Source organism: Pseudomonas sp. Pseusp15, assembly GCF_059492165.1.
In genome coordinates, this window is the sequence record NZ_CP168523.1 from 795,500 (window position 1) to 851,151 (window position 55,652).

The 55,652-nt window shown below is 59.3% G+C and carries 54 protein-coding genes, 1 pseudogene and 1 riboswitch (2 of these 56 running past the window's edge); of the genes and pseudogenes, 43 read left to right on the forward strand and 12 right to left on the reverse strand.

Annotated features, from left to right (window positions below; all coding sequences use genetic code 11):
• The 10 genes from sdhA to ACEN8R_RS03815 form a co-directional block, all read left to right on the forward strand.
• Nucleotides 1–747 carry the end of a succinate dehydrogenase flavoprotein subunit gene (gene sdhA, locus ACEN8R_RS03770; RefSeq protein ID WP_018925106.1) on the forward strand. The gene continues 1,026 nt to the left of window position 1, outside the view, so 747 of the gene's 1,773 nt are visible here — the last part of the coding sequence; its start codon lies off the left edge, out of view; the stop codon is at nucleotides 745–747.
• Between the two features lie 11 nt (nucleotides 748–758).
• Nucleotides 759–1,463 carry a succinate dehydrogenase iron-sulfur subunit gene (locus tag ACEN8R_RS03775; protein WP_018925107.1) on the forward strand — a complete coding sequence of 235 codons (705 nt, stop codon included), beginning with the start codon at nucleotides 759–761 and terminating at the stop codon, nucleotides 1,461–1,463.
• Nucleotides 1,464–1,725: 262 nt separating this feature from the next.
• A complete protein-coding gene (locus ACEN8R_RS03780; RefSeq protein ID WP_018925108.1) occupies nucleotides 1,726–4,557 on the forward strand; it encodes a 2-oxoglutarate dehydrogenase E1 component in 2,832 nt (943 codons plus the stop codon).
• Between the two features lie 42 nt (nucleotides 4,558–4,599).
• Complete coding sequence (odhB, locus tag ACEN8R_RS03785) at nucleotides 4,600–5,814, forward strand: 2-oxoglutarate dehydrogenase complex dihydrolipoyllysine-residue succinyltransferase (protein WP_018925109.1); 1,215 nt, start codon at nucleotides 4,600–4,602, stop codon at nucleotides 5,812–5,814.
• Between the two features lie 108 nt (nucleotides 5,815–5,922).
• Nucleotides 5,923–7,359 (forward strand): dihydrolipoyl dehydrogenase, encoded by a 1,437-nt coding sequence (lpdA, locus tag ACEN8R_RS03790; RefSeq protein WP_018925110.1) that lies wholly within the window; start codon nucleotides 5,923–5,925, stop codon nucleotides 7,357–7,359.
• A 199-nt stretch (nucleotides 7,360–7,558) separates the two neighbouring features.
• A complete protein-coding gene (sucC, locus tag ACEN8R_RS03795; RefSeq protein WP_007919879.1) occupies nucleotides 7,559–8,725 on the forward strand; it encodes an ADP-forming succinate--CoA ligase subunit beta in 1,167 nt (388 codons plus the stop codon).
• Nucleotides 8,725–9,606, forward strand: coding sequence for a succinate--CoA ligase subunit alpha (sucD, locus tag ACEN8R_RS03800; RefSeq protein WP_007919877.1), 882 nt, complete (start codon nucleotides 8,725–8,727; stop codon nucleotides 9,604–9,606). The genes sucC and sucD overlap by 1 nt, the downstream gene beginning before the upstream one ends.
• A gap of 336 nt (nucleotides 9,607–9,942) precedes the next feature.
• A complete protein-coding gene (gene brnQ / locus ACEN8R_RS03805; RefSeq protein WP_018925111.1) occupies nucleotides 9,943–11,256 on the forward strand; it encodes a branched-chain amino acid transport system II carrier protein in 1,314 nt (437 codons plus the stop codon).
• Between the two features lie 167 nt (nucleotides 11,257–11,423).
• Nucleotides 11,424–12,161, forward strand: coding sequence for a DUF599 domain-containing protein (locus tag ACEN8R_RS03810; protein WP_018925112.1), 738 nt, complete (start codon nucleotides 11,424–11,426; stop codon nucleotides 12,159–12,161).
• Nucleotides 12,161–12,562 carry an MAPEG family protein gene (locus tag ACEN8R_RS03815; RefSeq protein WP_018925113.1) on the forward strand — a complete coding sequence of 134 codons (402 nt, stop codon included), beginning with the start codon at nucleotides 12,161–12,163 and terminating at the stop codon, nucleotides 12,560–12,562. The genes ACEN8R_RS03810 and ACEN8R_RS03815 overlap by 1 nt, the downstream gene beginning before the upstream one ends.
• Nucleotides 12,563–12,640: 78 nt before the next feature.
• Here the strand turns inward: ACEN8R_RS03815 and ACEN8R_RS03820 are convergent, their stop codons facing one another.
• Nucleotides 12,641–12,883, reverse strand: a complete 243-nt coding sequence (locus tag ACEN8R_RS03820) for a hypothetical protein (protein ID WP_018925114.1) — start codon at nucleotides 12,881–12,883, stop codon at nucleotides 12,641–12,643.
• A 157-nt stretch (nucleotides 12,884–13,040) separates the two neighbouring features.
• Between ACEN8R_RS03820 and ACEN8R_RS03825 the strand changes: the two genes are divergently transcribed.
• From ACEN8R_RS03825 to ACEN8R_RS03840, 4 genes are all read left to right on the forward strand, one after another.
• Complete coding sequence (locus ACEN8R_RS03825; RefSeq protein ID WP_018925115.1) at nucleotides 13,041–13,517, forward strand: PaaI family thioesterase; 477 nt, start codon at nucleotides 13,041–13,043, stop codon at nucleotides 13,515–13,517.
• Nucleotides 13,514–13,966 carry a PaaI family thioesterase gene (locus ACEN8R_RS03830; protein WP_018925116.1) on the forward strand — a complete coding sequence of 151 codons (453 nt, stop codon included), beginning with the start codon at nucleotides 13,514–13,516 and terminating at the stop codon, nucleotides 13,964–13,966. Before ACEN8R_RS03825 ends, ACEN8R_RS03830 begins: the two co-directional genes overlap by 4 nt.
• Nucleotides 13,967–14,047: 81 nt before the next feature.
• On the forward strand, nucleotides 14,048–15,952 hold the full coding sequence (gene htpG, locus ACEN8R_RS03835; protein WP_026286333.1) for a molecular chaperone HtpG: 1,905 nt from the start codon (nucleotides 14,048–14,050) through the stop codon (nucleotides 15,950–15,952).
• Nucleotides 15,953–16,019: 67 nt separating this feature from the next.
• Nucleotides 16,020–16,748, forward strand: coding sequence for a dienelactone hydrolase family protein (locus ACEN8R_RS03840; protein ID WP_018925118.1), 729 nt, complete (start codon nucleotides 16,020–16,022; stop codon nucleotides 16,746–16,748).
• 93 nt (nucleotides 16,749–16,841) lie between these two features.
• Here the strand turns inward: ACEN8R_RS03840 and ACEN8R_RS03845 are convergent, their stop codons facing one another.
• The 5 genes from ACEN8R_RS03845 to purM all read right to left on the reverse strand — a co-directional run bounded on the left by ACEN8R_RS03845 (nucleotide 16,842) and on the right by purM (nucleotide 20,835).
• Nucleotides 16,842–17,729: a pirin family protein gene (locus ACEN8R_RS03845; RefSeq protein ID WP_018925119.1), complete on the reverse strand. Its 888-nt coding sequence runs from the start codon at nucleotides 17,727–17,729 to the stop codon at nucleotides 16,842–16,844.
• A 61-nt stretch (nucleotides 17,730–17,790) separates the two neighbouring features.
• The gene (locus tag ACEN8R_RS03850; protein WP_007936063.1) at nucleotides 17,791–18,207 is read right to left on the reverse strand and encodes an OsmC family protein; all 417 of its coding nucleotides are present in this window, start codon (nucleotides 18,205–18,207) and stop codon (nucleotides 17,791–17,793) included.
• Nucleotides 18,208–18,404: 197 nt separating this feature from the next.
• Complete coding sequence (locus ACEN8R_RS03855; protein WP_018925120.1) at nucleotides 18,405–19,118, reverse strand: DUF3108 domain-containing protein; 714 nt, start codon at nucleotides 19,116–19,118, stop codon at nucleotides 18,405–18,407.
• Nucleotides 19,119–19,126: 8 nt separating this feature from the next.
• Nucleotides 19,127–19,777: a phosphoribosylglycinamide formyltransferase gene (purN, locus tag ACEN8R_RS03860; protein WP_018925121.1), complete on the reverse strand. Its 651-nt coding sequence runs from the start codon at nucleotides 19,775–19,777 to the stop codon at nucleotides 19,127–19,129.
• Nucleotides 19,777–20,835, reverse strand: a complete 1,059-nt coding sequence (gene purM, locus ACEN8R_RS03865) for a phosphoribosylformylglycinamidine cyclo-ligase (RefSeq protein ID WP_007936066.1) — start codon at nucleotides 20,833–20,835, stop codon at nucleotides 19,777–19,779. The genes purN and purM overlap by 1 nt, the downstream gene beginning before the upstream one ends.
• 384 nt (nucleotides 20,836–21,219) lie before the next feature.
• Here purM and ACEN8R_RS03870 point away from each other — a divergent pair, with 384 nt between their 5' ends.
• The 5 genes from ACEN8R_RS03870 (at nucleotide 21,220) to ACEN8R_RS03890 (ending at nucleotide 25,864) form a co-directional block, all read left to right on the forward strand.
• Complete coding sequence (locus ACEN8R_RS03870; protein WP_018925122.1) at nucleotides 21,220–22,269, forward strand: DUF2066 domain-containing protein; 1,050 nt, start codon at nucleotides 21,220–21,222, stop codon at nucleotides 22,267–22,269.
• Between the two features lie 32 nt (nucleotides 22,270–22,301).
• Nucleotides 22,302–23,375, forward strand: a complete 1,074-nt coding sequence (locus ACEN8R_RS03875) for an AI-2E family transporter (protein ID WP_018925123.1) — start codon at nucleotides 22,302–22,304, stop codon at nucleotides 23,373–23,375.
• 230 nt (nucleotides 23,376–23,605) lie between these two features.
• The gene (gene hda / locus ACEN8R_RS03880) at nucleotides 23,606–24,310 is read left to right on the forward strand and encodes a DnaA regulatory inactivator Hda (RefSeq protein ID WP_007936072.1); all 705 of its coding nucleotides are present in this window, start codon (nucleotides 23,606–23,608) and stop codon (nucleotides 24,308–24,310) included.
• 214 nt (nucleotides 24,311–24,524) lie between these two features.
• Entirely contained in the window at nucleotides 24,525–25,160 is a 636-nt protein-coding gene (locus ACEN8R_RS03885) for a C40 family peptidase (RefSeq protein WP_019579634.1), read from the forward strand.
• A 167-nt stretch (nucleotides 25,161–25,327) separates the two neighbouring features.
• Nucleotides 25,328–25,864 carry a C40 family peptidase gene (locus ACEN8R_RS03890; RefSeq protein WP_019579635.1) on the forward strand — a complete coding sequence of 179 codons (537 nt, stop codon included), beginning with the start codon at nucleotides 25,328–25,330 and terminating at the stop codon, nucleotides 25,862–25,864.
• A 90-nt stretch (nucleotides 25,865–25,954) separates the two neighbouring features.
• On the opposite strand, the gene ACEN8R_RS03895 is transcribed toward ACEN8R_RS03890, so the two are convergent.
• On the reverse strand, nucleotides 25,955–27,268 hold the full coding sequence (locus tag ACEN8R_RS03895; RefSeq protein ID WP_018925126.1) for a PQQ-dependent sugar dehydrogenase: 1,314 nt from the start codon (nucleotides 27,266–27,268) through the stop codon (nucleotides 25,955–25,957).
• Nucleotides 27,269–27,336: 68 nt separating this feature from the next.
• Nucleotides 27,337–27,921 (reverse strand): hypothetical protein, encoded by a 585-nt coding sequence (locus ACEN8R_RS03900; RefSeq protein WP_018925127.1) that lies wholly within the window; start codon nucleotides 27,919–27,921, stop codon nucleotides 27,337–27,339.
• 154 nt (nucleotides 27,922–28,075) lie between these two features.
• Nucleotides 28,076–28,310: riboswitch (cobalamin riboswitch) on the forward strand.
• An 81-nt stretch (nucleotides 28,311–28,391) separates the two neighbouring features.
• Here ACEN8R_RS03900 and cobO point away from each other — a divergent pair.
• From cobO to ACEN8R_RS03970, 14 genes are all read left to right on the forward strand, one after another.
• Entirely contained in the window at nucleotides 28,392–29,003 is a 612-nt protein-coding gene (cobO, locus tag ACEN8R_RS03905; protein ID WP_007936078.1) for a cob(I)yrinic acid a,c-diamide adenosyltransferase, read from the forward strand.
• Nucleotides 29,000–30,325, forward strand: a complete 1,326-nt coding sequence (locus tag ACEN8R_RS03910; RefSeq protein WP_018925128.1) for a cobyrinic acid a,c-diamide synthase CobB — start codon at nucleotides 29,000–29,002, stop codon at nucleotides 30,323–30,325. Before cobO ends, ACEN8R_RS03910 begins: the two co-directional genes overlap by 4 nt.
• On the forward strand, nucleotides 30,322–30,972 hold the full coding sequence (gene bluB / locus ACEN8R_RS03915; RefSeq protein WP_018925129.1) for a 5,6-dimethylbenzimidazole synthase: 651 nt from the start codon (nucleotides 30,322–30,324) through the stop codon (nucleotides 30,970–30,972). Before ACEN8R_RS03910 ends, bluB begins: the two co-directional genes overlap by 4 nt.
• Complete coding sequence (gene cbiB / locus ACEN8R_RS03920; protein WP_018925130.1) at nucleotides 30,969–31,877, forward strand: adenosylcobinamide-phosphate synthase CbiB; 909 nt, start codon at nucleotides 30,969–30,971, stop codon at nucleotides 31,875–31,877. Before bluB ends, cbiB begins: the two co-directional genes overlap by 4 nt.
• Nucleotides 31,870–32,862, forward strand: coding sequence for a threonine-phosphate decarboxylase CobD (gene cobD, locus ACEN8R_RS03925; protein WP_018925131.1), 993 nt, complete (start codon nucleotides 31,870–31,872; stop codon nucleotides 32,860–32,862). The genes cbiB and cobD overlap by 8 nt, the downstream gene beginning before the upstream one ends.
• Nucleotides 32,859–34,310, forward strand: a complete 1,452-nt coding sequence (locus ACEN8R_RS03930) for a cobyric acid synthase (RefSeq protein WP_018925132.1) — start codon at nucleotides 32,859–32,861, stop codon at nucleotides 34,308–34,310. The genes cobD and ACEN8R_RS03930 overlap by 4 nt, the downstream gene beginning before the upstream one ends.
• Nucleotides 34,311–34,352: 42 nt before the next feature.
• On the forward strand, nucleotides 34,353–34,874 hold the full coding sequence (cobU, locus tag ACEN8R_RS03935) for a bifunctional adenosylcobinamide kinase/adenosylcobinamide-phosphate guanylyltransferase (RefSeq protein WP_495624580.1): 522 nt from the start codon (nucleotides 34,353–34,355) through the stop codon (nucleotides 34,872–34,874).
• Entirely contained in the window at nucleotides 34,871–35,926 is a 1,056-nt protein-coding gene (cobT, locus tag ACEN8R_RS03940; RefSeq protein ID WP_018925134.1) for a nicotinate-nucleotide--dimethylbenzimidazole phosphoribosyltransferase, read from the forward strand. The genes cobU and cobT overlap by 4 nt, the downstream gene beginning before the upstream one ends.
• A complete protein-coding gene (gene cobC / locus ACEN8R_RS03945; protein ID WP_086945830.1) occupies nucleotides 35,923–36,498 on the forward strand; it encodes an alpha-ribazole phosphatase family protein in 576 nt (191 codons plus the stop codon). The genes cobT and cobC overlap by 4 nt, the downstream gene beginning before the upstream one ends.
• Nucleotides 36,499–36,500: 2 nt before the next feature.
• A complete protein-coding gene (locus ACEN8R_RS03950; protein WP_413696982.1) occupies nucleotides 36,501–37,232 on the forward strand; it encodes an adenosylcobinamide-GDP ribazoletransferase in 732 nt (243 codons plus the stop codon).
• 106 nt (nucleotides 37,233–37,338) lie between these two features.
• Complete coding sequence (locus ACEN8R_RS03955) at nucleotides 37,339–37,743, forward strand: MarR family winged helix-turn-helix transcriptional regulator (RefSeq protein ID WP_007898923.1); 405 nt, start codon at nucleotides 37,339–37,341, stop codon at nucleotides 37,741–37,743.
• 52 nt (nucleotides 37,744–37,795) lie between these two features.
• On the forward strand, nucleotides 37,796–39,004 hold the full coding sequence (locus tag ACEN8R_RS03960) for an MFS transporter (protein ID WP_018925138.1): 1,209 nt from the start codon (nucleotides 37,796–37,798) through the stop codon (nucleotides 39,002–39,004).
• Nucleotides 39,001–39,123, forward strand: coding sequence for a hypothetical protein (locus ACEN8R_RS03965; RefSeq protein WP_007936107.1), 123 nt, complete (start codon nucleotides 39,001–39,003; stop codon nucleotides 39,121–39,123). Before ACEN8R_RS03960 ends, ACEN8R_RS03965 begins: the two co-directional genes overlap by 4 nt.
• 71 nt (nucleotides 39,124–39,194) lie before the next feature.
• Nucleotides 39,195–39,746 (forward strand): glutathione peroxidase, encoded by a 552-nt coding sequence (locus tag ACEN8R_RS03970; protein WP_018925139.1) that lies wholly within the window; start codon nucleotides 39,195–39,197, stop codon nucleotides 39,744–39,746.
• An 89-nt stretch (nucleotides 39,747–39,835) separates the two neighbouring features.
• Here ACEN8R_RS03970 and ACEN8R_RS03975 read toward each other — a convergent pair whose 3' ends face one another.
• From ACEN8R_RS03975 to ACEN8R_RS03985, 3 genes and pseudogenes are all read right to left on the reverse strand, one after another.
• On the reverse strand, nucleotides 39,836–41,104 hold the full coding sequence (locus ACEN8R_RS03975; RefSeq protein ID WP_018925140.1) for an OmpP1/FadL family transporter: 1,269 nt from the start codon (nucleotides 41,102–41,104) through the stop codon (nucleotides 39,836–39,838).
• A gap of 146 nt (nucleotides 41,105–41,250) precedes the next feature.
• Nucleotides 41,251–41,733 (reverse strand): hypothetical protein, encoded by a 483-nt coding sequence (locus ACEN8R_RS03980; RefSeq protein ID WP_007936111.1) that lies wholly within the window; start codon nucleotides 41,731–41,733, stop codon nucleotides 41,251–41,253.
• Nucleotides 41,734–42,140: 407 nt separating this feature from the next.
• Nucleotides 42,141–42,262, reverse strand: a pseudogene (locus ACEN8R_RS03985) (phosphatidylcholine/phosphatidylserine synthase); the annotation flags it as partial.
• A 484-nt stretch (nucleotides 42,263–42,746) separates the two neighbouring features.
• Between ACEN8R_RS03985 and ACEN8R_RS03990 the strand changes: the two are divergent.
• From ACEN8R_RS03990 to ACEN8R_RS04025, 8 genes are all read left to right on the forward strand, one after another.
• A complete protein-coding gene (locus ACEN8R_RS03990) occupies nucleotides 42,747–43,796 on the forward strand; it encodes an SGNH/GDSL hydrolase family protein (RefSeq protein ID WP_018925142.1) in 1,050 nt (349 codons plus the stop codon).
• Between the two features lie 177 nt (nucleotides 43,797–43,973).
• Complete coding sequence (locus ACEN8R_RS03995) at nucleotides 43,974–46,019, forward strand: iron-containing redox enzyme family protein (protein WP_064619333.1); 2,046 nt, start codon at nucleotides 43,974–43,976, stop codon at nucleotides 46,017–46,019.
• Complete coding sequence (locus tag ACEN8R_RS04000) at nucleotides 46,016–47,857, forward strand: carbamoyltransferase family protein (RefSeq protein WP_018925144.1); 1,842 nt, start codon at nucleotides 46,016–46,018, stop codon at nucleotides 47,855–47,857. The genes ACEN8R_RS03995 and ACEN8R_RS04000 overlap by 4 nt, the downstream gene beginning before the upstream one ends.
• 141 nt (nucleotides 47,858–47,998) lie before the next feature.
• On the forward strand, nucleotides 47,999–48,955 hold the full coding sequence (locus ACEN8R_RS04005; RefSeq protein WP_018925146.1) for a TauD/TfdA family dioxygenase: 957 nt from the start codon (nucleotides 47,999–48,001) through the stop codon (nucleotides 48,953–48,955).
• Between the two features lie 57 nt (nucleotides 48,956–49,012).
• On the forward strand, nucleotides 49,013–50,269 hold the full coding sequence (locus tag ACEN8R_RS04010; protein WP_111454359.1) for an ATP-grasp domain-containing protein: 1,257 nt from the start codon (nucleotides 49,013–49,015) through the stop codon (nucleotides 50,267–50,269).
• Nucleotides 50,266–51,462: an ATP-grasp domain-containing protein gene (locus ACEN8R_RS04015; RefSeq protein WP_018925148.1), complete on the forward strand. Its 1,197-nt coding sequence runs from the start codon at nucleotides 50,266–50,268 to the stop codon at nucleotides 51,460–51,462. Before ACEN8R_RS04010 ends, ACEN8R_RS04015 begins: the two co-directional genes overlap by 4 nt.
• Nucleotides 51,459–52,244, forward strand: a complete 786-nt coding sequence (locus ACEN8R_RS04020) for an SDR family oxidoreductase (protein WP_018925149.1) — start codon at nucleotides 51,459–51,461, stop codon at nucleotides 52,242–52,244. The genes ACEN8R_RS04015 and ACEN8R_RS04020 overlap by 4 nt, the downstream gene beginning before the upstream one ends.
• Nucleotides 52,241–52,876: a LysE family translocator gene (locus ACEN8R_RS04025; protein ID WP_018925150.1), complete on the forward strand. Its 636-nt coding sequence runs from the start codon at nucleotides 52,241–52,243 to the stop codon at nucleotides 52,874–52,876. Before ACEN8R_RS04020 ends, ACEN8R_RS04025 begins: the two co-directional genes overlap by 4 nt.
• 405 nt (nucleotides 52,877–53,281) lie before the next feature.
• On the opposite strand, the gene ACEN8R_RS04030 is transcribed toward ACEN8R_RS04025, so the two are convergent.
• Nucleotides 53,282–53,506 (reverse strand): hypothetical protein, encoded by a 225-nt coding sequence (locus ACEN8R_RS04030; protein ID WP_007898912.1) that lies wholly within the window; start codon nucleotides 53,504–53,506, stop codon nucleotides 53,282–53,284.
• A 992-nt stretch (nucleotides 53,507–54,498) separates the two neighbouring features.
• Between ACEN8R_RS04030 and ACEN8R_RS04035 the strand changes: the two genes are divergently transcribed.
• Nucleotides 54,499–54,822: an SEL1-like repeat protein gene (locus tag ACEN8R_RS04035; RefSeq protein ID WP_081626491.1), complete on the forward strand. Its 324-nt coding sequence runs from the start codon at nucleotides 54,499–54,501 to the stop codon at nucleotides 54,820–54,822.
• 175 nt (nucleotides 54,823–54,997) lie between these two features.
• Nucleotides 54,998–55,652, forward strand: the start of a protein-coding gene (locus ACEN8R_RS04040) for a DNA recombination protein RmuC (protein ID WP_167331171.1). 710 nt of this gene lie beyond the right edge of the window; only the first 655 of its 1,365 coding nucleotides appear in the window; its start codon is at nucleotides 54,998–55,000; its stop codon lies off the right edge, out of view.

Genomic DNA, 55,652 nt, shown 5'->3' on the forward strand with positions numbered 1-55,652 from the left:
GATCCGGTCGTCGCTCCGGTTCCGGTTGTTCCGACTTGCCACTATATGATGGGCGGCGTTGCCACCAACATTCATGGCCAGGCGATCACTCAGGACGCCGAAGGCAAGGACACCATCATTCCTGGCCTGTTCGCGGTTGGTGAAGTGGCTTGCGTATCGGTTCACGGTGCCAACCGTCTGGGCGGCAACTCGTTGCTCGACCTGGTGGTTTTCGGTCGTGCGGCCGGTCTGCACCTGGAAAAAGCGCTGACCGACGGTATCGAATACGACGACGCCACCGACGCCGACATCAATGCGGCCCTGTCGCGTCTGTCCGCTCTGAACGAGCGTACCGATGGTGAAGACGTGGCAACCCTGCGTCGCGAGCTGCAAAGCTGCATGCAGAACTACTTCGGTGTATTCCGTACTGGCGAATACATGCAGAAGGGTATTGCTCAACTGGCTGATCTGCGTGGCCGTATCGCCAACGTCAAGATCAACGACAAGAGCCAGGCGTTCAACACCGCGCGTATCGAAGCGCTGGAGCTGCAGAACCTGCTGGAAGTGGCCGAAGCTACCGCCATCGCTGCAGAAGTACGTAAAGAGTCCCGCGGTGCTCACGCCCGTGAAGACTTTGAAGACCGTGACGACGAAAACTGGCTGTGCCACACCCTGTACTTCCCGGGTGAGAAGCGCGTTGCCAAGCGTGCAGTGAACTTCTCGCCGAAGACTGTTCCGACTTTTGAACCTAAGATTCGGACTTATTAAGGGTGGCCGCCATGTTGCAAGTCAGTGTTTATCGTTACAACCCTGATCAGGACGCTGCGCCGTTCATGCAGGAATTCCAGGTTGATACCGGTGGTAAAGACCTGATGGTGCTGGACGTGCTGGCCCTGATCAAAGAGCAGGACGAGGGTTTCTCCTATCGTCGCTCTTGCCGTGAAGGTGTTTGCGGTTCCGACGGCATGAACATCAACGGCAAAAACGGTCTGGCGTGCATCACGCCGCTGTCTGCCGTCGTAAAAGGTAACAAGCTGATCGTTCGTCCTCTGCCAGGTTTGCCGGTTATCCGTGACCTGGTCGTCGATATGAGCATCTTCTACAAGCAATACGAAAAGGTTAAGCCATACCTGCAGAACGACACGCCGGCTCCGGCCATCGAGCGTCTGCAGTCCCCTGAAGAGCGTGAAAAACTCGACGGTCTGTACGAGTGCATCCTGTGCGCTTGCTGCTCGACTTCGTGCCCGTCCTTCTGGTGGAACCCGGACAAGTTCCTGGGCCCGGCTGCCCTGCTGCAAGCGTACCGCTTCCTGGCAGACAGCCGCGACACCAAGACGTCCGAGCGTCTGGCTTCGCTGGATGACCCGTTCAGCGTATTCCGCTGCCGGGGCATCATGAACTGCGTCAACGTTTGTCCGAAAGGCCTGAACCCGACTAAGGCCATCGGTCACATCCGTAACATGCTGCTGCAAAGCGGCGTGTGATTCAGCTGCTGTACCCGTAGAACCGCTGTACCCGTAGATGCTACGGCGCAGGCTTCAACCGGCGCCGTAGTTTTAACCTGAGCAGCAGCCCATAAGGCTGCGGCTCTTATTTTGAAGAAATGAGACAAGCAGGGGCATCCGGGCTGGTACCCGGACTATCAGCGTGATCCTAAGTGGCTTGTTTTAGTCGCTGCATTCGGACTTCTGCAAGTTTGCTCGGTGTCGACGCCGGTGGTGTTCCCCTAACCGAGGGTGACCAAGCATGCAAGAAAGCGTGATGCAGCGCATGTGGAACAGCGCCTACCTTTCCGGTAGTAACGCTGCCTATGTGGAAGAGCTCTACGAGCTCTACCTGCACGACCCTAACGCTGTGCCAGAAGAGTGGCGCACCTACTTCCAGAAGTTGCCTGCTGATGGCAACACTGCCACCGATGTTTCGCACTCCACAATTCGCGATCATTTCGTCTTGCTGGCAAAGAACCAGCGCCGCGCCCAACCGGTTTCCGCCGGCAGCGTGAGCAGTGAGCACGAGAAGAAGCAAGTTGAAGTGCTGCGATTGATCCAGGCCTACCGTATGCGTGGCCACCAGGCAGCCCAGCTTGACCCGCTGGGGCTGTGGCAGCGTCCTGCACCTGCAGACCTGTCAATCAATCATTACGGCTTGACCAATGCCGATCTTGATACGACCTTCCGTGCCGGCGACCTGTTCATCGGCAAAGAGGAGGCGAGCCTACGCGAAATTCACGAAGCGTTGCAGCAGACATATTGCCGCACCATCGGCGCTGAATTTACGCACATCACCGATTCCGAGCAGCGCCAGTGGTTCCAGCAGCGTCTGGAAAGCGTGCGCGGCCGTCCGACGTACTCCGCCGACATCAAGAGTCACCTGCTCGAGCGCGTCACTGCCGGCGAAGGTCTTGAAAAATACCTTGGGACCAAGTATCCGGGTACCAAGCGTTTCGGTCTGGAAGGCGGCGAGAGCCTGATTCCGATGCTCGATGAACTGATCCAGCGTTCCGGCTCCTACGGCACCAAGGAAATCGTCATCGGCATGGCCCACCGTGGTCGTCTGAACGTGCTGGTCAACACCTTTGGCAAGAACCCGCGCGAGTTGTTCGACGAGTTCGAAGGCAAGAAGAAGGTCGAGCTGGGTTCCGGTGACGTTAAATATCACCAGGGCTTCTCGTCCAACGTCATGACCACCGGCGGTGAAGTTCACCTGGCCATGGCTTTCAACCCGTCTCACCTGGAAATCGTTTCTCCAGTGGTCGAAGGTTCGGTCCGTGCCCGTCAGGATCGTCGTAACGATCCTACCGGTGAAAAGGTTCTGCCGATCTCCATCCACGGTGACGCGGCATTCGCCGGTCAAGGCGTGGTCATGGAAACCTTCCAGATGTCGCAGACCCGCGGTTTCAAGACCGGCGGCACCGTGCACATCGTGATCAACAACCAGGTCGGCTTCACCATCAGCAACCCGCTGGACTCGCGCTCCACCGAGTACGCGACCGACGTTGCGAAGATGATCCAGGCGCCGATCCTCCATGTGAATGGTGATGATCCGGAAGCCGTGTTGTTCGTGACCCAGTTGGCCATCGACTACCGCATGCAGTTCAAGCGTGACGTGGTGATCGATCTGGTCTGCTACCGTCGTCGCGGCCACAACGAGGCTGACGAGCCAAGCGGTACCCAGCCTCTGATGTATCAGCAGATCACCAAGCAGCGCACCACCCGTGAGCTGTATGCCGATCGTCTGACCCAGAGTGGGGTGCTGGACGCTGAGCGTGTTCAGGCGAAAGTCGACGAATACCGCAACGCGCTGGACAACGGTCTGCACGTAGTAAAAAGCCTGGTCAAAGAGCCGAACAAAGAGTTGTTCGTGGACTGGCGTCCGTATCTGGGCCACGCCTGGACCGCGCGTCACGATACTCGCTTCGATCTGAAAACCTTGCAGGAACTGTCCGCCAAGCTGCTGGAAATTCCGGAAGGCTTCGTGGTTCAGCGCCAGGTCTCGAAAATCTACGAAGACCGTCAGAAGATGCAAGCCGGCGGCCTGCCGATCAACTGGGGTTACGCCGAAACCATGGCGTACGCGACCCTGGCGTTCGAAGGTCACCCGATTCGCATGACGGGTCAGGACATCGGTCGCGGTACGTTCTCGCACCGTCACGCTGTCTTGCACAACCAGAAAGACGCGGGTACCTATATCCCGCTGCAAAACCTGTACAAGGGTCAGCCACGTTTCGACCTGTACGATTCGTTCCTGTCCGAAGAAGCGGTTCTGGCGTTCGAATACGGTTATTCGACCACCGAGCCAAACGCTCTGGTTATCTGGGAAGCCCAGTTCGGCGACTTCGCCAACGGTGCCCAGGTGGTTATCGACCAGTTCATCACCAGTGGCGAGCACAAGTGGGGCCGTCTCTGCGGTCTGACCATGCTGTTGCCGCACGGTTATGAAGGTCAGGGTCCGGAGCACTCCTCGGCTCGTCTGGAGCGTTACCTGCAGCTGTGCGCCGAGCACAACATTCAGGTAGCCGTGCCGACTACGCCGGCCCAGATCTACCACTTGCTGCGTCGTCAGGTGATTCGCCCGCTGCGCAAACCATTGGTAGTCCTGACTCCGAAGTCGTTGCTGCGTCACAAGCTGGCCATCTCGACCCTGGAAGATCTGGCCGAAGGTTCGTTCCAGACCGTGATCCCGGAAATCGATGCGCTTGACCCGAAAAAGGTCACTCGCATGATCCTGTGCAGCGGCAAGGTCTACTATGACCTGCTGGAAAAACGCCGTGCCGAAGGTCGTGAAGACATCGCCATCGTGCGTATCGAGCAGCTGTATCCGTTCCCTGAGGACGACCTGATGGAGGCGCTCGCCCCTTACACCAACCTCGAAAACGTGGTTTGGTGCCAGGAAGAGCCGATGAACCAGGGCGCCTGGTACAGCAGCCAGCATCACATGCGTCGCAGCCTGACCAACCATAAACAAGGCCTGGTCCTGGAATACGCTGGTCGTGAGGCGTCTGCCGCACCTGCTTGCGGTTACGCTTCGATGCACGCCGAGCAGCAGGAACAACTGCTGCAAGATGCTTTCACTGTTTAACGCCTTCGCGCACCTGAAACCGAATTTAAGGACCCACAGATAATGGCTATCGAAATCAAAGCCCCCACTTTCCCGGAATCGGTTGCCGATGGCACCGTTGCCACCTGGCACAAAAAACCGGGCGACGCCGTCAAGCGTGACGAACTGATCGTCGACATCGAAACCGACAAAGTCGTACTGGAAGTTCTGGCCACTGCTGATGGCGTGCTGGGCGCGATCGTCAAGAACGAAGGCGACACCGTTCTGTCCGACGAAGTTCTGGGCTCCATCGGTGAGGGCGGTGCTGCCGCCGCTCCAGCCGCTGCTGCACCTGCCGCTGCTGCCGCTGCTCCTGCCGAAGCGGGCGAAGACGATCCTGTTGCTGCACCGGCTGCTCGCAAGCTGGCTGAAGAAAACGGCATCAACATCGCTTCCGTTGCCGGTACTGGCAAAGGCGGTCGTGTGACCAAGGAAGACGTGGTAGCAGCTGTTGCCGCCAAGAAAGCCGCTCCGGCTGCTGCACCTGCCAAGGCTGCTGCACCGGCTGCTTCGGCTCCGGTATTCGCTGCTGGCGACCGCGTAGAAAAACGCGTTCCGATGACCCGTCTGCGTGCCAAGGTTGCCGAGCGTCTGGTTGAAGCTCAATCGAACATGGCCATGCTGACCACTTTCAACGAAGTCGACATGACCGAAGTCATGGCCCTGCGTTCGAAGTACAAGGACCTGTTCGAGAAGTCCCACAATGGCGTACGCCTGGGCTTCATGTCGTTCTTCGTGAAAGCGGCTACCGAAGCGCTGAAACGCTTCCCGGCTGTCAACGCGTCGATCGACGGTGCCGACATCGTTTACCACGGCTACGCCGACGTTGGTGTGGCTGTTTCCAGCGACCGCGGTCTGGTTGTACCGGTTCTGCGTAACGCCGAACTGATGAGCCTGGCTGAAATCGAAGGCGGCATCGCTACCTTCGGCAAGAAAGCCCGTGACGGCAAACTGTCGATGGAAGAAATGACCGGCGGCACGTTCACCATCACCAACGGCGGTACTTTCGGTTCGATGATGTCGACTCCGATCGTCAACCCGCCGCAGGCTGCGATTCTGGGTATGCACAACATCATCCAGCGTCCTATGGCGATCAACGGTCAGGTAGTTATCCGTCCGATGATGTACCTGGCGCTGTCCTACGATCACCGTCTGATCGATGGCAAAGAAGCTGTGACCTTCCTGGTGACCATCAAGAACCTGCTGGAAGACCCGGCTCGTTTGCTGCTGGATATCTGATTTCGTTGCACGGGCCGTTCAGATGGACGGCCCTTCTGTAATGACCAGCTTCGTCCCACGACGGTCCTCAAAAGGGGCCGTCCGGTTTGATTCGAGAAGGAATGACACATGACTCAGAAATTCGACGTGGTAGTGATTGGCGCGGGTCCTGGCGGCTACGTGGCTGCCATTAAAGCAGCGCAACTGGGCCTCACCACTGCCTGCATCGAGAAATACACCGACAAGGAAGGCAAACTGGCCCTCGGCGGTACTTGCCTGAACGTCGGCTGCATTCCATCCAAGGCGCTGCTGGACAGCTCCTGGAAGTTTCACGAAGCGCAAGACGGCTTCGCGATCCACGGTATCAACCACGCTGGCGTGACCATGGACGTGCCAGCAATGGTCGGCCGTAAAGCCAACATCGTCAAAGGCCTGACCTCCGGCGTTGCAACGCTGTTCAAGGCTAACGGCGTCACTTCGATCCAGGGCCACGGCAAACTGCTGGCTGGCAAGAAAGTCGAAGTCACCAAGCCTGACGGTTCGGTTGAAGTCATCGAAGCCGAAAACGTCATCCTGGCTCCGGGCTCGCGTCCGATCGACATTCCACCGGCTCCGGTCGACCAGAATGTGATCGTCGATTCGACTGGCGCTCTGGAATTCCAATCCGTACCAAAACGCCTGGGTGTAATCGGCGCTGGTGTTATCGGTCTGGAACTGGGTTCGGTATGGTCCCGTCTGGGCGCTGAAGTCACCGTTCTCGAAGCACTGGATACCTTCCTGATGGCAGCGGACACCGCTGTTTCCAAGGAAGCGCTGAAAACCCTGACCAAACAGGGTCTGGACATCAAGCTGGGCGCTCGCGTGACCGGTTCCAAAGTGAACGGCGACGAAGTCGTTGTGAACTACACCGATGCCAACGGCGAACAGAACATCACTTTCGACAAGCTGATCGTAGCCGTTGGTCGCCGTCCGGTGACCACTGATCTGCTGGCTGCCGATTGCGGCGTGACCCTGGACGAGCGCGGTTTCGTGCACGTTGACGATCACTGCGCCACCACCGTGCCGGGCGTTTACGCCATCGGTGACGTGGTTCGCGGCATGATGCTGGCTCACAAAGCCTCGGAAGAGGGCATTATGGTTGTCGAGCGCATCAAGGGCCATAAAGCCCAGATGAACTATGACCTGATCCCTTCGGTTATTTATACTCACCCGGAAATCGCGTGGGTCGGTAAAACCGAGCAGGCCTTGAAAGCTGAAGGCGTAGAAGTTAACGTCGGCACCTTCCCGTTCGCAGCCTCTGGCCGTGCCATGGCCGCCAACGATACCGGTGGTTTCGTCAAGGTCATCGCTGATGCCAAGACTGACCGCGTATTGGGCGTCCACGTGATTGGCCCGAGCGCCGCAGAGCTGGTTCAGCAGGGCGCGATCGGCATGGAATTCGGCACCAGCGCTGAAGACCTGGGCATGATGGTTTTCTCCCATCCGACCCTGTCTGAAGCCTTGCACGAAGCAGCGTTGGCAGTGAATGGCGGCGCCATCCACATCGCCAACCGCAAGAAACGCTAAGCGGATAATAAGAAACCACGGCGGTACGGCCCGTCGTGAGCCTTGCGAGCAAGACTCACCGCGGAATGTCCGCTGGACGCAGTCTTGCGTAGCTGCACCGGGTACCCGGAAAGGTTACGCAAGCAGCAGTCACAGGTGGTGCGGCACTTGAATGAGTGCAGCACCGAATGCGCAGTACCTAACGAAGACGGTAATAAGCATGAATCTTCACGAGTATCAGGGTAAGCAGCTGTTCGCTGAGTACGGCCTGCCAGTATCCACCGGTTACGCGGTAGACACCCCGGAAGCAGCAGCAGAAGCTTGCGACAAAATCGGCGGCAGCGAATGGGTTGTCAAAGCCCAGGTTCACGCCGGTGGTCGCGGTAAAGCGGGCGGCGTAAAGCTGGTTCGCAGCAAAGAAGACGCTAAAGCATTCGCACAGCAGTGGCTGGGCAAGCGTCTGGTGACTTACCAGACTGACGCCAATGGTCAGCCAGTCACCAAAATCCTGGTTGAATCGTGCACTGATATCGCTAAAGAGCTGTACCTGGGCGCTGTCGTTGACCGTTCGAGCCGTCGCATCGTGTTCATGGCTTCCACCGAAGGTGGCGTGGACATCGAGAAAATTGCTCACGACACTCCAGAAAAAATTCTGAAGGCCACTATCGATCCACTGGTTGGCGCTCAGCCATTCCAGGGTCGCGAGCTGGCATTCCAGCTGGGTCTGGAAGGCAAGCAAGTTGCTCAGTTCGCCAAGATCTTCGTAGGTCTGGCCAAGCTGTTCAAGGATCACGACCTGGCTCTGCTGGAAGTGAACCCGCTGGTGATCAAGGCTGACGGCGATCTGCACTGCCTCGATGCCAAGATCAACATCGACGCCAACGCCATGTACCGTCAGCCTAAGCTGAAGACTTTCCACGATCCGTCGCAAGACGATCCGCGCGAAGCGCACGCTGCCAAGTTCGAACTGAACTACGTAGCACTGGAAGGCAACATCGGTTGCATGGTCAACGGTGCTGGCCTGGCCATGGGTACCATGGACATCGTCAACCTGCATGGCGGCAAACCAGCCAACTTCCTCGACGTGGGCGGCGGTGCTACCAAAGAACGCGTAACCGAAGCGTTCAAGATCATCCTGTCCGACACTAACGTCGCTGCAGTACTGGTCAACATCTTCGGCGGCATCGTTCGTTGCGACATGATTGCCGAAGGCATCATCGGCGCTGTGAAAGAAGTCGGCGTGAAAATCCCGGTTGTTGTTCGCCTTGAAGGCAACAACGCTGAGCTGGGCGCTAAAGTACTGGCAGAAAGCGGTTTGAACATCATCGCTGCTACCAGCCTGACCGACGCTGCTCAACAAGTTGTCAAAGCTGCGGAGGGCAAATAATGAGCGTCCTGATCAATAAAGACACCAAAGTTATCTGCCAGGGTATTACCGGTTCGCAAGGTAGTTTCCACACCCAGCAAGCCATCGAGTACGGCACCAAGATGGTTGGCGGCGTAACTCCAGGCAAAGGCGGCACCGAGCACCTGGGCCTGCCAGTGTTCAACACCGTGAAAGACGCTGTAGCTGCCACTGGCGCCACCGCCAGCGTGATCTACGTTCCAGCTCCTTTCTGCAAGGACTCCATCCTGGAAGCAGCCTTCGGCGGCATCAAGCTGATCGTTTGCATCACTGAAGGCATTCCTACCCTGGACATGCTGGATGCCAAGGTCAAGTGCGACGAGCTGGGCGTAGTCCTGATCGGTCCTAACTGCCCAGGCGTGATCACTCCAGGCGAATGCAAGATCGGCATCATGCCAGGTCACATTCACTTGCCAGGCAAGGTCGGTATCGTTTCCCGTTCCGGCACCCTGACCTACGAAGCTGTGAAGCAGACTACTGACGCCGGTTTCGGTCAGTCGACTTGCGTCGGCATCGGTGGTGACCCGATCCCGGGTTCGAACTTCATCGACATCCTGAAGCTGTTCCAGGAAGACCCGAAGACCGAAGCGATCGTGATGATCGGCGAGATCGGCGGTTCGGCTGAAGAAGAAGCGGCTGCCTACATCAAGGCACACGTGACCAAGCCGGTTGTTTCCTACATCGCTGGTGTGACTGCTCCTCCGGGCAAGCGCATGGGCCATGCTGGCGCAATCATCTCTGGCGGCAAAGGCACTGCAGACGAGAAATTCGCTGCTCTGCAAGACGCAGGCGTTAAAACCGTGCGTTCGCTGGCAGACATCGGCAAGGCCCTGGCCGAGCTGACCGGTTGGGCCGTCAAGTAAGCCTCGCGCTTAACTGACGCTCCACCAAACAAAGGCCACCTTCGGGTGGCCTTTGTCATTTCCGGGGTTTGAGATATTCGCAGCGCTTTTTGTAGCGAGGGAGGTTGTGAAAATTAGATATGTAAACACGACACTGAAATGTCGCGTATCGGATACTTCGCCCCGTAATAGTGCGTTTGGCGGGCAAATTCGGTAGGCTAGCCGCCATTTTGCGTTTGCGGCCCACAAGGCTGCGGCGCGCTAAACGGGTCAGTCCTATACGGATCGACAGCATTTCCCTCACCCATAAGGGAAATCCCTCTCTAAATTCCGATTCAGTAGTGTGGTATTTCCTTAATGAAAGTGTTGAAAGGCCAGGACATCCTGGCACTGGGCTTCATGACATTTGCCCTGTTCGTCGGGGCTGGCAACATCATCTTCCCGCCTATCGTCGGTTTGCAGTCCGGGCCTAATGTCTGGATGGCGGCGCTGGGTTTTCTGATCACCGCAGTCGGTCTGCCGGTGATCACCGTGGTCGCCCTGGCCAAGGTCGGCGGTGCAATGGATGCCTTGAGCAGCCCGATCGGTAAAATCGCCGGTGGCCTGCTGGCAGCCGCGTGCTACCTCGCTGTCGGCCCGTTGTTCGCGACACCGCGCACCGCGACCGTGTCGTTCGAAGTGGGTCTGGCGCCGCTGACCGGCGAGAGCCCGCTGGCGCTGTTTCTCTATAGCTCGGTGTACTTCCTGCTGGTGTTCTTCATCTCGCTCTATCCGGGCCGTCTGCTGGACACCGTAGGACGGTTCCTCGCACCGCTGAAGATCATCGCCCTGGCCGTTCTCGGTATAGCAGCGTTCGCGTTGCCGGCCGGTAACATTGGCGTGGCTACCCCTGAATATGTGGCGGCACCGTTCTCCCAGGGCTTCATCAATGGTTACCTGACCATGGATACCCTGGGTGCGCTGGTATTCGGCATTGTCATCGTCAATGCGATCCGCTCCCGTGGCGTGGAATCGCCGGTGTTGATCACCCGTTACGCGATCATCGCCGGGCTGATTGCCGGTGTAGGTCTGGCGCTGGTTTACGTCAGCCTGTTCCGTCTCGGCTCGGGCAGCCATGAAGTGGCCGCCGGTGCCACCAACGGCGCGGCGGTATTGCACGCCTACGTGCAGCACACCTTCGGTTCGCTCGGCAGCGGTTTCCTCGCGGTGCTGATCTCCCTGGCCTGCCTGGTGACTGCGGTCGGACTGACCTGCGCCTGTGCCGAATACTTCAGCCGTGTGCTGCCACTGTCCTACAAGACGCTGGTGATCATCCTGGCCGCGTTCTCCCTGCTGGTGTCCAACCTGGGCCTCACCAAGCTGATTGCGTTCTCGATTCCGGTACTGACCGCCATCTACCCGCCGTGCATCGCCCTGGTGGCCCTGAGCTTCTGCAAGGACTTCTGGCATGAGCAGGGTCGCATCGTCGGTCCGGTGATGCTGGTGTCGTTCATTTTCGGCATGATCGATGCCCTCAAGGGCGCCGGTCTGGCCGACTGGATGCCGGCTCAACTGGCTCACCTGCCGCTGAGCGAGCAGGGCCTGGCGTGGCTGGTGCCGTCGTTCATGACCCTGGTGGTTGCCGTGGTTTGCGACCGTCTGCTGGGCAAGCGCGAAGAAGCGCTGGCTTAAGCCGCTTCATGACCCGCCACAAGCGGGCTTGAGCTACAAATGGAAATGCCCCGTATCAATCGATACGGGGCATTTTTTATGCGTGTGATGCAGTGTCTTTTTCCTTGGGTTAACGTCGAAGCACTATCCGCAGGTTTCATCATCGTCTACACATCACAAGGAACTGCATGTCGTTCATTCACGCCAATCTGATCCACATCCTCGCCGCGCTCTGGTTTGTCGTCTGCTGGGGTGGCTACACCCGTTACGCGACATGGAAGGGCCGTGACACCGCATGCCTGGCCAGTGTGCTGCACCTGTACCGCGAAGACTGGATGCGCCGCATGCTGTTGCGCGACAACCGCATCGCCGATGCCAGCGTGATCGGTAACCTGGAGCGCAACGCCTCGTTCTTCGCTTCCAGCACGTTGATTATCCTGGCCGGTATTCTCACGGTGTTGGGGGCATCCGAAAGAGCCGTGTCGTTGCTTGCTGATATCCCGATGGTGCAACAGGCTTCCCAAGGCATGTCGGAGATCAAGTTGTTGTGCCTGGCGCTGGTGTTTGTCTATGCGTTCTTTACGTTCAGCTGGTGCATGCGTCAGTACAACTTTGCGGCCATTCTCGTGGGTTCGGCACCGATGATCGGTGAGCGGCATGTGTCCGAGCAAGAGCGTAACGCCTTTGCTTCCCGAGCCGCCCGTGTCATCTCCATGGCGGCCAACCAGTTCAACTTCGGTCTGCGTTCCTATTACTTCGGCATGAGCATGCTGGCGTGGTTTGTCAGCCCCTGGTTGTTCATGTTGATGAGCGCCGGTGTCGTGTTGGTATTGTATCGCCGCGAGTTTCACTCCGACGTTCTTGACGTGATGGTCTATACACCTACAGAGGCGCCATTGCCTGAGCTGAACAAAGAGGCGGCTTGATGAGTATTCCATTCTGGTGTGTGTTTATCAGCGCCTTGTTGATTTTCGTGGCGCGCATGCCGGTGGCCAAGGCGATGAAAGAGCAGGGCGGTTACAACAATCACCTGCCGCGTCAACAACAGGCGCAACTCACAGGTTTCGGCGCCCGCGCATTGGCGGCCCACCAGAACAGTTTCGAGGCGTTCATTTTGTTTGCGGTCGGGGTGTTGATGGCGCACACCACGCAAACGGCGGGATGGCTGATCGATGCGCTGGCGATCGCCTTCGTGATCGCGCGCGTTATCTATCTACTGTGTTATTGGGCTGATCTGGCCTGGCAGCGAAGTCTGGTGTGGTTCGTCGGATTAGTGTGTTCGTTGTTGCTGATGATTAGTCCGACTTTTAGGACTGTTTTGCTCTAAGGACGCGTTTCGAGCAAAATTTCAGATAAAAGAAAACCCGCACTTGGCGGGTTTTCTTTTATCACGCTAAAAACTGTTTTAGTTTTTAGGTGCTTCTGTAGGCGCTGCCGGAGCGGCTGCGTTCGATTCGGTCTGAGCTTTGGCAGCTTCAGCGTTTTCTTTTGCCGCCTCGTTCACTTTATCCTGAGCTTCGCTCATTTTTTCCTGAACTTGCTCGGTTTGTTTGGTGGCATCTTGAGCTTTGTCCTCGGGTTTTTTACCGCAGGCGGCGAGACCGAGGGAAGCGGTCAACATCAAGGCAATAGCTAAAGTCTTACGCATGGGGTGTTTCTCCTGATGGAAAATATCTACTGGCCTTTCGAGCACCGTTATCAGGGTTAAGTTCCTCAATTCACACAGATATATATGTTTGTTTTGCAACGGAACTTTTGCCCACTAGCCTGCTACTTTGTCCGGACACTAAGGAGAGTTTTATCAAATGGCCGAAAACCCCGTTTTTGAGCGTGCGACGCGATTCCTGTCGGCGTTGCGCCATTGTCAGGTACTCGGCATGCGCCTTCACAGCGCCAGCAGCGAAGGGCTGACGGTGATTCTGCCGTATAGCCCGCAGATCGTCGGCAACCCGCAAACGGGGGTGATTCATGGCGGTGCGCTGACCTCGCTGATGGACACCGCCTGCGGCATGGCCACCCTCTGCGTGCTGCCTGAGTTCGAAGTCTGCCCGACGCTCGACCTGCGCATCGACTACATGCATGCCGCCGAGCCACACAAAGACGTTTACGGCTTCGCCCAATGCTACCGAGTGACTACCGATGTAATTTTTGCGCGCGGTTTTGCCTATCAGGACGACCCCGAACAGCCCATCGCTCATGTAGTGGGCACCTTCATGCGCATGGGCAAGGGTCTCAAAGGCGCTAAAGGCTTTGGCGGCGCCATTTCCGGAGGTGCGAAATGACCGACACGTTCAAGGAACAGCTTCAACGGGCCCATGCGCAGGGGGACTACGCCGCGCTGCTGCAGCTGATTCCTTACGCCGAGCTGATCGGCGTTGAATGTTCGCGGGTAGGAGATGAGCTGCTGTTTCGTCTGCCGGCCAACAAGGACAACATTGGTAACCCTTTACTGCCAGCGATTCATGGTGGGGTGATTGCCGGGTTCATGGAACTCTCGGCGGCGCTGCATTTGTTGATTTTCACCGGCTCGCCCGGTGTGCCGAAGATTATCGACTTCTCCCTCGACTACCTGCGCGCGGGGCAGTTTCGCGATACCTGGGCCCGATGCCAGGTTTGTCGTCAGGGGCGGCGGGTGGCAAACGTGGCGATTACCGCCTGGCAAAGCACTGAAGCCGAGCCCATTGCCACGGCCCGGGCCCACTTCAAAATCGAAGAGCCCTTGAAATCCTGATCTCAGCCCCCAACTCTGAGGACAACCCGCCGCCGACCCTCAAGGTCGCGGCCACTGCCATCTGATTGGAGTTTGATGACCATGAGTGTGGAAACTCAAAAGGAAACCCTGGGCTTCCAGACCGAGGTGAAGCAGCTGCTGCACCTCATGATCCATTCGCTGTATTCCAACAAGGAAATCTTCCTTCGCGAATTGATCTCGAACGCCTCTGACGCTGTCGATAAATTACGTTTTGAAGCGCTGGCCAAGCCTGAATTGCTGGAAGGCGGCGCTGAACTGAAAATCCGTGTGAGCTTCGACAAGGACGCTAAAACCGTCACCCTCGAAGACAACGGCATCGGCATGAGCCGTGAAGATGCGGTCACTCACTTGGGCACCATCGCCAAGTCCGGTACCGCCGATTTCATGAAGCACCTGTCTGGTGATCAGAAAAAAGACTCGCACCTGATCGGTCAGTTCGGTGTTGGTTTCTACTCGGCGTTCATCGTCGCCGATAAAGTTGACGTATTCAGCCGCCGTGCCGGCCTCGCTGCCAGCGAAGGTGTGCACTGGTCGTCCAAGGGCGAAGGCGAATTTGAAATCGCCACCGTCGAAAAAGCTGATCGCGGCACCCGTATCGTTCTGCACCTGAAATCCGGCGAAGACGAGTTCGCCGATGGCTGGCGCCTGCGCAACATCATCAAGAAGTATTCCGACCACATCGCCTTGCCGATCGAGTTGCCGAAAGAAGTGGCAGCCGCCGAAGGCGAAGAGAAGCCTGCCGTTGAGTGGGAAACCGTCAACCGCGCCAGCGCCCTGTGGACTCGCCCTCGCACTGAAGTGAAGGACGAGGAATACCAGGAGTTCTACAAGCACGTCGCTCACGATTTCGAAAACCCGCTGAGCTGGAGCCACAACAAAGTCGAGGGCAAGCTCGAGTACACCTCGCTGCTTTATGTGCCGACCCGTGCTCCGTTCGATCTGTACCAGCGTGAAGCGCCGAAAGGCCTGAAACTGTACGTGCAGCGCGTGTTCGTCATGGATCAGGCTGAGTCGTTCCTGCCGCTGTACCTGCGCTTCATCAAAGGCGTGGTCGACTCCAACGACCTGTCGCTGAACGTGTCGCGGGAAATCCTGCAGAAAGACCCGATCATCGACTCCATGAAGTCGGCGCTGACCAAGCGCGTTCTGGACATGCTGGAAAAACTGGCGAAGAACGAGCCTGAGCAATACAAAGGCTTCTGGAAGAACTTCGGTCAGGTCATGAAAGAAGGCCCGGCAGAAGACTTCGCCAACAAAGAAAAAATTGCCGGTCTGCTGCGTTTCGCGTCCACTCAGGGCGACGACGGCGAGCAGGTTGTAGGTCTGGCCGACTACCTGGCCCGTACCAAGGAAGGTCAGGACAAGATCTACTACCTGACCGGCGAAACCTACGCGCAAGTCAAAAACAGCCCGCACCTGGAAGTTTTCCGCAAGAAAGGCATCGAAGTGCTGCTGCTGACCGACCGTATCGACGAGTGGCTGATGAGCTACCTCAGCGACTTCGACGGCAAGAGCTTTGTCGACGTGGCACGCGGTGACCTGGACCTCGGCAACCTGGATTCGGAAGAAGACAAGAAAGCCGCGGAAGAAGTCGCCAAGTCCAAGGAAGGCCTGGTTGAGCGTCTCAAGACCGCTCTGGGTGAGTCCGTTGCTGAAGTGCGGGTTTCCCATCGCCTGACCGACTCTCCGGCGATTCTGGCCATCGGCGAGCAGGACCTGGGCCTGCAAATGCGTCAGATCCTGGAGGCCAGCGGTCAGAAGGTTCCGGATTCGAAGCCGATCTTCGAATTCAACCCGGCTCACCCGCTGATCGAGAAGCTCGACAACGAGCAGAGCGACGAGCGCTTCGGCGACCTGTCGCACATTCTGTTCGATCAGGCGGCCCTGGCGGCCGGCGACAGCTTGAAAGACCCGGCCGCTTATGTGCGTCGTCTGAACAAGCTGCTGGTTGAACTGTCGGTTTAACCACGTTGTATAAAAACCCGCTTCGGCGGGTTTTTTCATTCTGGTGCTTTTTTACTGGGAGTCAGTCATGAGCCAAATCACTGTTCGATCCGTCGCCTATCAGATCGACGGCCAATCGTATGAAAGCCGTCTGGCCTTCGATGCCGACCATAAAGGCTCGCGTCCGGGTCTGTTGATGGCGCCGAACTGGATGGGTGTCAGCTTTGGCGCCGAGGAGATTGCCAAATCGGTGGCATCCAAGGGTTATGTGGTGCTGATCGCGGATCTGTACGGGCAATCGGTTCGTCCGCAGAACGGCGACGAGGCAGGCGCGGCGATGATGCCGCTGAAGAATGATCGCGCCTTACTGCGCAAACGCATGCAGGCAGCCTTCGAACAACTGCAAGGGCAGGGCGAGGCGGCGGTCGATACCTCGAAACTGGCGACCTTTGGTTTCTGCTTCGGTGGTTGCTGCGCGCTGGAGCTGGCGCGTAGCGGTGCGCCGGTGAAGGCTGCGGTGTCGTTCCACGGCACGCTCGATACGCCGAATGTGAACGATGCGAAAAACATCAAGGGTTCGGTGCTGGTGCTGCATGGCGCTGCCGATCCGCTGGTGCCGAAAGAGCAGCTGCCAGCGTTTGAAGCTGAGATGAATGCCGCCGGTGTGGATTGGCAATTGCTGAGCTATGGCGGCGCGGTGCATTCGTTCACCGACCCGCATGCCAACGTGCCGGGCATGATGATGTATGACGCGAAAACCGCGGCTCGCGCGTTCACGTCGATGCATAACTTGCTGGATGAAGTGTTCAAGGGTTGATTGCTGCTCTCGGTCCGGACGATGATCGTTCCCACGCTCTGCGTGGGAATGCCTCCAGGGAAGCTCGCGGCGTGGGAACGATCAGCCGATCAGTTACAGGGGCGTTGGCGGGCTTCGGTGTTTCGGCAACTCAATCCGCTCACTTTCCCCCGGCACCGTCGGCCAATCCCCGGCCGCCCAGCGCCGACGTGCTTCATCAATCAACGCCGGATCACTGGCCACGAAGTTCCAGTTGATCCGTCGTGGCCCGTCCAGTGGCGCTCCGCCAAACAGCACGGCATGGCAGTCACTCTCGGCGAACAGCGTCATCTCTTCCCCGGCCGGCAGCACTACTAGCGTGTAGGGCTCCAGCAGCTCGCCATCAAGCTGCGCCTCGCCGCTCAACACATACAACGCCCGTTCTTCATGCTCGGTGGGAATCAGCAGTGTGGTCGCCGTTTGCAGGTTCAATTCGGCATACAGCGTAGGCGAAAGTACCGGGACCGGTGATTCAAGGCAAAAGCCCGTCCCGGCGATCATTCGTATCTTCACGCCAAGGTTTTCGCTGACGGGCAGCGTGGCTGCTGGATGGTGGCTGTAGTGTCCTGGGCCGTGCTCACGGTCCTTGGGCGAAGCCAGCCAGATCTGTAAGCCGTGCATTGTACCGCCACTGTTCTTCAAGGCTTCGGGCGTGCGTTCGACGTGGGCAATCGCACTGCCGGCGGTCATCCAGCTGACATCGCCGGCTTTAACCACCTGATCGGAACCGAGGCTGTCCTTGTGCTGGATTTGCCCTTCGAACAGGTAGGTGAGGGTGGACAGGCCGATGTGCGGATGCTGACGGATGTTCATGCCTTTGCCCGGTGGATAACGGGTTTCGAGCATGTGGTCGAAAAACACGAAGGGCCCGACGTTGCGGCATTTGGCTGACGGCAAAGGGCGAAGGATCGGCTGGCCTTCGACATCTTCGGCGCGGGGGCGGATCACGAGCGGAGTGTTCATGGTGCGTTCCAGGCTGAGCGGGTGACGCAGGGAGCATAACCCGCTTGCGTAGCCGTTGCCGCTATTGGCTGAAGGCGCCTTCGGACAGATGAGTCTCGATGCTGACTTCAGAGGTGGTCATCAGCTTGTGTACCGGGCAGCGGTCGGCCACGCGGTGCAGCTCGTCGCGCTGGGCGTCGGTGAGTACGCCCTTGAGCGTGAGTTTGACGTGCAGGGCATATTTGCCTTTCTGCTCTTCACTGTTGTCGCGCTTGACCTCGACCCCGACGCCGGTCAGTGGAATGCCCTTTTTCTTCGCATACAGCTTCAGGGTCAGGGCCTTGCAGGCGCCGAGGGCCGCGTCGAAATAGTCATGGGGCTCTGGCGCGGTGCCTTCGCCACCGGACGACTTGGGAACATCGGCAAACAGTTCATGGTCATCGATCTGGACGCTGTGACGAAAACCTTCGGCGGAGACAGTATTGACGGTAACGGTCATGGGAAACCTCGCAGGGATCAGGAAAAGTCATTCGATCAAAAAAGACCCTGAATTTATAGAGTATTCCTTCACGTTCGCGTTCCTATTTTTTGCCGGACGATTTGGCCACAGCTCAAAGTTGTCATTGTCCTGTCCCCCCCGCTTAACGCCAGACGAAAAAAAGCCCCGCGTTTGCGGGGCTTTCATGTCGGTCCGGATCAGCTGCCTTTGACCGTCTTGCCGTTGACCGTACCGTCGAGGAGCATGATGTTGTACTCCTTGCCGTCGGTTTCGACCTGTTGCAGACGGACCAGCAGGTAATCCCAATCCTTGGCGAACCACAGCACGGTGATGCGCTTGCTTTGTGTCGGATCGCGCACGCGCTCGACCTTGACTGCATCGATCTGGCCTGCCTTTGTGTCGACTTTCTCCGAACCCAGCACGCGGAAGTCATAGGTATCGACTTCGCCGGCATCGACGACCTGATAGCTCATGCTTTTCTTGCCGGCGGCCACGTCATGCTGCAGCGCCAGTTGATAGGTGGACTTGTCGACCATGCCACGGTTGAGCGGGAGCTTGACGGCGTCACCGCGATCGGTGCCGGTGACCATCTTGTTGGTCCAGTCGAAATCCAGATCAGCCTTCTTGGCTTTGCCCAGGCCACCGCGTTCGAAGTGGTAGGACTGCGGCAGCAGCGTATCCTTGTCCAGGGTCAGGGTGCTTTCTTCGGTCAGGCTGGCAATCATCATCGACGCCTTGAAGCTGAGTTTCCAGACGCCGTTGGCTTCCTTGGTCAGGCTGCGTTCGGCGGTGCCGCTCATGGGCAGTTGCTTCCAGTCGGCGGTGTAGCTGGCGGAGAAGGGATGAAGGTCCGCGGCCTGCGCAAACGGCAGGGCGAGCAGAGCGCAAGCGAAGAGCAGGGCACGACGCATAAAATCTCCTAGGTTCGAATCAAGTGGCCGCTGGCCGCGAGTAACTGTCCGTCCAGTAAAGCACCTTGTTCGCCGAGTGATAAACGGCCTTCGGCAAACCAGCGTACGGCCATCGGGTAGATCAGGTGTTCCTGGGTGTGGACTCGCTGCGCCAGACTCTGCGGCGAATCGTGCAACTCTACCGGTATTACTGCCTGTACGACCAGTGGTCCGCCATCGAGTTCCTCGGTGACGAAGTGCACGGAGCAGCCGTGTTCCGTATCGCCGGCCTCCAGCGCGCGCTGATGAGTGTGTAACCCTTTGTATTTGGGCAGCAGCGAGGGATGGATATTGAGCAGGCGACCTTGGTAATGGCGCACGAAGTCAGCGCTGAGAATGCGCATGAAACCGGCCAGTACCACGAGTTTGGGGTTGAAGGCGTCGATCAGTTCGATCAGCGCGGCATCGAAGGCCTCGCGGCCCTCGAAAGCCTTGTGATCCAGGGTGCGGGTGTCGATACCCGCGTCCCTGGCGCGTTGCAGGCCGTAGGCGTCGGCGCGGTTGGAAATCACCGCAGCAATGCGGGCCGGGCTGTCGCCGGTCCGCGTGCTGTCGATCAAGGCCTGCAAGTTACTGCCGGTGCCGGACAGCAGCACCACCACATCACAGGTCTGGGACATTAATGAGCCTTGAGGTTCTTCAGTTCGACCTGAGCCGCGCCTTCGGCAGCGGTGGCGATCTGACCGATGACCCATGGCTGCTCGCCAGCTTCACGCAGGACGTTCAGCGCGGTTTCAACGTGCTCTTGAGCCACGCAGATGACCATGCCGACGCCGCAGTTCAGCACGCGGTGCATTTCGGTTTCGTCGACGTTGCCTTTCTCTTGCAGCCAGTCGAACACCGCAGGGCGGGTCCAGCTCGCGACGTCAACCACCGCTTGAGCGCCTTTTGGCAGTACGCGCGGGATGTTGTCCAGCAGGCCGCCACCGGTGATGTGGGCCATGGCTTTGACGGCGCCGGTGTCCTTGATCAGCTTGAGCAGCGGCTTCACGTAGATACGGGTCGGAGCCATCAGCAGGTCGGTCAGCGGTTTGCCGTCGAGCTGGATATTCTCGATGTCGGAACCCGACACTTCGATGATCTTGCGGATCAGCGAGTAGCCGTTGGAGTGCGGGCCGGAAGACGGCAGGGCGAGCAGGGCATCGCCGGCAGCGACTTTCGAACCGTCGATGATTTCGGATTTTTCCACGACGCCGACGCAGAAGCCGGCCAGGTCGTAGTCTTCACCTTCATACATGCCAGGCATTTCAGCGGTTTCGCCGCCGACCAGGGAGCAGCCGGACAGTTCACAGCCGGCGCCGATGCCGGTTACAACCTGAGCAGCGGTGTCGACGTTCAGTTTGCCAGTGGCGTAGTAGTCGAGGAAGAACAGCGGCTCAGCGCCGCAGACCACCAGGTCGTTCACGCACATGGCCACCAGGTCGATGCCGATGCTGTCGTGCTTGTTCAGGTTCAGCGCCAGGCGCAGCTTGGTGCCGACGCCGTCAGTGCCCGATACCAGCACCGGTTGTTTGTAACCGGCCGGGATTTCGCAGAGGGCGCCGAAACCGCCCAGGCCGCCCATGACTTCCGGGCGCGCAGTGCGCTTGGCGACGCTCTTGATGCGTTCGACCAATGCTTCACCGGCGTCGATGTCTACACCGGCGTCCTTGTAGCTCAGGGAGGGTTGCTTGCTCATGATCCAGGCCTTTAGGGGGGATTCAGGGGTAACGACCGAGTTCAGCGGGCCTGTCGAAATTGATGAGGCAATTGCCTCACGCGCTATTTCGACACTACCCGGCTGTAGCCGGTCTGCGAAGGCGCGCGATTTTATCAGGCTTGAGGGGCAGCGGCCATCCTCGTGCCGACGGGCAGGGGCATATCGCGTTAAAAAAACTGATATTGCCCGTGTTGGCGACGTCCCACATGGCTGTATAAGGTACGACGTTAACCGTCTATCGTTATGACAGTGCGAAAACTTACCGCGATCGTGTGAATGTTTTGCTTGGGCCTGCGGTCACAGCCCTGGCTCAATCGTCTTCATGCGGTCTGTTCCAGCCGCTCTTGTCGTCAGGAATCTTCCATGCGTTTTCTTAAATTCTTGTTCGTGGGCTGTTTATCCGTGGTCAGCCTGGCCAGCCATGCCGAAACCGTCAAAGGCCTCTATCAAGTGCGCCAACCGGTCAGCGGCCAGACACCGGAGGAGCGCGACCAGGCGACTCAGCAGGCGCTGGAAACGCTGGTGTTGCGCTTGACCGGCGATCCCAAGGCGGCGCAAAGCCCTGGCCTTGCGGCCGTGCGCAAAGACCCTCAGCAGATCATCAGTCAGTTCGGCTACGACGCCGGGCCACCGCAAGTGCTGAAAGTCGATTTCGACCCGGCCACCACCGAGCAGGCCTTGCGTCGTGCCGGGCTGGCCGTGTGGGGGGCCAATCGGCCGTCGATCCTCAGCTGGTGGTTGAACGATTCCACCGAAGGTTCGAGCCTGGTCGGCGATGGTCAGGCCAGTGCTGCGCCCTTGCGTCGGGCGGCTCAGCACCGAGGCCTGCCGCTGCGTTTGCCGCTGGCTGACCTGAATGAACAGATCGTCGCCACGGCACCGAATCTGGAAGGTGCCGACCCTGCGCCACTGCGCAGTGCCTCCGATCGTTACAATGCCGATGCCTTGCTGGCGGTGCATGCCCGTGAAGAAGGGGGGCAATGGCAAGCCAAGTGGCGACTGTGGCTGGGCGATCAGAAAGAGGCCGGTAGCGTGCAGGGCGCCGATACCGCCGCCGTGGCCGATGCGGTGATGCTGGCGGTCAGCGAGCGTCTGGCGTCGCGTTTCGTTGCCAAGCCAGGTGCGTCGGGTGAGCAATTGTTGGAAGTTCAGGGCATGAATCTGGAGCGTTATGCGACGCTTGGGCGTTTGTTGGAGCCTTTTGGCGCGCGTCTGCAAAGTGTCGATGGTGACCGCGTGCTTTATCGCGTCAACGGCAGTGCCGATCAGCTGCGAGCTCAGTTGTCCCTGGCGCAATTGCAGGAGGTTCCGGCCAGTCAGGTGCCGGCACCTGTTCAGCCGGTGACTGTGGGTTCTGCGCCGGCCGCAGCGCCAGCGCTTGCCCCGACGCCGCAGTTGCATTTCCGTTGGTGAGTTTTTTCTTTATATAGAAGCAGGAGTGGTACATGGCCGATACGCGGCGTTGGTTCTGGCTCGGTGGGGTGGCCCTGCTTTGCGCGTTTGTTTACCTGTTGCATCCGATCCTGACGCCGTTCCTGGTGGCGCTGTTGCTGGCCTATCTGTTCGACCCGCTGGTGGATCGGCTGGAGAAGCTCGGCTTGTCCCGGACATGGGGCGTGGTGGCGGTGTTCGCGTTGTTCACGATGGTCCTCACCACGCTATTGTTGGTGTTGGTGCCGATGCTCGCCAAGCAGCTGTTTCGCTTGTATGAACTGGCGCCGCAGATGCTCGACTGGTTGCAGCACACCGCGTTGCCGTGGGCGCAATCGAAGTTGGGTTTGTCGGAGGGCTTCTGGAAGTTCGACAAGCTCAAGGCTGCGATCAGCGAGCACATGGGCCAGACCACCGACATTGTCGGCGTGGTGCTGAGTCAGGCGACGGCTTCAGGCCTTGCGCTGATCGGCTGGCTGGCCAATCTGGTGCTGATCCCGGTGGTGAGTTTTTATCTGCTGCGCGACTGGGACCTGATGATGGCCAAGATCCGCAGCTTGCTGCCGCGTGATCGTGAAGAGCGTGTCATGACCCTGGCTGGGGAATGCCATGAAGTGCTTGGGGCGTTCGTGCGCGGACAGTTGCTGGTGATGCTGGCGCTGGGTGTGATCTACGCCGCTGGCTTGATGATCGTCGGGCTGGAGTTGGGGTTGTTGATCGGTCTGATTGCCGGTCTGGCGGCGATCGTGCCGTACATGGGGTTTGTCATCGGGATTGGCGCGGCGTTGATTGCCGGTCTGTTCCAGTTCGGTGGCGATCTGTATCCCATGATCGGTATCGTCGCGGTGTTCATGGTCGGCCAGGCGCTGGAAGGCATGGTTCTGACGCCGTTGCTGGTGGGTGACCGGATCGGCCTGCACCCGGTGGCGGTGATCTTTGCGATTCTGGCCGGCGGCGAGCTGTTTGGTTTTACCGGTGTGCTGCTGGCATTGCCGGTGGCGGCGGTGATCATGGTTCTGGTGCGCCATGTGCATGATTTGTATAAAGATTCGGATATCTACGGCGGTGTCGACGAGTCTGAGAAGTAAGGCTTCGAGATCGCTCGTCGCGGGCAGCCTGGTTTCACGCCGGGTTTGCCCGTATCCCTCGCGCGGCTGTCACATGCACCGCCAAAGAAACTGTCATAAAACCAGCACGTTAACGCAAACCTTTGATTTTGCTTGTGGTCTGTCGCATTGTGCCGTCAGCTTCACGGGTATAAACTTCGCAAACTTTACACAGAGGCCACTAACGGTTCCTTTGGAACTGTTCAGTCAGCATGAAACCGATTCAGCTGCCCCTAGGTGTGCGTCTGCGTGATGACGCCACCTTTATCAATTACTACCCAGGCGCCAATGCCGCTGCACTCGGCTATGTCGAGCGGCTGTGCGAAGCCGACGCCGGCTGGACGGAAAGCCTGATTTACCTCTGGGGCAAGCACGGGGTAGGGCGCACGCATTTGTTGCAGGCGGCTTGCCTGCGTTTCGAGCAGATGGGTGAACCGGCGGTGTATCTGCCGCTGGCCGAGTTGATGGACCGCGGCATCGAAATCCTCGACAACCTCGAACAATACGAACTGGTTTGCCTGGACGATTTGCAGGCGGTCGCCGGCAAGGCGGATTGGGAAGAGGCGTTGTTCCATCTGTTCAATCGTCTGCGTGACAGCGGTCGGCGTCTGCTGATCGCCGCCTCGACGTCCCCGCGCGAACTACCGGTGAAGCTGGCGGACCTCAAGTCTCGGCTGACACTGGCGCTCATCTTCCAGATGCGTCCGCTCTCTGACGAAGACAAATTGCGTGCCTTGCAGTTGCGTGCCTCCCGTCGTGGCCTGCACCTGACTGACGAAGTCGGTCATTTTATTTTGACTCGCGGTACTCGCAGCATGAGTGCGCTTTTCGAGCTGCTTGAGCGCCTCGATCAGGCCTCCCTTCAAGCTCAGCGCAAGCTGACAATCCCGTTCCTGAAAGAGACGTTGGGCTGGTAAAAGCCAGGTTTTTCGCGGGCTCCGGCATATTCCAGGCGTCAACAATTCCGCTTTCCTGCAGGGGAGCAGGCTGCGCAAAGGTTTAAAATGGGCTTAAGCGCTTAGATGGAAACGAGAAACCGATAAGTCACATAAAGATCGATTGAATTTGCAAATGAGATCGATAGCGGGCATAGTCTCGGCTTCTTTACAACTATCAGCCGCGGTCGTGCCCATGCTAAATCGCTTCGCACCCCTCGTGCCTCTCGCACTTGTCACCCTGTTGTTCGGTTGCGCTGCTCACTCTCCAGTGTCCCAGCAAGAGCCACAGCATCAGGTTTCAAATTCAGTTACCGCGCAGTCTTCTTCCGTTCTTTTCCAGGAAGAGCTAGCCACCAATAAAGAACTGGCAGACTTCGCCGGCGGCAAGTCGTACCAGCTTCCGGTTCTGGCTGACAGCATCCTCGAACGTGGCATGTCCCTGATCGGTACCCGTTACCGTTTCGGCGGCACCTCCGAGGCAGGCTTCGACTGCAGCGGCTTCATCGGTTATCTGTTTCGTGAAGAGGCTGGCATGAACCTGCCGCGCTCCACTCGCGAAATGATCAACGTTGACGCTCCGCTGGTGGCTCGCAGCGCCCTCAAGCCGGGTGACCTGCTGTTCTTCGCCACCAATGGCCGTCGCGGTCGTGTCAGTCACGCCGGGATCTACGTGGGTGACAACCAGTTCATCCACTCCAGCAGCCGCAAAAGCGGTGGTGTCCGGGTCGATAGCCTGGGCGACAGCTACTGGAGCAAGACCTTCATCGAAGCCAAGCGTGCGCTCGCAATGGCACCGGCTGCAGCGCCTATCGTCACTGCGCGCAAATAAGCGGACAGTTTACAAGGCGAACTTAAAGTCTTACTTGAAGTTTGCCGCGTAGCCGCTAGAATCCTGATCTATTATTGATGGCAAACCGCCTGCGTTCTGCGCAGGCGGTTTTCTTTTCTGTCTTTGTGGCAGAAAAAAAGCCGCAGCCAGATCAGGATGTTCTGTTTATGACGATGTCGGCCCGCCTCGCACTCATGTTCTTCGCAGCGCTGCTCAGCGCCTGCGCCAGCCGCACACCGCCACCTGCGCCGGTGGTTCGCGCACCGATTGTTTTCGGTTCTCCCCAAGCCTTTTCCCCTGCGGCAGAAGACGTACTGTTTCGCGCGCTCGGTCTGGTGGGGACGCCTTATCGTTGGGGCGGCAACACGCCGGATTCCGGGTTCGATTGCAGCGGTTTGATCGGTTACGTCTATCGCGATGTCGCAGGCATTTCCTTACCGCGGTCCACACGCGAGATGATCGGCATGCAGGCTCCCAACGTCGGCAAGGAAGGCCTGCAAACCGGCGACCTGATTTTCTTTGCCACCAATGGTGGCTCCCAGGTCAGCCATGCCGGGATCTATGTCGGCGAAGGGCGCTTCGTCCATGCTCCAGCCACGGGCGGCACGGTGAAACTGGACAGCTTGTCCAAGGCTTATTGGCAGAAGGCTTATCTGAGCGCCAAGCGCGTCCTGCAGCCCGAGCACTTGGCACATAATCCATAGCCCGGGTTGTCATGCCGGCTCGCACGTTCTGTCGTAAACGCTGATCCCCTGTGGGAGCTCCCACAGGATTATCGTCTTGCAGTAATCACATTATTTTGCCGCGCTAACGCGCCAAATCTTGTTCCCCACATCATCCGCCACCAACAAGCCGCCCTGCTGATCGATCACCACGCCCACCGGCCGCCCCATGGCTTTTCCCTCGTCGTTGAGGAAGCCGGTAAGCACATCCAGCGGCTGTCCGCTCGGTTTGCCGGCGCTGAACGGCACGAAAATTACTTTGTAGCCGCTGTGCGGTTTACGGTTCCACGAGCCATGCTGGCCGATGAAGGCGCCTTGGGTGAACGGCGCGGGCAACTTGCTGCCTTCGGCGAACGTCAGGCCCAGCGACGCGGTATGGGGCCCCACTGCGTAGTCCGGTGCAATGGCCTTGGCGACCAGATCAGGGTTTTGTGGCTCGACGCGAACATCGACATGTTGCCCGTAATAGCTGTAAGGCCAGCCATAGAACCCGCCGTCCTTCACTGAAGTGATGTAGTCCGGCACCAGGTCGCTGCCGATTTCGTCACGCTCGTTGACTGCGGTCCACAGTGCGCCGCTTTGTGGCTCCCAGGCCAGGCCGTTCGGGTTGCGAATCCCCGAGGCGAAGATTCGATGGTTGCCGGTGGCGCGATCGACTTCCCAGATCGCCGCGCGACCTTCCTCCTGATCCATGCCGTTTTCACCAACGTTGCTGTTCGAGCCCACGGTGACGTACAGCTTGCTGCCGTCCTTGCTGGCGATGACGTTTTTGGTCCAGTGGTGATTTCGCGTGCCGCCCGGCAAATCGACCACTTTGATTGGCTGTGACTTGATCGCTGTCTCGCCGTTTTCATAGTGAAAACGCAGCAAGCGGTCGGTGTCGGCGACATACAGGTCTTTGCCAACCAGGGTCATGCCGAAAGGCGAGTTGAGGTTTTCCAGGAACACCGTGCGGGTTTCGGCGACGCCGTCGTGGTCCTTGTCCCGCAGCAGAGTGATGCGGTTCGGGCTGGGGACGCCAGCCCCGGCGCGGCCCATGACTTTGCCCATGATCCAGCCGCGAATGCCATTGCTGTCATCGGATTTGGACGGCGCGTTGGTTTCGGCTACCAGTACGTCGCCGTTGGGCAGCACGTAGAGCCAGCGCGGGTGTTCGAGGTTTTCGGCAAACGCTGCTACTTGAGTGCCTGCGGCGGCGACGGGTTTTTTACCCTGAGGCCAGCCGATCGCCGGGGCGATGTTCACCGTCGGGATCAGGGTTTTGTTCGGTTCCGGCAGCTTGGGCGACGGTCCGGTGCCGTCCGAGACTTGCAGGCTGGAGGTTTCACCACAGGCGGCGAGCCCTCCGGCGAGCGCGATGATGAGAATGAGCTGGGGTTTGCGCATTACTGATCTTCCCTATGAATGCATTGACGTAATCATAGAGAAGCGTAAACACCCGATGGTTCAACCGGTCAGCCGCGGGCCTCCTTGAACAGCACGGCGATCCCCGGATGGTAGTTGCCGGCTTCATTGCGCAACTTGCGGTAGGCGTAGGGGAAATACCAGGCCACGGCGCAGGTGTGCTCCTTTTGCAGGTCGTCGAGCATGTCCTGGAGTTCTTCCGGGGTGGCGCTGTGCTGGGCTTTTTGCGGGGCGACAAACAGGCAGCCGAGTTTCAGGTCGCTGGCGTAGCTGATGCGCTTCGCGTCGCTGGTGATGTCCGCCAGTGCCTGGGTCAGGTTCAGGTTGTTGACCCGCGGCCAGCGCTGGGTGGCCTGCAGGTACGCGCGTTCTTCGCTGGTGGCGATAAACAGATCGGCGCGGGCGTTGCGTTCGCCTTCTTCGGTCTGTTTGCGCGACGGTGTTTGCTGCAGCGTGACCATTTCCGCCATCCAGGCTGCGGCAGAGAGCAGGCCGAGGTTGGCGTTTTCGTCGTACCAGTAAGGCGTATCGTTATCGCCGCGCACGGCGTTGTAGCGGTCGATACAGTCAAACCAGCGTTCCAGCACCGGGCGCAGGAATTCCAGCTTCGGATTGCTGATGATCATGCCTTGCATGTGGCTCACCCTTGTTATTGTGTTATGAGGTTGTGGCTCTTTGATATCACTGCTGGCAGTGTGGCACAAGATTGGCGTCAGATAATTGATCGGCGGCAGTTATTCGCCGGAAGGCGTCCCGTCTTTAATTGACGCTCCACCCCCAACCCTCTAACCTTCGCGGCTTGTTTCAGGTGCTCTGTGGCCTTGGTCGACAGAGTGAAACAGGGAAGCCGGTGAGTGGATTTCTTCCAGCGAAGAATGATCACGATCCCGGCGCTGCCCCCGCAACGGTAAATGAGTGAAGACTGTGCCTTGAGCCACTGTGTCGACTGTCGACATGGGAAGGCGCGCAGTTGGCCTTGAGGCCGCTCATGAGCCCGGAGACCGGCCTGATCCATTCAGCGGCATCACGGTGGGCGATGCCAGGCTTCTTGCCGTCTATTCTTGTGCCTGCCCGCCGTTATCCAGCCTCAACGGAGAGCTCCCCCATGACTGATACCCCCGATCGTGACGAACGCCATCTGGCGCGCATGCTGCGCAAAAAAGCCGTGATCGACGAACGCATCGCCAATTCGCCGAATGAATGCGGCCTGCTGCTGGTGCTGAGCGGCAACGGTAAAGGCAAAAGCAGTTCGGCGTTCGGCATGCTTGCGCGCTCCATGGGCCACGGCATGCAATGCGGTGTGGTGCAGTTCATCAAGGGGCGCAGCAGCACCGGCGAGGAGCTGTTCTTCCGGCGTTTCCCGGAGCAGGTGCGTTTTCATGTGATGGGCGAGGGCTTCACCTGGGAAACCCAGGACCGCCAGCGTGACATCGCCGCCGCCGAAGCTGCGTGGGCGGTGTCCCGCGAACTGCTGAGCGATCCGTCGATTGGCCTGGTGGTACTCGATGAATTGAACATCGCCCTCAAGCACGGTTACCTCGATCTCGATCAGGTGCTCAGCGACTTGCAGGCCCGTCCGCCGATGCAGCATGTGGTGGTCACTGGCCGTGGCGCCAAACCGGAGATGATCGAACTGGCTGACACCGTCACCGAAATGGGCATGATCAAGCACGCCTTCCAGGCCGGGATCAAGGCGCAAAAAGGCGTCGAGTTGTGAATCAACCACGTCAATGCCCGGCGGTACTGATTGCCGCGCCGGCCTCCGGTCAGGGCAAGACCACCGTCACCGCCGCGCTCGCCCGCTTGCACCGCAATCAGGGGCGCAAGGTGCGTGTGTTTAAATGCGGCCCGGACTTTCTCGATCCGATGATTCTCGAGCGCGCCAGCGGTGCGCCGGTCTATCAGCTGGACATGTGGATGGTTGGCGAGCAGGAAAGTCGTCGCCTGTTGTGGGAAGCCGCTGGCGAAGCTGACCTGATTCTCATCGAAGGCGTCATGGGGTTGTTCGACGGTACGCCGTCCAGTGCCGACCTGGCGCGGCATTTCGGTGTGCCGGTGCTCGGCGTGATTGACGGCACCGCGATGGCGCAGACGTTTGGCGCACTGGCCCTGGGGCTTGCGCGCTATCAGCCGGATTTGCCGTTTGCCGGTGTGTTGGCCAACCGGGTTGGCACCCTGCGTCATGCGCAATTGCTCGAAGGCAGTCTGACAGAAGGCTTGCGCTGGTACGGCGCGCTGTCCCGGGAAACCGGCATCGAATTGCCGAGTCGGCACCTCGGCCTGGTACAGGCCAGCGAATTGAATGATCTCGATCTGCGCCTCGATGCAGCCGCCGCCTCGCTGGCCAGCAGTTGCGACGTGGCTTTACCGCCTGCCGTGGAATTCGCCGCGCCTGAAGTGATCGCCGCCGAACCATTGCTGGCCGGTGTGCGGATTGCCGTGGCCCGGGACGAAGCCTTTGCATTTACCTACGGCGCGAGCCTGGATCTGCTGCGGGCGATGGGCGCCGAGTTGTCTTTCTTCTCGCCGATCCGCGACCGCGAGTTGCCGGCGGCAGACAGCCTTTATCTGCCGGGCGGTTACCCTGAATTGCACCATGTGGCGTTGTCACAAAACACGCCAATGCTGACCGCCATCCGCGCGCATCACTCGGCGGGCAAACCGTTGCTGGCCGAGTGTGGCGGCATGTTGTACCTGTTGGACTCGTTGACCGATGTCGAGGGTACTCGCGCTGAACTGGTTGGCTTGCTGACCGGTGATGCGGTGATGCAGAAGCGTTTGGCGGCGTTGGCCTTGCAGGCGGTGGAATTGCCCGAAGGTTTGCTGCGCGGGCACACCTATCACCACTCGCTGACCAGCACCGAGCTTGAGCCGATTGCGCGTGGCCTGAGCCCCAATGGCGGGCGAGGGGCGGAGGCGGTTTATCGTGAGGGGCGGATGACGGCCTCTTATGTGCACTTTTATTTTCCGTCCAATCCGGCGGCGATTGCTGCGTTGTTGGCGCCCGATCGTGAAGCCGTCATCGCGAGCAGGCCATGACAGAAAACGCCTTTTCCGAAGCCGAACGCGATGCGGTCTACCGAGCCATCGGCGAACGCCGTGACATGCGCCACTTCAGCGGCGGCACGGTCGAGCCCGAGTTACTGAGGCGCCTGCTCGAAGCCGCGCACCAGGCGCCGAGCGTCGGCCTGATGCAGCCCTGGCGGTTCATCCGCATCAGCGACCGGGCGCTGCGCGGACAGATCCAGCAACTGGTGGAGGAAGAGCGCGTCCGCACCGCCGAAGCCCTCGGCGAGCGCTCCGACGAATTCATGAAGCTCAAGGTCGAAGGCATCCAAGACTGCGCCGAAGTGCTGGTCGCTGCGCTGATGGACGATCGCGAACGGCATATCTTCGGCCGTCGTACGTTGCCGGAAATGGACATGGCCTCGCTGTCCTGTGCCATCCAGAACCTTTGGCTGGCATCCCGCGCCGAAGGCCTGGGCATGGGCTGGGTGTCGCTGTTCGAACCGCAAGCCTTGGCGAACCTGTTGGGTTTACCGGTCGGGGCCAAGCCTTTGGCCGTTCTTTGCCTGGGGCCGGTCAAGGAATTCTATCCAGCGCCGATGCTGGTACTCGAAGGCTGGGCGCAAGCGCGTCCGCTCAACGAGTTGCTGTATGAAAATTATTGGGGAGTGAGTCAATGAGTGTGGCGTTGTTGAGTGTCGCCGCGGTCGCGCTGGATGCGCTGCTGGGTGAACCCAAACGCTGGCATCCGCTGGTGGCGTTCGGTCGTTTTGCCGATCGCATCGAACAACGTTTCAACTCCGCTGGCCGCGGCTGGCGCAGTCACGGGGTGACGGCCTGGGTGATGGCGGTCGTGCCGCTGACCTTGCTGGTCACCGCGCTGTCCTGGGCACCTTATGTTGGCTGGATCGTCGAGATTCTCGCGCTCTATTGCGCGCTTGGCATGCGCAGCCTCGGCGAGCATGTCGAGCCGGTGGCTAAGGCCCTGCGCAGCGATGATCTGGTTGAGGCGCGCACACGTGTCGGTTATCTGGTCAGCCGCCAGACCAGCGAACTGGACAAAACCGAAGTCGCCCGCGCCGCCACCGAATCGGTGTTGGAGAACGGCAGCGATGCAGTGTTCGCCGCGCTGTTCTGGTTTGCCGTGGCGGGTGCGCCCGGTGTGGTGCTCTATCGTCTGAGCAACACCCTGGATGCGATGTGGGGTTATCGCAACGAACGCTTCGAGCGTTTCGGCTGGGCTGCCGCAAAGATCGACGATGTCCTCAACTACATTCCTGCACGCCTGGTGGCGTTGACCTACGCACTGTTGGGCAAAACCCGACTGGCGCTGAAATGCTGGCGCACCCAGGGGCCGACCTGGGACAGCCCGAATGCCGGGCCGGTGATGGCGGCTGGTGCTGGTGCGTTGGGTGTCGAGTTGGGCGGGGCGGCGATTTATCACGGCGAACTGCATCAGCGTCCGCAGTTGGGCGAAGGCGTGCCGGCGGATGCCGATTCCATCGACCGTGGCTGGCAATTGGTCCAGCGCGGGGTATGGTTATGGCTGCTGATTCTCTGCGTGGGGGCTGAATTCTATGCTTGAACACGGTGGCCGGTTGCGCAAGGCAGCACTTGAATACGGTATCGCCGAAGCCGATTGGCTCGACCTGTCCAGTGGTCTTGCGCCCTGGCCATTCCCGGTTCCGGATATCCCGCTGCGGGCCTGGGCACGTTTGCCGGAAACCGATGACGGTCTGGAGCAAGCCGCCTGCGACTATTACGGTGCGGCCCAGGTGTTGCCCGTGGCCGGTTCGCAAATGGCGATTCAGTTGCTGCCGCGTTTGCGCAGGGCCGGCAAGGTCGGTGTGCTGTCGCCGTGTTACGCCGAGCACGCCGAAGCCTGGCGTCGCAACGGTTATGTCGTGCGTGAAGTCCTGGAGTCGGAAGTCGATTTCTTTCTCGACAACCTGGACGTGCTGGTGGTGGTCAATCCGAACAATCCCACGGGTCTGAGCCTGACCCCGGCCCGCCTGCTGGATTGGCATGCGCGGCTGGCCCAGCGCGGTGGCTGGTTGGTGGTGGACGAGGCGTTCATGGACAACACACCGCATTTGAGTCTGGCGCCGTTCACCAACCAGATCGGCTTGATCGTGCTGCGTTCCTTCGGCAAGTTTTTCGGCCTGGCCGGTGTGCGGCTAGGGTTTGTGCTGGCCGAGCGCAAGTTGCTCAAACTGTTGGCCGAGCAGGTCGGGCCTTGGGCGGTCAGTGGGCCGACCCGCGTCCTGGGCCAGGCGTGCCTGACGGATACGGACGGGCACACCCGACAGCGCATTCGCACTGACGAAGCTGGCGAGCGTCTGGCGTTGCTGCTTGAGCGGTATGGTTTCAAACCTCAGGGCGGTTGCGCGTTGTTCCAGTGGCTGATCACCGAGCGCGCCCAAGCGCTGCATGAATTCATGGCCCGGCGTGGCATTCTGCTGCGGTTGTTCACCCACAACAGCAGCCTGCGTTTTGGTTTACCTGCGGATGAAGCGGACTGGTCGCGCCTCGAACAAGCCCTGCAAATCCATGCCAAGGAAAACCCATGACAACGTTGATGGTGCAAGGCACCACATCCGATGCCGGTAAAAGCACACTGGTGACGGCACTGTGTCGCTGGGTCACGCGCCAAGGCGTGAGCGTGGTGCCGTTCAAGCCGCAGAACATGGCCCTCAACAGTGCGGTGACCGCCGACGGTGGCGAGATAGGTCGCGCTCAGGCGGTGCAGGCCCAGGCTTCAAACCTTGAACCGCACACCGACATGAACCCGGTGCTGCTTAAACCCAACAGTGATACCGGCGCCCAAGTGATCATCCATGGCCGCGCCGTCACCACCATGAATGCGGTCGCCTATCACGACTACAAAGCCATCGCCATGCAGGCGGTGCTGGCCTCCCATGAACGGCTGAGCGCGGCGTATCCGCTGGTGATGGTTGAAGGGGCGGGCTCGCCGGCCGAGATCAACCTGCGCGCCGGCGACATCGCCAACATGGGGTTTGCCGAGGCGGTGGACTGCCCGGTGGTGCTGATTGCCGACATCAATCGCGGCGGAGTTTTCGCGCATTTGGTCGGTACGCTGGAGCTGCTGTCGCCGAGCGAACAGGCGCGGGTCAAAGGCTTCATCATCAACCGTTTTCGCGGCGATATCGCCTTGCTGCAACCGGGGCTGGACTGGCTGGAAGCGCGCACCGGCAAACCAGTGATCGGCGTGTTGCCTTATGTGATGGACCTGCATCTTGAGGCCGAGGACGGCCTCGATCAGCGTCAGACCGACAAGGCCGATCAAGTACTCAACGTGGTGGTGCCGGTACTGCCGCGCATCAGCAACCACACCGATTTCGATCCACTGCGCCTGCATCCGCAAGTGGACCTGCAATTCATCGGCCCTGGCCAGGCGATTCCACCGGCCGACCTGATGATTCTCCCGGGTTCGAAAAGCGTACGCAGCGACCTCGCGTACCTGCGGAGCAACGGCTGGGACTCGGCGATCGCGCGGCACTTGCGCTACGGCGGCAAAGTGCTGGGAATCTGCGGCGGCCTGCAAATGCTCGGTGAGCAGGTGCATGACCCGCTGGGCCTCGAAGGCGCGCCGGGTTCCAGTGCCGGTTTGGGTTTGCTGGCGTTCGAAACGCAGCTCGAAGAAGAGAAGCAGTTACGCAACGTACGTGGGCGTCTGGCGCTGGAAGATGCGCAGGTCAGCGGCTATGAAATTCATGCCGGCGTGACCACCGGGCCGGCGCTGGAAAACGCCGCCGTGCAGCTGGACGATGGTCGCAGCGATGGTGCGCAAAGTGCCGATGGGCAGATTTTCGGTACGTACCTGCATGGCCTGTTCGAATCACCGGCGGCGTGCAGTGCACTGTTGCGTTGGGCTGGTTTGCAGGAGGTGCAGGAGGTGGATTACCACGGGTTGCGCGAGCGCGATATCGAGCGGTTGGCGGATCTGGTGGAGAAGCATCTGGATACCTCGCTGTTGCGTGAACTCTGCGGGTTTTGAGGTGGCTGCACTGGCCTCATCGAAGATTTTAAGGAATGAACCATGCTGCAACTGATCCTCGGCGGCGCCCGCTCCGGCAAAAGTCGTCTGGCTGAAAAGCTGGCGACTGACAGTCAGCTCCACGTCACTTACATCGCCACCAGCCAACCCCTGGACGGTGAAATGAACGAGCGGGTGGCCCATCACCGTGCTCGTCGTCCGGCCGAATGGGCGTTGATCGAGGAACCGCTGGAGCTGGCCCGCGTACTGCGCGAAAGCGCCGGCGTCGACCGTTGCCTGCTGGTGGATTGCCTGACGCTGTGGCTGACCAATCTGCTGATGCTCGACGACGCCGAGTGCCTGTCGGCCGAGCGCGAGGCCCTGCTGGACTGCCTGGCATCGTTGCCGGGTGAAATCATTTTTGTCAGCAACGAGACCGGAATGGGTGTCGTGCCGCTGGGCGAATTGACTCGCCGCTATGTCGATGAAGCCGGTTGGCTGCATCAAGCCTTGGCCGAGCGCTGCCAACGTGTCGTCCTGACCGTCGCCGGCCTGCCCCTGACTTTGAAAGGAACTGCATTATGACTCACACCTGGTGGCTGAACCCGTGCAAGCCAATCGATGCACAAGTGGTCGAACAGGCGCAGGCGCGTCAACAGCAACTGACCAAGCCTGCCGGTTCCCTCGGCCAGCTCGAAGCGGTGGCGGTGCAACTGGCCGGGTTGCAGGGGCAGGTCAAGCCGACCCTCGATCAGCTGTGGATCGCGATTTTTGCCGGTGACCATGGCGTGGTCGCCGAAGGGGTGTCGGCGTTTCCGCAGGAAGTCACCGGACAGATGCTGCACAACTTCGTCAGCGGCGGCGCGGCGATCAGTGTGTTGGCGCGGCAGTTGGGCGCGTCCCTTGAAGTAGTCGACCTCGGCACCGTTACGCCGTCATTGAATCTGCCGGGTGTGCGTCACCTGAACGTCGGCCCGGGCACGGCGAATTTCGTCCAGGGCCCGGCGATGACTCAGGCCCAGGGCGAACTCGCCTTGCAGGCTGGTCGCGACAGTGTGCAGCGCGCCATCGCGGCAGGCGCGCAGTTGTTCATCGGCGGCGAAATGGGCATCGGCAATACCACGGCGGCCAGCGCCTTGGCCTGTGCTTTGCTCGATTGCCCGGTGGTGCACCTGGCCGGACCGGGCACTGGCCTGAACGCGGCGGGTGTCAGCCATAAAGCCCAGGTCATCGAGCGCGCCTTGGCGTTGCATGGTGCTCAGCGTGGCGATGCGCTGCAAACCTTGTTCAACCTCGGCGGTTTCGAAATCGCTGCGCTGGTTGGCGCGTACCTGGCTTGTGCTCAGGAAGGTGTCGCGGTGTTGGTCGACGGGTTTATTTGCAGCGTCGCCGCGCTGGTGGCGGTGCGTCTGAATCCGGCTTGTCGTGAGTGGTTGCTGTTCGGTCATCGTGGTGCCGAGCCAGGTCATCGCCATGTGCTGGAAACCCTGAACGCCGAACCGTTGCTGGACCTCGGTCTGCGGTTGGGCGAGGGCAGTGGTGCGGCGTTGGCCGTGCCATTGCTGCGCCTGGCCTGCGACCTGCACGGACAGATGGCAACATTCGCCGAAGCCGCAGTGGCGGATCGCCCGGCATGACCTTGCGCCTGGACCTGTTGCGTCATGGCGAAACCGAACTCGGTGGCGGCCTGCGCGGCAGCCTCGATGACGCGCTGACCGGCAAGGGCTGGGAGCAGATGCGCGCTGCGGTGGTTGAGCAGGGCCCTTGGGATCGCTTGGTCAGCTCGCCGTTGCAGCGTTGTGCACGCTTTGCTGAAGAGCTTGGGACGCAACTGGGGTTGCCGGTGCAGCTGGAAAAGGATCTGCAAGAGCTGCACTTCGGCGCTTGGGAAGGGCAGAGCGCCGCGGCGCTGATGGAAACCAGTGCCGAGGCATTGGGCTTGTTCTGGGCCGATCCCTATTCGTTTACGCCGCCTGATGGTGAGCCGGTTGCCGACTTTTCGACGCGGGTGTTGGCGGCCATTGAGCGGTTGCACGCGGCCTATGCGGGTGAGCGGGTTCTGCTGATCAGCCATGGCGGCGTCATGCGATTGTTACTGGCGCAAGCGCGCGGATTGCCGCGTGAGCAGCTGCTCAACGTTGAGGTTGGCCATGGCGCGTTGTTCTCGTTGACGGTTGAATCCGGCGCCTTGTTAAGGGAAGCGATCTGATCATGTTGCCGTTCTGGATCGCCCTGCAATTTCTCAGCAGCCTGCCGATTCGCCTGCCGGGCATGCCAACGCCCGAGGAATTGGGCCGGTCGCTGCTGTTTTATCCGCTGGTCGGCGTGCTGTTCGGCGCCATTCTGTGGGCGCTGAACGGGCTGTTGCAGGGCGCGCCATTGTTGCTTCACGCGGCGTTGCTGCTGACCGTGTGGGTGTTGCTCAGTGGCGCGTTGCACCTGGATGGCCTGGCCGATAGCGCCGATGCGTGGCTCGGCGGTTATGGCGACCGTGAGCGCACTCTCACGATCATGAAAGACCCGCGTAGCGGGCCGATCGCGGTGGTAACGCTGGTGCTGGTGCTGCTGCTCAAATTCGCCGCGTTGCTGGCGTTGATTGAGCAGCAGCACAGCGTGGTGTTGATCATTGTTCCACTGATTGCTCGCAGCGCGCTGTTGGGGTTATTCCTGACCACACCTTACGTGCGTCGCGGTGGATTGGGGCAGGCGCTGGCCGATCATCTGCCGCGTTTGGCCGGGAAACAGGTGTTGGTGATCAGTGCGGTGGCCTGTGTGTTGATCGCGGGCCTCAGCGGTGTGTGGGCGCTTGCGCTGGCAGCTGTGGTGTTTGTCTGGTTGCGGCAAGTCATGATGCGACGATTGGGCGGGACGACTGGCGACACTGCCGGGGCGTTGCTGGAATTGCTGGAAGTGGCGCTGCTGGTGGGGTTGGCGCTGCTGTGAATTCCTGTGGGGGAGCGGGCAAGTCGGATCGCGGCGCTGCTCGTTCTTACAGGTAAAATGTGTCGAAATATTTGCTTTCATTTAACCGCGGGTATATACACGCACCATGCTTCCTTCTCAATGTTTGTGCACTAACCTGCGTCGCGCCGCTCGTGGCGTCAGCAGGCATTACGACGGCGCGCTCGACGGCTTCGGGATCAACGTTGCCCAGTATTCTCTGCTGTGCAACCTGCAGCGTCTGGATCAGCCGAGCATCTCGACACTGGCCGAGGCCATGGGCCTGGATCGCAGCACCCTGGGGCGCAATCTACGGGTGCTGGAAGGTGAAGGTCTGGTGACGCTGGTCGAGGGCGAAGACATGCGCAATCGCATCGTCCTGCTCACCGAGACAGGGCGCGAACGTCTGGCAGCGGCCTTGCCGGCCTGGGAAGCGGCGCAACAGCGGTTGATCGACCGTCTGGGTGCCGAGAAGCGTGAAACCTTGCTGAAACTGCTGGACGAACTGGCTTGAGGCCAGTTTTTTCGATCTTAAGCGGGTATATACCCGCTACCGGAGAACAACAATGACATCGATGTGGCGTACGTGCGGTTGGGTGCTGTTGGGCAGTGCGCTGATTCTGGCGTTGTCCCTGGGGGTGCGACACGGCTTCGGGTTGTTTCTGGCACCGATGAGTGCCGAATTCGGCTGGGGCCGCGAAGTGTTTGCCTTCGCCATTGCCCTGCAGAACCTGATCTGGGGCCTGGCGCAGCCATTCACCGGCGCATTGGCCGACCGCTTTGGCGCCGCAAAGGTGGTGTTGATCGGTGGTGTTCTGTACGCCCTGGGCCTGATGTTCATGGGGTTGTCCGATTCGGCGGTGACCTTGTCCTTGAGCGCCGGGTTGTTGATCGGTATCGGTCTGTCCGGCACCTCGTTCTCGGTGATCCTTGGCGTGGTCGGCCGTGCCGTACCACCGGAAAAACGCAGTATGGGCATGGGGATCGCCAGTGCTGCCGGTTCCTTCGGTCAATTCGCCATGTTGCCCGGCACGCTGGGGCTGATCGGCTGGCTGGGCTGGTCTGCGGCATTGCTGGTGCTGGGCCTGCTGGTGGCGCTGATCGTGCCGCTGGTGAGCATGCTTAAAGACAAGCCGTTGCCGGTGCTCGGGCATGAGCAAACCCTCTCTGAAGCGCTACACGAAGCCTGCTCCCATTCAGGGTTTTGGTTGTTGGCGTTCGGCTTTTTTGTCTGCGGTTTTCAAGTGGTGTTCATCGGTGTGCACTTGCCGGCGTATCTAGTGGATCAACACCTGCCAGCCTCCGTCGGCACCACGGTGCTGGCGCTGATCGGGCTGTTCAATATCTTCGGTACCTATACCGCAGGCTGGCTCGGCGGACGGATGTCCAAACCACGCTTGCTCACCGGTCTGTATCTGTTGCGGGCGGTGGTGATTGCACTGTTCCTCTGGGCACCCGTCACTCAGATCACGGCCTATTTGTTCGGCATGGCCATGGGTTTCCTCTGGCTGTCGACGGTGCCCTTGACCAACGGCACGGTGGCAACCTTGTTTGGTGTCCGAAATCTGTCCATGCTCGGCGGGATTGTTTTCCTGTTCCACCAGCTGGGCTCGTTCCTCGGCGGCTGGTTGGGCGGGGTGGTGTATGACCGAACCGGGAGCTACGACTTGATCTGGCAGGTGGCGATTCTCTTGAGTCTGATGGCCGCAGCCCTGAACTGGCCAGTGCGCGAGCAGCCGGTGGCGCGCCTGCAAACTCAAGTGAGTGCCGCATGAACAGTCTTTGGCCGCGGATGGCAGCCATCGCCGTCGGCGTATTGCTGCTGGCCCTGGTTTGGTGGGGCTGGCATCAGGGTGGGCTGGCATTGATGCAGCTGGGCATGGGTGCTTGCTAGCGAGCTGCTTGCTAGCGAGCGGCGAAGGCGAGTAGTTTCGCGTTCTGACGATTGCTCAAGGATGCCCCGACATGCCGATGCGCTGGCTTGCAGTTCCTGCGTTGCTGATGTTTTTTTCCGGGCTGGCTCAGGCAGCAGAATGCCCGGAGCTGTTGCAAGGCTCATTGCCGAAGCTGCGCGCCAAGGAATCCATCGATTTGTGCCAGCGCTTCGCCGGCAAACCGTTGGTGGTGGTCAATACCGCAAGCTTCTGTGGCTTCGCCCCGCAGTTCAAAGGTCTTGAGGCGCTGTATCAGCGCTACAAGGATCAAGGGCTTGAGGTGGTCGGTGTTCCATCCAATGACTTCAGGCAAGAGTCCAAGGATGGCGCAGAGACTGCCAAGGTCTGTTACGTGAATTACGGCGTGACCTTCACCATGACCGAACCGCAGAAAGTCCGCGGCGATGACGCCACGCATTTGTTCAAGGTCCTTGCCGAGCAAAGCAGTTCGCCGAAGTGGAATTTCTACAAATACGTGGTCGATCGCCAAGGCAACGTGATCGCCAATTTCTCCAGCCTGACCAAGCCCGACAATCCCGAGTTCATCGAGGCGGTGGAGAAAGCCCTGGCCTCGAAGCCCTGATCGACGCGCACTAAAAAGCCCCGCCTCTGTACAAGAGTGCGGGGCTTTTTCAATTCAGGCGGCGAGGGGTTCAGGTTCGCCGTGAATGATCAGAAACGGTAGGTCGCGCCTACACCGAAACCGTTTGCCCAGTTTTCATACTTGGCGTTGTAGCTCTGGCGGCCGTTGCTGTTGTTGACCTTGACCGACTCTTCGCGCAGGTACGAGTACGCTACGTCGATGGTCAGGTCGTCGGTCGGACTCCAGCCCGCGCCCAGGCTGAAAATCTTGCGATCGCCAGTCGGAATGCGCGGGGAGCGGTTTTCGTTGTTGGTTGGTGCCTGGTCGACGGACAGACCGGTACGCAGAACCCATTGTTTGTTCAACTGGTACGAAGCACCGATGGCGTGAGCCCAGGTGTCATGCCAGTTCTGTTCTTCGGTGATGGTACCAAACCGGCTGTTCAGGGCTGCAGGGACGCCGCTGTTTTCGACGCTGATTTCTTTCAGGCGGCTCCAGCGAGTCCAGGTGCTGCCCGCGTAGAGGGTCCACTTGTCATCCAGTTGATGAGTGAGCGAGATATCAACCGATTCAGGAGTCGTTATGTCCAGGGATGCATCGTACTTCTGGTTAGGGTTCTGACCCAGAGCCCCGAGGAGACTGTAGTTGACCTTGGTGTCACCTTCGAGCTTGTACTTCACTTTCGAGTGGTAGGTCAGGCCAACGCGAGTGCTGTCGGTCGCTTGTACCAAGATGCCGATGTTATACCCCAGCGCGGTGTCGTCACCTTTGATCTTGACGTTACCGTCCGCTGCGCGCGGGTTTAGCGACAGGTTCGATTCCAGGGTGCCGTCAATGCGGTTGATGGTCGGACCGAAACCGATCGACACCTTGTCGTTGAAGGCGTAGCTGATGGTTGGCTGGAGAGTCACGATTTTGACTTCGCTTTTACTGCCGAAGTAACGGCCGGCGAAGCCGTTCTCGTAGTCGGTCACCAGACCGAATGGAGCATAGACGCCGAAACCGACTGCCCACTGGTCATCGAGTGGCTTTACGTAGTAGCCCATGGGCACGCCCATGAAAGGGACCATGTCACCTTTGTTGGTACCACCATTCGGGCGGGAGCTGGCATCACTGATGTCAGCGTGCGCGTCGATAAATGCAACACCACCGGTCACTTGTTCGCGCTTGAGGCGAGACATGCCGGCAGGGTTACCAAAAACAGTGGATGCGTCGTCGGCAGAAGAAGATCGCCCGGCAAAACCTGTCCCCATCCCGCTGATGCTTTGTTCGTTGAGGGCAAAGCCACTGGCGAAGATCTGGGTGGATGCCAAGGCAACGGCGAGGCTAAGGGTGGTTTTGAGCATTACTTTTTTCATTATTAGAACTCCTGGTGATCACCGGAGCGAAAATTACCAACATTTTCGTCCGGGCGCCATAGCCTGTATTGCTTGATTTAGAGCGGTTTTGTAGGACAATCCGACCAAAATCGCGACCTGTTGGGCGATCTTCTGAAATGGGTGAATCAGCAGGCGACCTGATTCAACGATGAAACACAGGTTTGCCAGGCGTAGGTGAAGTCTCGCAAACGACCTTGGGGCTGGAAGGTCTGGCGCCAGATTCGGGCCATTCCCAGCAAGTCATCGGAGGCGGGGAGGGGAGTGTTCTGTTCTTCTACCAGCAGCCAGGCGATGGCTGTGGCATAACGCAGGTTGACGGTCAATTCCAGGTGCGGCCCGCTGAGAAAAGCATGCTGGCTGGCCAGGCCGCGAACCAGGCTCGCCCGCTCCGGGTCCAGGGCCAGGTAGTGATCCCAGAGGGCCTGGTGGCGGGGCTCGGCGATCCGGTACAAGCCGTGTCCACGGCGGTCATGCAGGGCTGAACCAAGGGCTGACTGACTGGCGGCGATGCCCAGCAGCAGGGATTCGGCAGTCGCGCTATGGCGCCCGAGGTAGATCAATGTCGGACGGATCACATAACGGCACAGTTCGCTGGCAGCGATACCCATAAAGCCCTCGAAACATCAAGTGGTCGGCGATACCTGAAGAGGCCTTGGCAGCTGTGGATCGAATCAGGCTCGCCGTAAGCGGATCAAGCCGCTTGAGTTGAAGTGTAGTGTCATTATTTTGCTGTAAAGGACTGTTTTTAAAATATTTCCGGCTTCGAGTTATAACCGTTATATCGGTTGGTGCTTAGGCAATGGCGGCTAAAAGAGAAATATCGGGCGATAAAAACCCCGCTTTTCAGGGTGATGCTGTTCACCTAAGCGGAGCCGCCTTACCGTCCTTGGCCTGGAAGGCCTTGGACGGTGCAGACGCGACTCACTCTATGGGGGGGGTGGAGGAAGGTGCTCAGGAGCCGCGTACGCGACGGCGACGGGTCGATGATGTAAAGGCACAGTGCAACCACGTTCTACGTGGCGGCGAAGCCCTGGAAGGAGTTGTCCTTGCTCTTCATGTTGACATTGCAAAAGCAAACAGCGACGACACCAGAATCAGCGACACGGTCAGCAGCAGGGTGTCGTCAGGTAACTTGATCGGGCATTCATAGGGTTTGTTGATTTACGCGCCTTTTCATGAATATTTTTTTTCTTGGATAAAATGCAGGTGCTTCATTTGACATTTGGGATCCAATGTCTAGAATCGATCGCATGAGCCCCTCGGATGGGCCAAAAAGAATAAAAGTAAGAAGGAAGATACAATGCATGGAAGCTATCCGTATCAGCGTATTGCAGTCTGCAATACCTTCAAATTGCACCTCGCAAAAATCATCACTGAATTTCCCGCCTCGTCGCATTGTGCTGTGAATTATTTTGCTCGCGCACGGTTTTAATTAATTTCGACCTTCATGCATCTAACAGTTTGGATTGTTGATATCTCAAACTTATGGTGCCTGGCTTGCTGTGGGCCGTTATTGGCAGGTTCGCACTTTCGATATTGAATAATCGAAATAGACGTTCGTCCCAAAAAAAGTTGGCTGATCAAATGGAATTCCGATTCTCGCTAAAGGAGTGGCTTGGCCATGTTTAAAAGACGCAAGCGCATTGCGCTGGATGATCCCAGTCTGGAACGTGTGAAGTTAACACCCCAGATGCTCACCTACGATCAATTCGCCAGTCGCAGTCGTTCCCAGTACTTGCCTTATGTGATGGGTTTCAATGCCGCCGATTACCGTTCGGAAGCGATCAATACCGATCGGCTCGGATTTCGCCTGGCCTATGATGCGCAAGGTCGGCCGGTCAGTGTCGGCACCCTCGAGGCCAGCACGCTATCAGAGGTGAATTTACTGGTCGGGGCCTCGTCAGCCTTGGGTTACGGGGCTTCCAGTGATGCCGCCTCGGTAGCGAGCCGCCTGTCCACGCATGATCCTGATGCTACGCCATGGCTGAATTTCGCGGGGCATACCTTTAATGCGACCCAGGAATTGATGCTGTTCGTGCTGCATGCTCATCGACTGCCCAAAGTGCGACGCATCGTGATCATGGGCGGCTTCAATACTCTGGTCATGGCGCGTCTTCCTGAGTTCATTCGAGGTGATCTGCCACCGTTCTACTTCTGCGGTGACTATTACGAAAAGTTTGATGAAATTGCTGAGGAAAATGGTGCAGAACTGCCGCCTGGAAAACTTCCAAAATGGCCGGCCGAAACGACTGAGGTTCCGCCTGTTTCGCAAACTCTGGTACGCGCTCTGCAAGACACCATGAATTGTCTGACTACCTGGAAACGCCTCGCGGATTCTTTGGGTGCAGAACTTACGTTTGTTCTCCAGCCCTTGGCGACTTGGGTAAGAACGCCGTGTGCCGAAGAACAGAAGCTGTTTAATGAGCTTGATCAGATTTCCCGGTTTGGTACCTGGCAGCATTTATATGGCGATATATCCGCCCCCACGGTCGCGGAATATTACGCCGATAGTCTGGCCAACAGTTGTCATGACTTGGGTATTCGATTTGCCAGTTTGATCGATGATTTTAGAGAGCGTCCGGATGATGAATGGTTATACGTTGATCGCGCGCACTTTACCGACCTTGGCAGTGATGTCGTAGCACGCGCCATTCATCGATACCTGCAATGAAAGTTTAGGAGGCTCTATGTTAAAGCGAATTCGCAAAGCACTTGGTTCTTTGTTCAAGAAAAAGAAAAAAGCCAAGAAGAAAAACAATTCCTCCATATATCCAATGCACTGATGAAGACTAATAGGCAAATCTTTTCCAGCTTCCTCGGGGCAGAGACCGGGGGAGAGGCCAGGCGCATGTTCACGCCGGTCAGCCTGCGCACTTGCCTGGGTGAGGTGCATGGGACGGACTTGGTAGACGTCGACTTCACCAGCCCGGCGGCTTTGGCGGGGCTGGCGAGTGTTGCATGCGAGCGGCTTGGGCCGTTGCGCGACGGATTCCGAAGGTTGGCACAGACAATCGAGGGGAACGAAGCGGATGCCCAGGCGTTGCGTGCCAAGGCGGCGTTGGAGTCGGCTCCCTTTCTGATCGGCAGTCAGCACCTGATTCATGGGGTGTGCGGCAGCTGGAATAATGAAGCACGCCATGCCATGGCAGCGCTGAGTATCCATGCGGCGGATGTGGGTGCCGGTCAGCCAGGGGCCAGTCGTATCCAGCGCTACCTGGAATTGCTGCGTCAGCACGCGCTGGCAGATGCTGGCGAAGATCTCTTGCGAGCAGTGGCCGACCCAAGGATCTCGGACGGAGCCTTCAACTTTGCCTCGACCCTGCTCGTATTGGGGCATTTTCCGGAGTCGCTGACGGCCCAGATCCTGGGGATCAACCTTTACCTGCGTCATTGTGGGCTGTTGCCCTCGTTTGAGTTCATCGCCCATAACGAGCCGTCCGCCCGCCAGTTTCTCGATCTGCGTCGCGACCCCGCTGGTAGTGCCGACGATCTTGCCGTGCTCGCCGAAACGGCAGTCCGGGAATTTCTCGTGCAAATGGGCGCTGCCGGAAACGATGGGGTACGCCAAGGCTACCTGTGGGCGCGCCGGCAGGCCGAGGAGATGAACGAAGCGCTGCTCGATGTGCTTGAGCGCTGGCTCGATCCGAGAGAGGCGGCGCGCCACCTGATCAGCCGACGTCGGCTGGATGCTTGTCAATACCATGACAAGACTCAGTTGAATAAGGTGCCGATGAAGCCCTTGCTCGCAGTCGACGACTCCTTGAAGTTTCTCGACCATCTTGCCGCCAGCGCTTACGTGCGGGCGGGCAGGCCGGAATCGAGTCCACTGCTCACCAGCCTGATTTCGCCGCGGGGCAAGATGTTCCGAATCTTCAGTCGCGACGATATTGCCATTCTTCACCGCTGGATCTGCGGCTTGCCTTACTCCGATGCGCCCAGGCAGACCCCGGCTTTCCAGGTATGGAAAGACGACGGCAAACTCGCCGGGGCTCTTCGCGAGGTCGCTGAAACCCAAGCGTTGGTCGCCAGATTCAGCCCGCGACAGGCCTACCCGCGCCTGTTGCGAATAGAGCTCACGCCGTCGGAGGAATCCTATGCCGGTCACTACGTGAAGAGCTGGCTGGCCAGGGCCGCCCGTGGCGTCACCAAGGGGTATTGCTCGTTGCCGGAGCGTTGGGCTCCCGGTGTCCTGCAGCAGTGGTTGCAGGGCCAGCATGAAGCTTCCAACCAGGCACTGGAGCAGGACGAAGAGCTGCCGTCTCGCGATGAGGTGGTCGCCGATATCCTGTCCCTGGCGCCGCTGACAATGATCGACGGGGCCTGGCTGGCCGGGTTCGCCCACCCGGCGGTAGCCTCCACGGCGTACGGCAGCAGACTGTTCGAAACGCTTTTCGATGAGTTGGGCAACGGAATCGAGGCGCAGAACCATCCCGTCATCTACCGCCATCTGCTCAAGGCAGTACATGGCGAGTTGCCGGCCACCGCCGACCCTGGATACGCCAACGCCGCTTGTTTCAACGACGAGAACTTCGAGCTGCCCGTGTTCTGGTTGTCTATCGGGCGATATCCCCAAACCTACTGCCCGGAGATTCTCGGGCTGAACCTGGCGATGGAGCTGTCCGGAGTAGGGGGCGGTTATCGGCGTACCCACAAGGCGTTGGTTGCCTATGGCTATCCGACGATGTTCGTCGATCTGCACAACTCCATCGACAACATCTCCACCGGGCATACGGCATGGGCTGCCGCGAGTCTGGATACCTACCTTTGTGCTTTTTCTCGTAGTGACCGTGATGAACTCTGGGCGCGCGTCCGTAATGGATTCGTCGCGCTCAATCCACCCAGGGAGCAAACAATGCTGGATAAGTTTCGCGAAAAAGTGAGGTCGCTGCTATGACGATTACGCTTGGCATCTCTGCCTTTTATCACGACAGCGCGGCCAGTCTGATAGTGGACGGCAAGATCGTCGCCGCGGCCCAGGAAGAGCGTTTCAGCCGGATACGGCATGACCCGGGTTTTCCACGCAAGGCCATCGAGTACGTCCTGAGGAACGCAGGTAAAAACCTGGCCGATGTCGACCATGTCGCCTATTACGAAGACCCGGCACTGAAGTTCCGTCGGGTACTCTCGACGGCCGCCGTGGCCGGGCTTTCGGCAGCGCGCACCTACGCACCGGTGCTTGGCGAATGGCTATCAACCAAGCGCCGGATGGACCGTGAGGTCGTGCGTCATCTCAGAGCGATGGGAGACCGGGACGGTCGCCGAATCGAAGTGCATGGTCACCACGAGTCCCACGCTGCATCGGCATTTTTCCCCAGTCCTTTCGAGAGCGCCGCGATCCTGTGTATCGACAGTGTCGGCGAGTGGGCGACGACCACCGTCTGGCACGGCAGGCCAGAAGGTATCAAGCTGGTTGCCGAGTTGTCCTTTCCCCATTCGCTGGGCCTGCTCTATTCGGCCTTCACCTATTTCTGCGGCTTCAAGGTGGACTCCGGCGAATACAAACTCATGGGACTTGCGCCATATGGCAAGCCTCATTACGTCGACACGATCCTCTCGCATCTGATCGATGTGAAGCCCGATGGCAGCTTCAGGCTCGACTGGACCAAGTTTGAGTTCATCAAAGGCCAGGTCATGACGGGCGATGCCTTTGAGCAGCTGTTCGGTGGCCCCCGGCGCTTGCCCGAGGCCCCCCTTACCGATCGCGAGTTCGATTTGGCCGCATCGGTGCAGAAAGTCACGGAGATCGTCGTTTCGCGCCTGGCCAAGACCGCCCGTGAGCTCACTGGCGAGACCGCACTGTGCATGGCCGGGGGTGTTGCCCTCAACTGCGTAGCCAACGGCGTGATCTCGCGTGAGCGGATATTCGACCGTCTGTGGGTGCAACCGGCGGCTGGCGATGCGGGTGGCTCGCTGGGCGCCGCGCTGCTGACTGACCGCAAGTATCGCAGGGTAGCGAGCCGCGAACTGCCTGCTGGCGTGCGTGATGGCATGAGCGGAGCATTGCTTGGGCCGGAGTACAGCGAAGAGCAGATCAGGGACGAACTGGAAGCCTGCGGCGCTGTTTTTCACAGGCTTTCGCCGGAAGAGCTCGACCAGCGGGTGAGCACCAGCATCGAGGATGGCGGGGTCATCGGCTGGTTCCAGGGGCGAATGGAGTTCGGTCCGCGATCGCTTGGCAGCCGTTCGATCCTGGGTGATCCGCGCCGCTCGGACACCCAGTCAAACATGAACCTGCGCATCAAGTTCCGCGAGTCCTTCCGCCCCTTCGCTCCCGTGGTGCTTGAGGAAAAAGCGGCAGACTACTTCGACATCGTCGAGGAAAGCCCCTACATGCTGGTGGTCTCGCCCATTGCAACGGGCATTCGCAAGGCGATCCCACAGGAGAGTGCGCGGCTTACCGGGATCGACTTGCTCAAGTTGGTGCGTAGCGAGCTGCCGGCAATCACCCACGTGGACTTCTCGGCAAGGGTGCAGACCGTGGACCGGGAGCGCAACCCGCGGTTCCGGGCGCTGCTTGAACACTTCTATCAGCGTTCAGGGTGTCCTGTATTGGTCAACACCTCGTTCAACGTGCGTGGTGAGCCGATTGTGAACACGCCGTTCGAAGCCTATCGCTGCTTCATGCGTACCAACATGGATGTGCTGGCAATTGGCGACTTCTACCTCGATAAATCGGAGCAGCCTCAGTTCGAGGAGGCGGTCGACTGGCGCGAGACAGTACCGCTGGATTAACTCTTTCATACACTAGGGAAGGTGCACTATGGATTATGTTCTGCTCTACCTGATCCTGCCGTTGGGGATGTTTATCCGACGAACCAAGGCGTTCGCCCATCAGCCGGACCCCAAGGTCACCTCATACCTGAACCGCAAATCATGAGCGTCATGGCCATGGATGTTCAGGAGGCTTCATTGGTACAGGTGGTGGTCGTCAATGATCCCGACCTGACCGGGCTGGAGGGCTGTCGCGTGAGGCTGGCCGAAACGCCGCACTGCGCTGAGAGTGTGGGAGCAGTCGGCGGGGATTGGCTCGGCACAGTGTTGGGCCGGGATATCGTCGAGGCAATTCGCGCATTTCCTGACAGCCCGCACAAAGCGCTGCTCATCAGAGGCATTTCGCTCTCTACGGACGTCGCGACGCCGCGCAATGGTTTCCTGCCCAACGCCGAGTGTGTTCTTGACTTCGATCTGCTGCACTTTGGCATGTTGTGGCTGCTGGGTGTCAGGCCGCATGCAGTCGAGTATGAAAACTTCGGCAAGCTGGTCAGAAACGTCGTTCCGGTTCCGGAGGCCGCGGGCACCACCAGCTCTTGGGGCGCGGATGTGGAGTTTTTCTGGCACACCGACAATCCCAACTGGCCCTTCGCCGATCAAAGCCGAAATGTCGCGACCGCCGTGCCGAACTTCTTGGCCTTTACCGCCGTGCGCAACTTTGAAGGCGCCTCCACCGACATTGTTTGTGTGGATCATGTCCTTTCAAAGCTGCCCGGCTGGGCGATCGCCCAGTTGCAGAAGTCTGCCTACACCTTTGGTGCCCCTGCCTCCAACGAGGGCTTCGATGGCCAGCCGAGGGTGCTGCCGGTGCTGGAGCACGACGAGGGCGGTTATCGCCTGCGCTTTGACGATGGCATCGTGGCCGCCCTCGACCTGGACAGCGAAAAGGCACTTGGGCTCCTGCGCCAGTGCCTGCGCGATGCCCAGGGTATAGAGGTGGTGTTGCAACCAGGCGACTTCTTCATTTTCAAAAATGCCCGCGTGCTGCACCGCCGCAAGGCGTTCCAGCCTCTGCTCAACGGCAAGGCGCGCTGGCTGCGCCGGGTGTACGGCAGTTGAGCCTTTGCTTCAAGAACCATCACACAACAAACATCACAGTAGACAGGGAGTTCATGCATGAATAAGCGTATCGCAGTAGTCGGTGGTCGTCCCTCGCCCATTCACGGTGCCAAGGAGCTGGGCATCGACGTAGTGCTGGTGCATCAGGAGGGTGACTACGAGCAGGAAATCCTCGCCCATTGCGAACAGGTGGTGCATGCCAGGATTGACGACGCCGAGGCCATCATCAAGGTCCTCGAGCCCCTGCACCGCGACCGTCCGTTCGATCGCATCATGACCACTACCGAAGTGGCAGGCGAGTCAACGGGCAAAGTGGTCGATCACTTCGGTCTCACCGGGGTTTCCTATAAGACTGCGCGCCTGCTCAAGGACAAAGTGGCCATGCGCGAGTTGCTGGTCGAGCACAACCTGAGCCCGGTTGCCTATCGCCATGTCACCAGTGCGCAGGATGCCGTCGCGTTCGTCAAAGAGCATGGCAAGTCGGTTCTCAAACCCGCCGAAGGCGTGGCCAGCCTGCATATCCATCCCTGCGATGACGCAGCCTCTGCTTCCAAGGCCTGGCAGGCGCTTCAGGATGCCGACGTCAAGCACATTATCATCGAGGAGTACCTGGAGGGGCCGGTCGTCAGCGTCGACTCCTTCTCGTTCCAGGGGCGCCACCTTCCCATTGGTTACTCCCAGTACCGCATGAACGACAAATACGTTGAGTGGGAAGTCAGCACGCCGAGCACCGAGGCCAGGAAATGGCTGAGCGAGCTGAAGGAAATGACCTGCCGCCTGCTCGACGCGGTAGAACTGGAAGAGGGGCCCTCCCATAGTGAGTTCGTGCTGACCCCCAAGGGGCCTCGTGTACTCGAATCCCATGCTCGCCTGGCGGGCTCGGGTGCCCCTGAACTGGTGCGGCGTGCGTTCGGCCTGGACCTGAACCGCATGTTCCTGACTGTGCCGCTGGGTATCGACACTCTGCCGCAAGTGTCGCCCGAGCCGAAAGCGGGTGCCGCGATCCAGTTCTTCGTACCGACACCTGGCAAGGTCAGAAAGGTCGAGCTCGATCTCAAGCCTGACGTCGATGTGCGCCATACCAAGTCAGGCGAGACTCCACGGGTGTTCTTGCCGTTCCTGTTCGAACTGGGCGCAGCCGAGCGTGCCGTAGTCATCCAGAAGCATGAGGGCGATACGATTCCACCGCTCGACACCGTTGCCGACTGCGTTTCAGGGTATGTCCTGGCAACAGGCACCTCGCGCGAGGATGCCGTGCGTATCGGTGACGAACTGGTAGCGGCGGTCAACTTCATCGTGGATCCCACGGCATGAAATATGTCCTCTGCTTGCACCGTTGGGTCGGTAGCCAAGCGCTATACGACCGATACGAACTGCCGGCAGGAATGCAGATTCGGGCGATCTGTACGCCCGAATCCTGCGCGTCCCTGCCGAGCGAGCGCCTGGCGTCAAGCTCGGTGCTCGTCTCACTGGACGATGCTGAGGCGGTCATGGCTGAGGCCGAGCGTCTGGTCGAGCAACATGGGGTTCCAGCGCTGGTGGTTGCCCTCAATGAGGGCGACCTGCTCAATGCGGCTTCTATCCGTGAGCGATGGCAGGTACCGGGAGATCTTGTCGCGTGGACCGAGCGGTTCCGCGACAAGCTCACCATGCTGGAGGTCGCAGGCCGGCAATCGTCGATCGGCGTGTTGCCTGCTTCGCCTGCCGATTCCCGCGAAGCGGTAGAGCGACTGGCCGCTGAACACGGCTATCCGCTGGTGCTCAAGCCGCGCTACGGCACGGCGAGTCGCGGCGTAAAGTTTCTTCGCGGCCCAAGTGATCATGATCAGATCGGGCAGGCCACGGAGCCGATGATGGTCCAGGCTTGCTGCGCGGCCCCCATCCTGCACGTTGACGGCTGGTGGGATGGACAACGGATTGTGGTAGTCACGGCGTCGCGTTATGTGAACAGCTGTGCCGATTTCGGTCCGGATAGCCCGCTGGGCAGTATCGAACTCGAGGAGGGCGACGACGAACGGCGGATTGCGGGGCGCGTCGAACAACTGCTGGCGGTCTTCGCGCCTGAGCGAGAAATCGTCTTCCACCTCGAACTGTTCGACCTGGATGACAGATTGCTGTTCCTGGAAATCGGTGCCCGGGTCGGTGGCGCCGAAATCCCGTTCCTCTGGCGAGAGGTGAGGGATATCGACCTGCTGGGGATCGCTTGGGAAATCCAGACCGGGGCGTCTACCCGCTACCGGGACCTTGCGCGCAGCCTTAGCAAGGAGGGCAGGCCATTGCACCGCGAGCGGGGGGCATGGGTGATCGCCCGCCGCAACAGCTCGCCGCGTGAAGGCTTGGGTACCCTGTACTGGGCTCAACCGCAGAACCTGGATCGCTTCGCCAGCGGTGTTTATGAGGGCGCTGGCACGCGCCTTCGGCTGCGCAGCTTCGATCGTCCCGCGCTGGTACGTGACGTGGGGAAGATCTTCGAACAGTTATCCGAAGCATGGGGAGCTCAATCTTGAAAACAGCAGTTGTTACCGGTGCAAGCAGTGGCATTGGCGAGGCATGCGCTCGTACCTTGGCCAGTCGTGGTTGGCGGGTATTCCTTGTGGCGCGCAGGGGGGATCGGCTCGAGCAGATTGCCGGCGAAACCGGCGGACGCGCCATTGTGCTGGATGTGACACAGGCGCGAGAGGAGGACTTGGTGCAGGTTTTCGAGTGCGATCTTCTGGTGAACTGTGCGGGCGGGGCTATCGGCCTGGATGGGGTAGACGCGGCCAGTGCCGAGGACTGGACGAACATGTTCAACAGTAACGTCCTTGGGACTTTGCGGATGACCCAACTGCTATTGCCTCGGCTCATCGCGTCCCAAGGGTGCATCATCAATATCACCTCAACGGCTGCGCTAGCCGGATATGAGGGGGGAGGCGGCTATTGCGCGGCCAAGAGTGCCCAGCGCGCACTGACCCATTCCTTGCGACTGGAGATGAAGGGTATACCGGTGCGCATCACCGAAGTGCTCCCCGGCATGGTGCATACGCCAGAGTTTTCCTTGAATCGTTTTCGCGGCGACGCCGAACGGGTCAGTGCCCTCTACAAGGATGTCGACCGGCCTTTGAGCGCGGACGATGTCGCCCAGGTTGTGGCTTGGGTTGCCGATCAGCCTGCACATGTTAATGTCGATGAAATCGTGGTTCGGCCAGTGGCACAGCGTGCTCAGCATGCGCTGTTCCGCGGCAGCCTCGGCTGGTTCGAGCCGCAGCGGGCCGATACATCCCCTTTGAACGATGGAGCACGCCAATGATGGCGCTGGAAAGCCTGGCCGGTGTGGCCATCATCTCATTGGGCATGGTGCTGACACCGGGTCCCAACATGGTCTACCTGACCTCGCGGGCGATTTCCCAGGGGCGGCTGGCCGGGATGATTTCGCTGGCGGGTGTGGCGCTAGGCTTCGTGTGCTACTTGTTGGCGGCGGGACTGGGACTGGCCGCTTTGTTCAAGGCAGTGCCAGTCGCCTACGATGTCGTCAGGATCGCAGGCGCATTTTATCTGGGCTATCTGGCTTGGAACATGCTGAAGCCCAGGGGGAGTTCCCCCTTCGAGGCGCGGGAGCTGCCACCTCACTCGCGGAGACGGCTGTTCACCATGGGGCTTGTGACGAACCTGCTGAATCCGAAGATTGCGCTGATGTATTCCGCGCTGATCCCGCAGTTCATCGACCCTTCCGCAGGATCTACCTTCCAGCAATTCATCCAGATGGGGCTGGTACAGATCACCATTGCCGTCACCGTGAACGGCATGATCGTTCTCGCCGCCTCCCGGGTCAGTGGATTCCTGGCCAAGCGACCTTCTGCCATGCGCACCCAACGCTGGGTGTCCGGGACTGTCCTGGGCGTCTTCGCGGTCGATATCCTGCTGCGCAAACCGCTCACCTGATAGGGAGCGAGTGTTTCGCCTGACCGTAATGCTGTTCACTTGAGTATTTGAGCCTCAGACGGACTTCCTCGAAAATCCGATGCCAGACCTCTGGCATCGGATTTTTATGGTGCGCCCAGCATGGGCGTAATCTTGTGCGTAGATCCGGCGGTTGTGCGGGGACATTGTCGTGCAACTGATCGTGATGGCCGCGGACAACCCGATTTCAGGTGCAGGCGGATGATTGGCAGGGTTAAGAACCGGTATCGGAGGGGTGTTTCTGAATCACCGTCCAAGGCCTTCAAGGCCAGGGACGGTGAAAATATCAAAGCCCCGGTTTCCAGTGGACCGTAAGGCTGCTCCGCTTAAGTGAGCAGCATTACGCTTTTCAGCAGGGCTTTTGAGGTTTTCAGCCTTTCTGGCGTCTCAGGCAACCAGTGCCTGGCGAGTACGCTCGATCACAGCCTGCAGCGGTTCGGCGCTGGAGTATTGATCGGGGTACAGGCGTTCGCTGTGACGAGCGATGCCGTGTTCGTTGACCAGAGTGAAGCTGAAGCAGCCTTTGCGAGCGGCCATGATCAGGCAGTTCATTGGAGCAAAAGCGTTGGTTAGGGTGCGAATGGCATCCTGAGTGTGGATTTGAGTAGACATAATCGGGTGTTCCTACAAGCGACACGGATAAGAACCGTGCAAAATTAAAACGTTCCAGTGACGACGACCACCATTGGTCGAACGAAGAACCCGACTGGAACAAAGCAGCCAGTTTGAAGCGCTGATAAGTTGGCGCGCTTGGGCTGGCAGGTAGGTACTTAGGAGGGCAGGCAACACATCAGGGGCAAAGGTTCTGGGCCCGGGGTGAAGATCCTGATCAATTTGCAGGTTGGTTCGGTCAGAGTAAGTGAACTTCGCAACACCCTTTGCTTTCGATTCAAAGGCTGTGTTGACGCAAGATTTACCTGGAAACCATCGAGGTGGTCGATCCCGCTTTGTCGGTGAAGGCTTCTCTCAGGGAAGGCTGACCGGGGGGATTTGTTCGACCAGAATTGACTTTCAGCTTGGTACTAACGCCGCGGATACTAACGGATTGAATGGCCGAAGGGAAGCCTGCTCGCAAAAAAACACTGAAGTGCCGGCCGACCACATCCGCAAGTGCTGTCGGAAAATGTCATCGGCCGACACGTGCCCCGCAATTGCCCAAAAAACGGCCGTTGATCCGAGAGGGCGATCGAGCCAGGATCAATCTGCGGCGCGGGTTGCCGGGTTTATCCCCAGGCGTCACCGTAAAAACGCGCCGAAAAAGCGCACCGATATAACCGCCTCGCAGGTACTTGTGCACATTAGTTGCACGCACTGTCATCCCACTGTCATCCTCGCTTCACCGAGGGTGGGTGCCTGTAACGAAAATTTAAGTCAATGAAAAACATCGCTTTTTTTTACTGGTGAAAAAATCGTCAGTTTGACTGCGAGCCCCATTCCACACGGCTTTGCGCGACTTCAAGGGCGGTTGTCCACTGAGTTATCCACAGCTTCTGTGGATTGTCCCGAGCGCTTGCTCTAGGACGGGCGTGCAGGCTTTTCTCGACTTTACCTGTGCGAAAAAAAGAGTAGAGTGGCGCGCCTTCCGATCTGCCCCACAGTGCTTTATGAAGTTTCGCTCAGTACCAGTCTCTCCTGCCTCAGCACCCTCCAGCATTAACCCACCCAAGCGCTTTTCGATGCGTGTGGCCGAGTGGCTACTGGACAGCCCGCGCCTGGGCGAAAACCCCAACGTCAAACACTTCGCCGGACGTTTACTCAAGCAACCTGCCCGTGAAGGCGTAGTGGCCGCGCAAAGCCGCCTCGGCCAATTGATGTGCCGCGAATGCGGGAATGCCCGGGATCGCCGTATTGGCCAGAACCTGCTGCGCCAGGCTGCGCGCGCAGGGGACCGACGCGCCCAGCAGGAACTCGGCCTGATCGAAGACTGAGCTGTCCAAGACCTGACGCCTTGGTTAACCTTCACGCTTTATCTAATCGGCAGGAGTGGCTATGGCGATGGACTTGACCAGCGCATTGCTGGGGCTGGCGGGCGCTGCACTGCCATTGCTGGTACTGGCTTGGCAACTTCAGCGTCGGGCGAGTACGGGGCAGGCCGAACTGGCATTGCTGGAAGAGCGCCTGGCCATGGCCCAGCTGACGCAGGATGGCTTGAACGCCCAGCTCGACACCTGCCGTGATGAAGTCGCTGACCTGAGCCAGGCCAACGCCGCCAAACAAGCCGATCTGGCCGCCCTGCGCCGTGAAGTCGAATTGCTGCAGATCGAACGCGACGATGCCCGCGACGCAGCCCACGCCTGGAACATCGAACGTGCCGGCAAAGAAGCTGAGTTGCGTCGCCTGGACGCTCATGCTGCTTCCCTCAACGCCGAGTTGCGTGAGCAGCAGGAAAGCCATCAGCAGCGCCTCAACGACCTGCAAGGCTCGCGAGACGAGCTGCGAGCGCAATTCGCCGAGCTGGCGGGCAAGATCTTCGACGAGCGCGAACAGCGTTTTGCCGAAACCAGTCAGCAGCGTCTGGGGCAATTGCTCGATCCGTTGAAGGAGCGCATCCAGTCATTCGAAAAACGCGTCGAAGAAAGTTATCAGGCCGAAGCCCGCGAGCGCTTTTCCCTGGCCAAGGAACTGGAGCGTCTGCAACAACTGAACCTGCGCCTGAGCGACGAAGCCACCAACCTCACCCGCGCCTTGAAAGGGCAGAAAACCCAAGGCAACTGGGGTGAACTGATTCTTGAGCGGGTGCTTGAACACGCGGGCCTGG

Coding starts and splice junctions, on each gene's coding strand:
- ACEN8R_RS03775 (WP_018925107.1), top strand. CDS start 759: ATGTTGCAAGTCAGTGTTTATCGTTACAACCCTGATCAGGACGCTGCG.
- ACEN8R_RS03780 (WP_018925108.1), top strand. CDS start 1,726: ATGCAAGAAAGCGTGATGCAGCGCATGTGGAACAGCGCCTACCTTTCC.
- odhB (WP_018925109.1), top strand. CDS start 4,600: ATGGCTATCGAAATCAAAGCCCCCACTTTCCCGGAATCGGTTGCCGAT.
- lpdA (WP_018925110.1), top strand. CDS start 5,923: ATGACTCAGAAATTCGACGTGGTAGTGATTGGCGCGGGTCCTGGCGGC.
- sucC (WP_007919879.1), top strand. CDS start 7,559: ATGAATCTTCACGAGTATCAGGGTAAGCAGCTGTTCGCTGAGTACGGC.
- sucD (WP_007919877.1), top strand. CDS start 8,725: ATGAGCGTCCTGATCAATAAAGACACCAAAGTTATCTGCCAGGGTATT.
- brnQ (WP_018925111.1), top strand. CDS start 9,943: ATGAAAGTGTTGAAAGGCCAGGACATCCTGGCACTGGGCTTCATGACA.
- ACEN8R_RS03810 (WP_018925112.1), top strand. CDS start 11,424: ATGTCGTTCATTCACGCCAATCTGATCCACATCCTCGCCGCGCTCTGG.
- ACEN8R_RS03815 (WP_018925113.1), top strand. CDS start 12,161: ATGAGTATTCCATTCTGGTGTGTGTTTATCAGCGCCTTGTTGATTTTC.
- ACEN8R_RS03820 (WP_018925114.1), bottom strand. CDS start 12,883: ATGCGTAAGACTTTAGCTATTGCCTTGATGTTGACCGCTTCCCTCGGT.
- ACEN8R_RS03825 (WP_018925115.1), top strand. CDS start 13,041: ATGGCCGAAAACCCCGTTTTTGAGCGTGCGACGCGATTCCTGTCGGCG.
- ACEN8R_RS03830 (WP_018925116.1), top strand. CDS start 13,514: ATGACCGACACGTTCAAGGAACAGCTTCAACGGGCCCATGCGCAGGGG.
- htpG (WP_026286333.1), top strand. CDS start 14,048: ATGAGTGTGGAAACTCAAAAGGAAACCCTGGGCTTCCAGACCGAGGTG.
- ACEN8R_RS03840 (WP_018925118.1), top strand. CDS start 16,020: ATGAGCCAAATCACTGTTCGATCCGTCGCCTATCAGATCGACGGCCAA.
- ACEN8R_RS03845 (WP_018925119.1), bottom strand. CDS start 17,729: ATGAACACTCCGCTCGTGATCCGCCCCCGCGCCGAAGATGTCGAAGGC.
- ACEN8R_RS03850 (WP_007936063.1), bottom strand. CDS start 18,207: ATGACCGTTACCGTCAATACTGTCTCCGCCGAAGGTTTTCGTCACAGC.
- ACEN8R_RS03855 (WP_018925120.1), bottom strand. CDS start 19,118: ATGCGTCGTGCCCTGCTCTTCGCTTGCGCTCTGCTCGCCCTGCCGTTT.
- purN (WP_018925121.1), bottom strand. CDS start 19,777: ATGTCCCAGACCTGTGATGTGGTGGTGCTGCTGTCCGGCACCGGCAGT.
- purM (WP_007936066.1), bottom strand. CDS start 20,835: ATGAGCAAGCAACCCTCCCTGAGCTACAAGGACGCCGGTGTAGACATC.
- ACEN8R_RS03870 (WP_018925122.1), top strand. CDS start 21,220: ATGCGTTTTCTTAAATTCTTGTTCGTGGGCTGTTTATCCGTGGTCAGC.
- ACEN8R_RS03875 (WP_018925123.1), top strand. CDS start 22,302: ATGGCCGATACGCGGCGTTGGTTCTGGCTCGGTGGGGTGGCCCTGCTT.
- hda (WP_007936072.1), top strand. CDS start 23,606: ATGAAACCGATTCAGCTGCCCCTAGGTGTGCGTCTGCGTGATGACGCC.
- ACEN8R_RS03885 (WP_019579634.1), top strand. CDS start 24,525: ATGCTAAATCGCTTCGCACCCCTCGTGCCTCTCGCACTTGTCACCCTG.
- ACEN8R_RS03890 (WP_019579635.1), top strand. CDS start 25,328: ATGACGATGTCGGCCCGCCTCGCACTCATGTTCTTCGCAGCGCTGCTC.
- ACEN8R_RS03895 (WP_018925126.1), bottom strand. CDS start 27,268: ATGCGCAAACCCCAGCTCATTCTCATCATCGCGCTCGCCGGAGGGCTC.
- ACEN8R_RS03900 (WP_018925127.1), bottom strand. CDS start 27,921: ATGCAAGGCATGATCATCAGCAATCCGAAGCTGGAATTCCTGCGCCCG.
- cobO (WP_007936078.1), top strand. CDS start 28,392: ATGACTGATACCCCCGATCGTGACGAACGCCATCTGGCGCGCATGCTG.
- bluB (WP_018925129.1), top strand. CDS start 30,322: ATGACAGAAAACGCCTTTTCCGAAGCCGAACGCGATGCGGTCTACCGA.
- cbiB (WP_018925130.1), top strand. CDS start 30,969: ATGAGTGTGGCGTTGTTGAGTGTCGCCGCGGTCGCGCTGGATGCGCTG.
- cobD (WP_018925131.1), top strand. CDS start 31,870: ATGCTTGAACACGGTGGCCGGTTGCGCAAGGCAGCACTTGAATACGGT.
- ACEN8R_RS03930 (WP_018925132.1), top strand. CDS start 32,859: ATGACAACGTTGATGGTGCAAGGCACCACATCCGATGCCGGTAAAAGC.
- cobU (WP_495624580.1), top strand. CDS start 34,353: ATGCTGCAACTGATCCTCGGCGGCGCCCGCTCCGGCAAAAGTCGTCTG.
- cobT (WP_018925134.1), top strand. CDS start 34,871: ATGACTCACACCTGGTGGCTGAACCCGTGCAAGCCAATCGATGCACAA.
- cobC (WP_086945830.1), top strand. CDS start 35,923: ATGACCTTGCGCCTGGACCTGTTGCGTCATGGCGAAACCGAACTCGGT.
- ACEN8R_RS03950 (WP_413696982.1), top strand. CDS start 36,501: ATGTTGCCGTTCTGGATCGCCCTGCAATTTCTCAGCAGCCTGCCGATT.
- ACEN8R_RS03955 (WP_007898923.1), top strand. CDS start 37,339: ATGCTTCCTTCTCAATGTTTGTGCACTAACCTGCGTCGCGCCGCTCGT.
- ACEN8R_RS03960 (WP_018925138.1), top strand. CDS start 37,796: ATGACATCGATGTGGCGTACGTGCGGTTGGGTGCTGTTGGGCAGTGCG.
- ACEN8R_RS03965 (WP_007936107.1), top strand. CDS start 39,001: ATGAACAGTCTTTGGCCGCGGATGGCAGCCATCGCCGTCGGCGTATTG.
- ACEN8R_RS03970 (WP_018925139.1), top strand. CDS start 39,195: ATGCCGATGCGCTGGCTTGCAGTTCCTGCGTTGCTGATGTTTTTTTCC.
- ACEN8R_RS03975 (WP_018925140.1), bottom strand. CDS start 41,104: ATGAAAAAAGTAATGCTCAAAACCACCCTTAGCCTCGCCGTTGCCTTG.
- ACEN8R_RS03980 (WP_007936111.1), bottom strand. CDS start 41,733: ATGGGTATCGCTGCCAGCGAACTGTGCCGTTATGTGATCCGTCCGACA.
- ACEN8R_RS03990 (WP_018925142.1), top strand. CDS start 42,747: ATGTTTAAAAGACGCAAGCGCATTGCGCTGGATGATCCCAGTCTGGAA.
- ACEN8R_RS03995 (WP_064619333.1), top strand. CDS start 43,974: ATGTTCACGCCGGTCAGCCTGCGCACTTGCCTGGGTGAGGTGCATGGG.
- ACEN8R_RS04000 (WP_018925144.1), top strand. CDS start 46,016: ATGACGATTACGCTTGGCATCTCTGCCTTTTATCACGACAGCGCGGCC.
- ACEN8R_RS04005 (WP_018925146.1), top strand. CDS start 47,999: ATGAGCGTCATGGCCATGGATGTTCAGGAGGCTTCATTGGTACAGGTG.
- ACEN8R_RS04010 (WP_111454359.1), top strand. CDS start 49,013: ATGAATAAGCGTATCGCAGTAGTCGGTGGTCGTCCCTCGCCCATTCAC.
- ACEN8R_RS04015 (WP_018925148.1), top strand. CDS start 50,266: ATGAAATATGTCCTCTGCTTGCACCGTTGGGTCGGTAGCCAAGCGCTA.
- ACEN8R_RS04025 (WP_018925150.1), top strand. CDS start 52,241: ATGATGGCGCTGGAAAGCCTGGCCGGTGTGGCCATCATCTCATTGGGC.
- ACEN8R_RS04030 (WP_007898912.1), bottom strand. CDS start 53,506: ATGTCTACTCAAATCCACACTCAGGATGCCATTCGCACCCTAACCAAC.
- ACEN8R_RS04035 (WP_081626491.1), top strand. CDS start 54,499: ATGAAGTTTCGCTCAGTACCAGTCTCTCCTGCCTCAGCACCCTCCAGC.